At 71.7% G+C, this 50,081-nt stretch carries 45 protein-coding genes and 1 pseudogene (1 of these 46 cut by a window edge); 33 read left to right on the top strand and 13 right to left on the bottom strand.

The window, feature by feature from the left end:
* Together AXK60_RS08650 and AXK60_RS08645 are read right to left on the bottom strand one after the other, a co-directional pair.
* A pseudogene (locus tag AXK60_RS08650) lies at positions 1-1,282 on the bottom strand (Ig-like domain repeat protein); the annotation flags it as partial.
* A 23-nt stretch (positions 1,283-1,305) separates the two neighbouring features.
* The gene (locus AXK60_RS08645) at positions 1,306-2,985 is read right to left on the bottom strand and encodes an Hsp70 family protein (protein ID WP_068570640.1); all 1,680 of its coding nucleotides are present in this window, start codon (positions 2,983-2,985) and stop codon (positions 1,306-1,308) included.
* Between the two features lie 43 nt (positions 2,986-3,028).
* On the opposite strand from AXK60_RS08645, the gene grpE reads away from it, so the two are divergent.
* Complete coding sequence (gene grpE / locus AXK60_RS08640; protein WP_068570639.1) at positions 3,029-3,538, top strand: nucleotide exchange factor GrpE; 510 nt, start codon at positions 3,029-3,031, stop codon at positions 3,536-3,538.
* Between the two features lie 43 nt (positions 3,539-3,581).
* On the top strand, positions 3,582-4,964 hold the full coding sequence (locus AXK60_RS08635) for a dicarboxylate/amino acid:cation symporter (RefSeq protein ID WP_068570678.1): 1,383 nt from the start codon (positions 3,582-3,584) through the stop codon (positions 4,962-4,964).
* On the opposite strand, the gene AXK60_RS08630 is transcribed toward AXK60_RS08635, so the two are convergent.
* On the bottom strand, positions 4,954-5,859 hold the full coding sequence (locus AXK60_RS08630) for a quinone oxidoreductase family protein (RefSeq protein ID WP_068570638.1): 906 nt from the start codon (positions 5,857-5,859) through the stop codon (positions 4,954-4,956). The genes AXK60_RS08635 and AXK60_RS08630 overlap by 11 nt on opposite strands.
* Positions 5,860-5,917: 58 nt before the next feature.
* Here AXK60_RS08630 and AXK60_RS08625 point away from each other — a divergent pair, with 58 nt between their 5' ends.
* Entirely contained in the window at positions 5,918-6,547 is a 630-nt protein-coding gene (locus tag AXK60_RS08625; protein WP_068570637.1) for a TetR/AcrR family transcriptional regulator C-terminal domain-containing protein, read from the top strand.
* Here AXK60_RS08625 and AXK60_RS08620 read toward each other — a convergent pair.
* Positions 6,536-7,345: an alpha/beta hydrolase gene (locus AXK60_RS08620; protein ID WP_068570676.1), complete on the bottom strand. Its 810-nt coding sequence runs from the start codon at positions 7,343-7,345 to the stop codon at positions 6,536-6,538. The genes AXK60_RS08625 and AXK60_RS08620 overlap by 12 nt on opposite strands.
* A 20-nt stretch (positions 7,346-7,365) precedes the next feature.
* The gene (locus tag AXK60_RS08615) at positions 7,366-8,850 is read right to left on the bottom strand and encodes a carboxylesterase/lipase family protein (protein ID WP_068570636.1); all 1,485 of its coding nucleotides are present in this window, start codon (positions 8,848-8,850) and stop codon (positions 7,366-7,368) included.
* Between the two features lie 92 nt (positions 8,851-8,942).
* Between AXK60_RS08615 and AXK60_RS08610 the strand changes: the two genes are divergently transcribed.
* The 9 genes from AXK60_RS08610 to AXK60_RS08570 all read left to right on the top strand — a co-directional run bounded on the left by AXK60_RS08610 (position 8,943) and on the right by AXK60_RS08570 (position 16,176).
* Positions 8,943-9,539, top strand: coding sequence for a TetR/AcrR family transcriptional regulator (locus AXK60_RS08610; RefSeq protein WP_068570635.1), 597 nt, complete (start codon positions 8,943-8,945; stop codon positions 9,537-9,539).
* A gap of 285 nt (positions 9,540-9,824) precedes the next feature.
* Positions 9,825-10,685 carry a 30S ribosomal protein S2 gene (gene rpsB / locus AXK60_RS08605; protein ID WP_068570634.1) on the top strand — a complete coding sequence of 287 codons (861 nt, stop codon included), beginning with the start codon at positions 9,825-9,827 and terminating at the stop codon, positions 10,683-10,685.
* A 45-nt stretch (positions 10,686-10,730) separates the two neighbouring features.
* On the top strand, positions 10,731-11,555 hold the full coding sequence (gene tsf / locus AXK60_RS08600) for a translation elongation factor Ts (RefSeq protein WP_068570633.1): 825 nt from the start codon (positions 10,731-10,733) through the stop codon (positions 11,553-11,555).
* 240 nt (positions 11,556-11,795) lie between these two features.
* Positions 11,796-12,191, top strand: coding sequence for a VOC family protein (locus AXK60_RS08595; protein ID WP_068570632.1), 396 nt, complete (start codon positions 11,796-11,798; stop codon positions 12,189-12,191).
* Positions 12,188-12,949: a helix-turn-helix domain-containing protein gene (locus tag AXK60_RS08590; protein ID WP_231855531.1), complete on the top strand. Its 762-nt coding sequence runs from the start codon at positions 12,188-12,190 to the stop codon at positions 12,947-12,949. The genes AXK60_RS08595 and AXK60_RS08590 overlap by 4 nt, the downstream gene beginning before the upstream one ends.
* A gap of 10 nt (positions 12,950-12,959) precedes the next feature.
* Positions 12,960-13,883 carry an SGNH/GDSL hydrolase family protein gene (locus tag AXK60_RS08585; RefSeq protein WP_139057828.1) on the top strand — a complete coding sequence of 308 codons (924 nt, stop codon included), beginning with the start codon at positions 12,960-12,962 and terminating at the stop codon, positions 13,881-13,883.
* Between the two features lies 1 nt (position 13,884).
* Positions 13,885-14,658, top strand: a complete 774-nt coding sequence (gene pyrH, locus AXK60_RS08580) for a UMP kinase (RefSeq protein ID WP_068570629.1) — start codon at positions 13,885-13,887, stop codon at positions 14,656-14,658.
* Between the two features lie 49 nt (positions 14,659-14,707).
* Positions 14,708-15,265: a ribosome recycling factor gene (gene frr, locus AXK60_RS08575; protein WP_068570628.1), complete on the top strand. Its 558-nt coding sequence runs from the start codon at positions 14,708-14,710 to the stop codon at positions 15,263-15,265.
* Between the two features lie 2 nt (positions 15,266-15,267).
* A complete protein-coding gene (locus tag AXK60_RS08570; RefSeq protein ID WP_068570627.1) occupies positions 15,268-16,176 on the top strand; it encodes a phosphatidate cytidylyltransferase in 909 nt (302 codons plus the stop codon).
* A gap of 78 nt (positions 16,177-16,254) precedes the next feature.
* Here AXK60_RS08570 and AXK60_RS08565 read toward each other — a convergent pair whose 3' ends face one another.
* Both AXK60_RS08565 and AXK60_RS08560 read right to left on the bottom strand, forming a co-directional pair.
* Complete coding sequence (locus tag AXK60_RS08565) at positions 16,255-17,514, bottom strand: MFS transporter (protein WP_068570626.1); 1,260 nt, start codon at positions 17,512-17,514, stop codon at positions 16,255-16,257.
* Positions 17,515-17,603: 89 nt separating this feature from the next.
* Positions 17,604-18,041: a LapA family protein gene (locus AXK60_RS08560; protein ID WP_068570625.1), complete on the bottom strand. Its 438-nt coding sequence runs from the start codon at positions 18,039-18,041 to the stop codon at positions 17,604-17,606.
* A 115-nt stretch (positions 18,042-18,156) separates the two neighbouring features.
* Here AXK60_RS08560 and rlmN point away from each other — a divergent pair, with 115 nt between their 5' ends.
* Positions 18,157-19,269: a dual-specificity RNA methyltransferase RlmN gene (rlmN, locus tag AXK60_RS08555; RefSeq protein ID WP_068570624.1), complete on the top strand. Its 1,113-nt coding sequence runs from the start codon at positions 18,157-18,159 to the stop codon at positions 19,267-19,269.
* Between the two features lies 1 nt (position 19,270).
* Here the strand turns inward: rlmN and AXK60_RS08550 are convergent, their stop codons facing one another.
* Positions 19,271-19,534, bottom strand: a complete 264-nt coding sequence (locus tag AXK60_RS08550; RefSeq protein WP_068570674.1) for a DUF2631 domain-containing protein — start codon at positions 19,532-19,534, stop codon at positions 19,271-19,273.
* A gap of 147 nt (positions 19,535-19,681) precedes the next feature.
* Here AXK60_RS08550 and AXK60_RS25440 point away from each other — a divergent pair, with 147 nt between their 5' ends.
* From AXK60_RS25440 to AXK60_RS08520, 6 genes are all read left to right on the top strand, one after another.
* Positions 19,682-20,527, top strand: coding sequence for a DUF952 domain-containing protein (locus tag AXK60_RS25440; RefSeq protein WP_082777909.1), 846 nt, complete (start codon positions 19,682-19,684; stop codon positions 20,525-20,527).
* Between the two features lie 19 nt (positions 20,528-20,546).
* Positions 20,547-21,689 (top strand): 1-deoxy-D-xylulose-5-phosphate reductoisomerase, encoded by a 1,143-nt coding sequence (dxr, locus tag AXK60_RS08540; protein ID WP_175399963.1) that lies wholly within the window; start codon positions 20,547-20,549, stop codon positions 21,687-21,689.
* A 22-nt stretch (positions 21,690-21,711) separates the two neighbouring features.
* On the top strand, positions 21,712-22,947 hold the full coding sequence (locus tag AXK60_RS08535) for a M50 family metallopeptidase (protein WP_068570622.1): 1,236 nt from the start codon (positions 21,712-21,714) through the stop codon (positions 22,945-22,947).
* Between the two features lie 17 nt (positions 22,948-22,964).
* Positions 22,965-24,113 (top strand): flavodoxin-dependent (E)-4-hydroxy-3-methylbut-2-enyl-diphosphate synthase, encoded by a 1,149-nt coding sequence (gene ispG / locus AXK60_RS08530; protein ID WP_068570621.1) that lies wholly within the window; start codon positions 22,965-22,967, stop codon positions 24,111-24,113.
* Between the two features lie 74 nt (positions 24,114-24,187).
* Positions 24,188-25,021 carry a GNAT family N-acetyltransferase gene (locus AXK60_RS08525; protein ID WP_068570620.1) on the top strand — a complete coding sequence of 278 codons (834 nt, stop codon included), beginning with the start codon at positions 24,188-24,190 and terminating at the stop codon, positions 25,019-25,021.
* Between the two features lie 6 nt (positions 25,022-25,027).
* Positions 25,028-25,504 carry a DUF456 domain-containing protein gene (locus tag AXK60_RS08520; protein WP_139057827.1) on the top strand — a complete coding sequence of 159 codons (477 nt, stop codon included), beginning with the start codon at positions 25,028-25,030 and terminating at the stop codon, positions 25,502-25,504.
* A 66-nt stretch (positions 25,505-25,570) separates the two neighbouring features.
* Here AXK60_RS08520 and AXK60_RS08515 read toward each other — a convergent pair whose 3' ends face one another.
* Positions 25,571-26,551 carry a hypothetical protein gene (locus AXK60_RS08515; RefSeq protein ID WP_068570619.1) on the bottom strand — a complete coding sequence of 327 codons (981 nt, stop codon included), beginning with the start codon at positions 26,549-26,551 and terminating at the stop codon, positions 25,571-25,573.
* 74 nt (positions 26,552-26,625) lie between these two features.
* Here AXK60_RS08515 and AXK60_RS08510 point away from each other — a divergent pair, with 74 nt between their 5' ends.
* Positions 26,626-27,366, top strand: a complete 741-nt coding sequence (locus AXK60_RS08510; protein ID WP_068570618.1) for an SDR family NAD(P)-dependent oxidoreductase — start codon at positions 26,626-26,628, stop codon at positions 27,364-27,366.
* Positions 27,367-27,373: 7 nt separating this feature from the next.
* On the opposite strand, the gene AXK60_RS08505 is transcribed toward AXK60_RS08510, so the two are convergent.
* Positions 27,374-28,666 carry a thiolase family protein gene (locus tag AXK60_RS08505; RefSeq protein ID WP_068570617.1) on the bottom strand — a complete coding sequence of 431 codons (1,293 nt, stop codon included), beginning with the start codon at positions 28,664-28,666 and terminating at the stop codon, positions 27,374-27,376.
* Positions 28,667-28,789: 123 nt separating this feature from the next.
* Between AXK60_RS08505 and AXK60_RS08500 the strand changes: the two genes are divergently transcribed.
* The 4 genes from AXK60_RS08500 to AXK60_RS08485 all read left to right on the top strand — a co-directional run bounded on the left by AXK60_RS08500 (position 28,790) and on the right by AXK60_RS08485 (position 34,304).
* On the top strand, positions 28,790-30,631 hold the full coding sequence (locus AXK60_RS08500; RefSeq protein ID WP_139057826.1) for a penicillin-binding transpeptidase domain-containing protein: 1,842 nt from the start codon (positions 28,790-28,792) through the stop codon (positions 30,629-30,631).
* A gap of 424 nt (positions 30,632-31,055) precedes the next feature.
* On the top strand, positions 31,056-31,925 hold the full coding sequence (map, locus tag AXK60_RS08495) for a type I methionyl aminopeptidase (protein WP_068570616.1): 870 nt from the start codon (positions 31,056-31,058) through the stop codon (positions 31,923-31,925).
* Between the two features lie 4 nt (positions 31,926-31,929).
* On the top strand, positions 31,930-33,459 hold the full coding sequence (locus AXK60_RS08490; protein ID WP_068570615.1) for a cobyric acid synthase: 1,530 nt from the start codon (positions 31,930-31,932) through the stop codon (positions 33,457-33,459).
* An 11-nt stretch (positions 33,460-33,470) separates the two neighbouring features.
* Positions 33,471-34,304: an alpha/beta fold hydrolase gene (locus tag AXK60_RS08485; protein WP_068570614.1), complete on the top strand. Its 834-nt coding sequence runs from the start codon at positions 33,471-33,473 to the stop codon at positions 34,302-34,304.
* Between the two features lie 5 nt (positions 34,305-34,309).
* Here the strand turns inward: AXK60_RS08485 and AXK60_RS08480 are convergent, their stop codons facing one another.
* Positions 34,310-35,707 (bottom strand): mycothione reductase, encoded by a 1,398-nt coding sequence (locus AXK60_RS08480; RefSeq protein ID WP_082777913.1) that lies wholly within the window; start codon positions 35,705-35,707, stop codon positions 34,310-34,312.
* A 13-nt stretch (positions 35,708-35,720) separates the two neighbouring features.
* Positions 35,721-36,713: an alpha/beta hydrolase gene (locus tag AXK60_RS08475; protein WP_068570612.1), complete on the bottom strand. Its 993-nt coding sequence runs from the start codon at positions 36,711-36,713 to the stop codon at positions 35,721-35,723.
* Positions 36,714-36,887: 174 nt separating this feature from the next.
* On the opposite strand from AXK60_RS08475, the gene mqo reads away from it, so the two are divergent.
* The 9 genes from mqo (at position 36,888) to AXK60_RS08430 (ending at position 49,707) form a co-directional block, all read left to right on the top strand.
* On the top strand, positions 36,888-38,384 hold the full coding sequence (mqo, locus tag AXK60_RS08470) for a malate dehydrogenase (quinone) (protein WP_068570668.1): 1,497 nt from the start codon (positions 36,888-36,890) through the stop codon (positions 38,382-38,384).
* Between the two features lie 4 nt (positions 38,385-38,388).
* On the top strand, positions 38,389-38,841 hold the full coding sequence (locus AXK60_RS08465) for a GNAT family N-acetyltransferase (protein ID WP_068570611.1): 453 nt from the start codon (positions 38,389-38,391) through the stop codon (positions 38,839-38,841).
* Positions 38,837-40,690, top strand: a complete 1,854-nt coding sequence (locus AXK60_RS08460) for a VWA domain-containing protein (RefSeq protein WP_139057830.1) — start codon at positions 38,837-38,839, stop codon at positions 40,688-40,690. The genes AXK60_RS08465 and AXK60_RS08460 overlap by 5 nt, the downstream gene beginning before the upstream one ends.
* A gap of 13 nt (positions 40,691-40,703) precedes the next feature.
* Complete coding sequence (gene cobO / locus AXK60_RS08455; protein WP_068570609.1) at positions 40,704-41,321, top strand: cob(I)yrinic acid a,c-diamide adenosyltransferase; 618 nt, start codon at positions 40,704-40,706, stop codon at positions 41,319-41,321.
* A gap of 55 nt (positions 41,322-41,376) precedes the next feature.
* Positions 41,377-42,738, top strand: a complete 1,362-nt coding sequence (locus tag AXK60_RS08450; protein WP_068570608.1) for a cobyrinic acid a,c-diamide synthase CobB — start codon at positions 41,377-41,379, stop codon at positions 42,736-42,738.
* 63 nt (positions 42,739-42,801) lie between these two features.
* Complete coding sequence (locus AXK60_RS08445) at positions 42,802-43,404, top strand: DUF4822 domain-containing protein (RefSeq protein ID WP_068570607.1); 603 nt, start codon at positions 42,802-42,804, stop codon at positions 43,402-43,404.
* 30 nt (positions 43,405-43,434) lie between these two features.
* Positions 43,435-44,670: a uroporphyrinogen-III C-methyltransferase gene (gene cobA / locus AXK60_RS08440; protein ID WP_068570606.1), complete on the top strand. Its 1,236-nt coding sequence runs from the start codon at positions 43,435-43,437 to the stop codon at positions 44,668-44,670.
* Positions 44,671-44,756: 86 nt separating this feature from the next.
* A complete protein-coding gene (locus tag AXK60_RS25435; RefSeq protein ID WP_244881065.1) occupies positions 44,757-47,171 on the top strand; it encodes an MFS transporter in 2,415 nt (804 codons plus the stop codon).
* A gap of 244 nt (positions 47,172-47,415) precedes the next feature.
* Positions 47,416-49,707 carry an MFS transporter gene (locus AXK60_RS08430; protein WP_244881064.1) on the top strand — a complete coding sequence of 764 codons (2,292 nt, stop codon included), beginning with the start codon at positions 47,416-47,418 and terminating at the stop codon, positions 49,705-49,707.
* 22 nt (positions 49,708-49,729) lie between these two features.
* On the opposite strand, the gene yaaA is transcribed toward AXK60_RS08430, so the two are convergent.
* Positions 49,730-50,081, bottom strand: the 3' portion of a protein-coding gene (gene yaaA / locus AXK60_RS08425; RefSeq protein ID WP_068570666.1) for a peroxide stress protein YaaA. 395 nt of this gene lie beyond the right edge of the window; only the last 352 of its 747 coding nucleotides appear in the window; its start codon lies off the right edge, out of view — the gene reads right to left on this strand; it ends in the stop codon at positions 49,730-49,732.

The following is a 50,081-nucleotide window of genomic DNA, read 5'->3' as shown; positions in this document are numbered from 1 at the left end:
GTCGGTCCGCCCGCGCCGCGGCGACCTCGCGCCAGAGGGCCGCGGCCTCATCGAGCAGCCGCTGCGCCTCGTCGGCGACCGTGCGGACCTGCGTGGCCACGGTCCCGTCGTCGAGGTCCCGGGCCTGCGCGGCGAGCCGGGCCGCCTCGGCGGGCCGGCCCCGGCGCAGTGCGGCGCGGGCCGCCCGCAGCGGCGCGTCCCACGCCCGATTCCCTCCCGCCGGAACCGGATTCGACGGTGCCGACGGTGCCGGCGGTTCCGGCGCGGGCCGCGGCGGGGTGGGCGCGGGGCGCGGCGGCGCGTGCCCGACCCCGCCGCCGTACTCGGCGGCCAGGTCGGCGAGCACCTTCTCGGAGGCCGCGCGGTCGAGACCCAGGCGCACGCCCTCGTCGGCGAGGAACTCGTAGTCGGGGCCGAGCAGCCTGTCCTCGATGAGGATCGCGGCGCGCACCTTGGGGCGCAGTGCGTCGGCGACGTCCTCGACCACGGCGCGCGCATAGGCATCGGCGAGGGGCCCGCCTGCCACGAGCACGTCGCGCACGTGCACCACCAGCTCGTCGAGTACGGCCCGCAGGCGGCCCGCGGGCAGTTCCCGCGCCCGCCCGTGCAGGACGTCGGCGCGTTCCCGGATCTCCACCACGTCGTGCGCGTCGGCGGGACCGAGGCCGAGGAGGGCGAACAGGGTGGGGACGAACTCGTCGCGCAGGCCGCTCCACTCCGCGAGCAGCGCGGTGATCTGCGCGCGGCGCTGCACGGTCAGGCCGGATGGCACCGGTGGTGCCGGGGCCGGCGTCGCGGGGTCGGGGAGCACGCGGTGCCGCCGCAGCCGCGCCGCGACCTCGCCCGCGCTCAGCCCGCCCAGCGCGCCGATCTCCTCCAGCCCGGGCACCTTCTCAGCGGGGACGCCGCCGTACCGCTCGACGAGCCGGGAGATCGCGGCGTCGAGGATCTCGTACCGGCCGGCGTCGCGCTGCTCCCGCGCCGCGCGGACCCGCTCGGCCTCGGCCCGACGGTCCGCCGCGCTCCGCAGCGGTGCGCTGCGCCGGTCGTGCTCGTCCACCAGCTGCGCGACGAGGGTGCGGTACTTGGGGTGGTCGCGCTGGCGCTGCCAGAAGCCCCACACCTCGTCGAGCCGGCCTGCGACCGCGGCGTCGGGCAGGTCGGCGGCACCGTCGAGCGGGAGGTCGTAGAGCTCGAAGGCGTCCGAACGGTCGGGACCGCCCCGCTTCGCGACCTCGGCCAGCACGCGCTTGCGGTAGCCGTTGGGGTCGAAGGGCTGCATCGACGACATCGTGGCTGCTCCCGTCAGTCGCGGCGGCGCGACCGCTGGACCTGGCCGAGTTCGCGCTCCACGTCGGCCTGGGAGAGCATCGCGCCGGTCTGCGCGGACAGTGTGAGCGGCATGTCCGCGTCCACGTGGTGCGCCGTCACGTGCAGCACCCCGTCGAAGCCCATCTCGAAGGTGATCCGCACCTCGCTCCCCGCCGGGTACCCGGGCGGGATGTCGCGGATCGTGCCCTCCACCAACAGTTTCGCATCGGACAGGCGCGGGGAGGCGACCTGGCCCTGCTGCTCGACGACGGTCACCTCGATCTGCCGCTGGTCCTCGCGCATCGTGCCGAAGGAGCGCCGCACCCGCACCGGCAGCATCTGGTTGCGCTCCACGAGCCACGTGACGCCCAGATCACCGCCGTCGCGCACCGCCAGCACGCCGAAGCCGCGGGAGACGACGGTGTCCACCTGGATCTCGAGCATCCGGCGCACCAGCGAGACGGGCTGCGCGAAGGACGTCGCGACGCGCGCGATCGAGTTCTCCAGCTCGATCGCCGAGGCGTGCAGCGGGGGAGCACCGTCGGGCAGCAGCCCGCGGGTCACCAGGTCGGCCGCGACCAGCCGCTCCATCTCGAGCTTCTCGCCGTACAGCGCGGCGCCGCGGGCTACCGCGAGGTCGGGGTCGTGCAGCGCGCCGTCGAGGCCGAGCTCGTCCCGCAGCGCGCGGGCCACCGCGGGCATCCGCGAGGATCCGCCCACCAACAGCAGACGGTCCACCTTCTGCACGCCGCGCTTCTGCGCCACCGCGAGGCAGTCGCGGGCCAGGCCGACGGTGCGCCGCAGCAGGGGCGCCGTCATCTCCTCCAGCTCGGCGCGGGTGAGCGGGACGACGGCGCGCGCACCGTCGTGCGAGACCACGACCTCCGTGCGATCGGCGAGCGTCAGCTCGTGCTTGGCCTGCTCCGCCGCCAGCAGCAGCGACTGCGAGCCCGCCGAGTCGTCGAGCGGGTCCTCCGCGTCGGGGTTCGCCTCGCAGAAGCGCTGCGACAGGTGCAGCGCGATCCGCTCGTCCCAGTCGGCGCCGCCGAGTTGGTGATCGCCCTCCACGGCCAGCACGGAGATCCGGCGGTCCGCGAGCTCGATGACGGTGGCGTCGAAGGTGCCGCCGCCCAGGTCGTAGACGAGCACCGTCTCCCGCGGCGCACCCTTGCCGAGGTCGAGGCCCCCGTCGAGGCGACCGAAGCCGTACGACAGCGCCGCGGCGATGGGCTCGGAGAGGACCCCCGCCACGTCGAAGCCCGCGTACGCGCCCGCCTGCATGGTGGCGCGCCGCTCCTCGTCGCCGAAGTACGCCGGCACGGTGATGACGACGCGGCGCACGGGCTCGCCGCCGCTGAACTCGACATCGCCCGCGAGACTCTTGAGGATCAGCGCCGAGACCGCCGGGGCCGACCAGGTGTCACCATGGGCGCGGAACCGCCACTGCGAGTCGCCCATCCGGCGCTTGACCAGGCTGCACACGTGCTCCGGGTCCAGTCGGGCCTGCCGCCGCGCGCCCTCGCCGACGAGGTGGTCGTAGGCGGACGCGAACAGCACCACCGACGGCACCGTCGTCTCGCCCCCGAGCCCCCTCATGATCTCCGGGCGACCGTCGACGCCGATGCGCGCGATCGCAGAATTGGTCGTGCCCAGGTCGATTCCGTAGACCCCCATGGCGGCATATTAGCAGCGCAGAGGGCGCGTAGGGTGGGCGAGCATGAGCACTGACGAGGCCGTCGACGGGCCTGCCGACGGGGCCGAGACCGCCGCCGGAGCCGCGGACGACCGGCTCGCCGAGCGCATCGAGGACCTGGCCCGGGTCCTGGCCCGGCAGGCGGGCACCGTCGAACGGCTCGCGGACGCCGAGCAGGCCCGCGCGACCCGGGACCGGCTCGGCGCGGACCTGCCGCTCGTGGTCGACCTGTTCGCGCTCCTCGGTGACGTGACGGCGTGCGCGCGGACCGCCGAGTCGGACCGCGAACGCGAGGCCTTCGAGGCCGTCGCCGGCCGCGTCGAGCGGTTGCTCGTCGGGAGGGGCGGCACTGTCGTCCAGCCACGGACGGGGGAGGCCTTCGACGCCGCGACGATGGAGGCGTCGGACACGGTGGACACCGCGGAGCCGGACGAGGACCGCACCGTCGCCGAGGTCATCGCGCCCGGGCTCGGCGTGCCCGGCCGCTCCGTACGCCCCGCCCGGGTCGTGGTGCGAGTATTGCGCTCACGATGATTCCAGGGGAACACCGCGCCGTCGCGCGGCGTTGCCGCTGTTCATGTCCTCCTCCACCTCCGCGGCACCCTCGCGGGTCCCCGCTCTGCTGAAGAACTTCGGCTTCCAGATCGTCGTCGGCCTGATCGCCGGCGTGCTGCTGGGCCTGCTCGCCCGCGGCATGGCGCCCGCCGCCGACGGCAACGTCAACTGGCTGATCGGCACCCTCAAGACCATCGGTTCCAGCTACGTCAAGCTGCTCACGGTGGCGGTCGTGCCGCTGGTGGTGACCGCCGTGATCGCGTCGATCGCGAACCTGCGCAACGTCACCAACGCGGCGCGGCTCGCGGGCAAGACGCTGCTGTGGTTCGCCATCACCGCCTTCATCTCGGTGATCATCGGCATCATCCTCGGCCTGGTGCTGCAGCCCGGCGCGCACACCACCGTGACCGGCGCGGGCAAGGCACCGTCGAGCACCGGTTCCTGGTGGGCCTTCCTGACCGGCCTGGTCCCGTCCAACTTCCTCGGCCTGCAGGCCAAGGCGTCCGACGGTTCCGTCTCGCTGAGCTTCAACGTGCTGCAGGTGCTCGTGGTCGCCGCTGCGATCGGCATCGCAGCGCTCAAGGTGGGCGACAAGGCCGCGCCCTTCATCACCTTCAACGCCTCGCTGCTGGCGATCGTCCAGAAGGTGCTGTGGTGGATCATCCGGCTCGCGCCGATCGGCACCGCGGCGCTCATCGGCACCGCGGTCGCGACCTACGGCTGGGACGCGATCGGCTCGCTCGGCGTGTTCACCGGGGCGATCTACCTGGGGCTGTTCATCGTCGGCTTCGTCGTGTACCCGCTGATCATCAAGGCGCACGGGCTCTCCGTGAAGCAGTTCTTCAGCGGCGTCTGGCCGGCAGCGCAGTTGGGCTTCGTCTCGCGCAGCTCGATCGGCACCCTGCCCGTCACGGAGCGGGTCACGGAGCGGAACCTGGGCGTCCCGCGCGAGTACGCGTCCTTCGCGGTGCCGCTCGGCGCCACCACGAAGATGGACGGATGCGCGGCGATCTACCCCGCGATCGCGGCGATCTTCGTCGCGCAGTTCTTCCACGTGCCGCTGGGGTTCACCGACTACCTGCTGATCATCATCGTCTCGGTGATCGGCTCCGCAGCCACCGCTGGCACCACCGGCGCGACGGTCATGCTGACGTTGACCCTGTCGACGCTCGGGCTGCCGCTCGCCGGCGTGGGCCTGCTGCTGGCCGTCGAGCCGATCGTCGACATGGGCCGCACCGCGCTCAACGTGACCGGCCAGGCGCTGATCCCGACCATCGTCGCGAAGCAGGAGGGCATCCTCGATCTCGACGCGTACAACGCGCCGCGCACGGACGTCTACGCGGACGAGTCCGCTGAAGAGTCCGCCGAATCCGATGCGGCGGAGCGGGTTCCCGCTACAGCGTGAGCACGGTCCGCCGGCCCGCGGTGTCCTGTCGCCAGATCTCGGCGACGGACGCTGCGGGCACGGCGGTGACGTCGATCTCGATCCCCAGCTCGACCACCGCCTCGAGGATCCTCGGCCGCTCCGCGATCACCTCGGCGGCCGTGAACGAGCCGAAACCGCTGCCCAGCAGCCGGATGTCGGTCGAGCGGAGGAGCGCCCCGGGCAGTGCGATCTCCGCGCCCGCCATCGTGCCGATCTGCACGAACTCGGCCGGCCCGCGCTTCTCCAGCGCCGCCAGCGTCAGCTCCGCCGGGCGGCCCCACAGGTAGTCGACCACCACATCGATCTTCTCCGCGCGCAGCGCCTCCGCGATCTCCGCCTCCGGTGCGCCGAGGTCGATCACCGCGTCGGCGCCCACGACCGCCAGCACCTCGGTGTTGCGGCCCGCCGCGATCACGCGCGCGCCCAGGTGGCGGGCGACGGCGACCGCGGGCCGCCCGGAGCCGCCCGTCGCGCCGAGGATCAGCACCGTCTGCCCCCGGCGGACGGTGGCGCGGACCGTCATCGCCATCCAGGACGACATGACCGCGTTCATCGCGGCGGCGGCCTGCAGATCGTCGAGCGCGTCCGGGACCTCGACGAGCGACTCCTCCGGGACCGCAACCGTCTGCGCCGCGGTGCCGGGCGCCGAGACGTAGACGCGTCGGCCGTCCTCGGTGACCCCCACCCCGTCGACCCCGATGACGAAACCCGGGCTCGCGGGCGAGGTGTAATGCCGGCCGTCGGCGACGCCCCGCGCCAGGTTGTGCAACGGGACGGCGCGCATGGCGACGGTGACGAGGCCGGGGCCGCCGGCCGGCTCGGGAGTGTCCGCCCAGATCGGGGTGTCGGCGTAGGTGGCGAGGGCGGCGTGCATGACGGTCTCCTTAACGGCGTTAAATTCGGATCGAGCTTAACACCGTTAAGGTGGGCGTGTGGGATTGAACCGGGCGGACGTGGTCACGGCGGCGCTGGCCGTCCTCGACGAGGTGGGCGTCGAGGGCCTCACGCTGCGCCGGATCGCCGACCGGCTCGAGGTCAAGGCACCCGCCCTCTACTGGCACGTCTCGTCCAAGGGCGACCTCGTCGACGAGATGGCCACCGAGCTCATGCGGCGCGCCTTGCCCGTCGGCCCGCCCGGCGCCGACTGGCGCGTCGAACTCCTCGACGGTGCCCGGCGGCTGCGGTCCGTCCTGCGCGCCCACACCGACGGCGCCCGGGTGTTCAGCGGGTCGAAGTTCACCGACGTCGCGGTCGTCCGTGCCGGCGAGCGGCCGCTGCGGCTGCTGGTCGACGCCGGATTCGCGGTGCGCGACGCCGCGCTCGCGATGTCCACGCTGCGCGACCTCGTCGTCGGTTTCGTCATCGAGGAGCAGGAGGTCTTCGGCCCCGACGGTGCGCCCCTGCCGGGCTACGACCCGGACGCCCGGGCCGATGCCATCGGCGCGGAGGACTACCCGCTCGCGGCGCAGGCGGGCCCGACGGCGTGGGGTCCGCCCGACGAGCGGTTCGAGGACGCCGTCCGATTCCTCCTCGACGGCCTCGCCGCGCGGCTACCCGGCTGAGGCCCACAGCGCACGCAGCGCGACGTTCACCGCGCCCGGGTGCTGCGTGTGCGGGTAGTACCCGGGGACGCGCAGTCGCCGGGCGCCGATCCGCGCCGCCACCGCGTCCGCGCAGGCCAGCAGCGGTTCTCCCGCGTACCTCCGGTACTGCTCGGGTGCGTCGTTCCAGGTGCCGGTGATGACGAGCGAGGGCCACGGCGCAGCGGCCAGGGGTGCCAACGGTGGGTCCGACTCCCACACCGGCCGCTCGCGCATCGACGTCCGGACCGCCCGGAGCCGCTCCGGCGTGGGCGTCGGCATCGTCATCCCCATCCCCGCCGTCGACAGGCGGAGGAACTCGGTGGGGTCGATCTCCGGGTGCGGCGGGTCGGCGGCCGCGCCGACTCGGGCCAGTAGGGCGCGCACCGCGGGATGGCCCGCGGCGGCCCGCAGTGCCGACGGTTGGATCAGCGCGAGCGAGCGGACGGCGTCCGGCCGCAGGGCCGCGGCCAGCATGGCGGCGAGGCCGCCGTTGGAGTGGCCGACGAGGTGCGCGCCGGTGGTCCGCGCGTCGAGGAGCGCGACGAGATCGTCTGCGTCGATGTCGATGTCGCTCCGCTCCGTGTCGGGCGAGAGTCCGTAGCCGCGCCGGTCCATCAGGAGCAGGGGCCGTTCGTCGGCCAAGGGGCGCTGCCCGGCGAAACCGTAGGCCGCGTCGTCGCCCCAGGTGAAGACGCCGTGCACGAAGATCGCGGGCGCGGCGTCCCGGCGGCGGGGATCGGCGGGCGACCACACGGTGACATGGACGGGCTCGCGCATGCGGCGTCTCCTCGGGTCGGTCAGCGCGACGGGATCGGCGCGAAGGGGGCGGGCGGACGACCGTGCCACAGCCTGCGCGACGGCTCCTCGGGATACGGCGCCGTCGTCGACGGGTCGTCGAGGAGGCGGGTGCTGCGGGTGTCGGCGTCGAAGCGCGGCCAGCCCGGATCGCCGGTGGCGCAGAACCGCGCCCACGCGCCGAGCAGTTCGTTCGACAGCTCGCGGACCGCGGGCGCGGGATGATCGCCGAAGAACATGCGGCCCGTCGGGCAGTCCGGCGTCCCGAAGGCGAGCGGGACGTCGATGCTGTGGCAGGCGCCGTACGTTTCGGTCTCCCACCGTATTTCGAACAGGAACGTGGTGCCGCGGGCCGCGGCGTTCGCCTCCGCGAGCAGTACCGACGGCATGCGGAAGGTGGCATCGGAGGAGACGATCTCCATCATCTGCTCCGCCGTCGCGTCCGGGTACGCGGCGCGGTAGTCGGCGGGGTCGCCGGGCGCGAAGGCCGCCAGCGCCCTGGCCGCATCGGCCTCGGTGAACGTGCCGCGCACGCCCATCATGACGCTGAACAGGCGGAACTCGTCGCGCATGTGCCCGGCGAGCAGGTCGATGCCCGCGGCGTTCCCGTCGGCCAAGGACTCCCACGGGGTCTGCGGCAGCAGGTCCCCGTCGATGACCGGGCAGACGACGATTCCCAACTGCGAGAGGCGGCCCCACCGTTCGCGGTGGGCCGGCGCATCGAGGCAGAGGGCCGTCACCGCGTCGGCCAGGCGCTGCGGCGCGACCTCGGCGAACCCGGCCGCGGTCGGTGCGACGCCGAGGCGCCCCGCGAGCGCGGAGGTGACCTCCTGCGCCAACTCCGGCGTGATGTGCAGGCCGGGAACCGAATGCGTGATGGCCCTGCGGAACAGTGGCCGGGCCCGGGGGATGGCGAGTAGCGCCGCGACCGAACCCGCGCCTCCCGAGGTACCGGCGATCGTGACCGTGTCGGGATCGCCGCCGAACGCGGCGATGTTGCGCCGGATCCACTCGAGTGCGGCGATCTGGTCCAGCAGTCCCCGGTTCGACGGTGCGCCGTCGAGCAGAGCGAAGCCCTCGGCGCCCATCCGGCACTGGACGCTCACGACGACGAGGCCCTCGGCCGCGAGCGCCGACGGATCGAACATGGGATCCGCCGCCGTCCCCGCCATGTATCCGCCGCAGCAGATCCACACCAGGACCGGCAGCCCGGACCGCGCGGGGTCGGGGGTGCACACGTTGACGGTGAGCCAGTTCGCGTCGTCCGAAGACTCCGCCTGCGGACCCGGCCCGGATTGTGGTGGCGGGGGACCGAAGTCGATCGCCGGCCGCACGCCGTCCCAGTGTGGAACGGGCTCCGGGGCGGCGAAGCGCAACGCGTGGACCGGCGGCTGCGCGTACGGGATGCCGCGGAAGGCCGCGGCGCCGGTGCGGTACCGGCCCTCGACGATGCCCTCCGTGGTGCGGACTCGGGGATGTTCGCGCATCTCGGTCGCCTCTCGTGTGGCGCGTCGCCCGGCCGCCGTTTTCAGCCGGTTGTATTATTTCGAGTGTATGGGAACGGTCAAGGGGGTGTGAGGTGCCGAAACAGGTCGATCACCGGGAGCGTCGCGAGGAGATCGCTCGCGCGCTGTGGCGCGTCGTGGACATCGCCGGCGTGCAGCGCCTGAGCCTGCGTGAGGTGGCGAAGGAGGCCGGGATGTCGCACGGCCAGCTGCAGCACTACTTCGCCTCGCGGCAGGAACTGCTCACCTTCGCGATGGACTTCGCCGCGGAGCGGAGCGCGGCGCGCGTGGCGGACGGGATGGCGCGCCTCGGCGCGGACCCGCACCCGCGCTACGTGCTGCGCCTGGTGCTCGTCGAGATGCTGCCGCTGCACCCGGATTCGCGGGCGACCAGCCGCATGAACGCCGCCTACGTGCTCGAGGCCCTGCACGACGAGGCGATCCGCGAACGGACCCGCGACGGGTTGTCGCGGGGGCGCGAGCAGGTCGAGGGGCTCGTCCGCGCCGCGATCGCCGACGGCCGGATCGCGGCGGACCGCGCACCGTCGACGGAGACGGACCGGCTGCTGGCGCTGACCGGCCTGACGCCCCTGCTGGAGCTGCGAGTCATCGAGCCCGACGACGCCCTCGCCGCGATCGATCGGCACCTCGAGGACCTGTTCACGACCTGACGGGTCGGCTCCCGGACGGGGCCGGACGGCACCGTCGACCTGCGGGTCCGTGACGATTTCGCAGGTCGATGCCGCGGGCGTACACTGGCGTTCGCACTCCGTCCAGATGGCGGAGTGACTACGCGTGTTCCCCCGGCGCCGCTCGCGGCGTGCCGTGCAGCGCGGTCTCCTTCGAAGAAGGAGTGCAGCGCGGCGGAACACCAGGACACCGCGCACCGTCCGGCCCGTTGAACTGCGGGAACCGGTCGTCGCGGCGTGTACAACTGCAACTACGAAAGAGGCATCATGGCTGTCGTAACCATGAAGCAGCTGCTGGACAGCGGCGCGCACTTCGGTCATCAGACCCGTCGGTGGAACCCGAAGATGAAGCGCTTCATCTTCACCGACCGCAACGGCATCTACATCATCGATCTGCAGCAGACGCTGACCTACATCGACAAGGCCTACGAGTTCGTCAAGGAGACGGTCGCCCACGGTGGCACCGTCCTCTTCGTCGGTACCAAGAAGCAGGCCCAGGAGTCGATCGCCGAAGAGGCCACCCGCGTCGGCATGCCCTACGTGAACCAGCGCTGGCTGGGCGGCATGCTCACCAACTTCCAGACGGTCCACAAGCGTCTTCAGCGCATGAAGGAGCTGGAGACCATGGAGCAGACCGGTGGCTTCGAGGGTCGCACCAAGAAGGAAATCCTCATGCTCACGCGTGAGAAGAACAAGCTCGAGCGCACCCTCGGCGGTATCCGCGACATGGCCAAGGTCCCCTCGGCGATCTGGGTCGTGGACACCAACAAGGAGCACATCGCCGTGGGCGAGGCCCGCAAGCTGGGCATCCCGGTCATCGCGATCCTCGACACCAACTGCGATCCCGACCTCGTCGACTACCCGATCCCGGGTAACGACGACGCGATCCGCTCCGCCGCGCTGCTGACCAAGGTCGTGGCCTCGGCCGTGGCCGAGGGCGTGCAGGCCCGTGCGGGCGTCGCCACCGGCGATGCCAAGCCCGAGGCCGGCGCCGGCGAGCCGCTCGCCGAGTGGGAGCAGGAGCTGCTCGAGTCGGCCACCGTCGCCGCCGAGGCCCCCGCTGCCGAGGCTGCGGCGACCGAGGCTCCGGCCGAGGCGACCGCCACCGAGACCCCGGCCGCCGAGTAACTGCGTCCGGTCGCTCTTCCCTACAACGCATAAGGAGCCGCATTAATGGCGAACTACACCGCCGCTGACGTCAAGCGTCTCCGCGACCTCACCGGGTCGGGGATGATGGACTGCAAGAACGCGCTCACCGAGACTGACGGCGATTTCGACAAGGCCGTCGAGGTGCTGCGCATCAAGGGCGCGAAGGACGTCGGCAAGCGTGCCGGTCGTTCCACCGCCGAGGGCCTTGTGGCCGCCAAGGACGGCGTGCTCATCGAGGTCAACTCCGAGACCGACTTCGTCGCGAAGAACGCGGAGTTCCAGGAGCTGGCCGATGCGATCGTCGCGGCTGCCGCCGCGTCGGACGCCGCCACCGTCGAGGCCGTTCTCGAGCTGCCGCTCGAGGGCGAGACCGTCGCGTCGCGCATCGAGGCCGCGTCGGCCAAGCTGGGCGAGAAGCTCGTGCTGCGTCGCATCGCGCGCTACGACGGCCCCACCGCCGTCTACCTGCACAAGCGCAGCTCGGACCTGCCGCCCGCCGTGGGCGTGCTGGTCTCGTTCGCGGGCGAGGGTGACACCGCTGCCGAGGCCGCTCGCGGCGCCGGCATGCAGGTCGCCGCGCTCAAGGCGAAGTACGCCAGCCGGGACGAGGTTCCCGCCGACGTGATCGCGAACGAGCGTCGCATCGCCGAGGAGACCGCGCGTGCCGAGGGCAAGCCGGAGCAGGCGCTGTCGAAGATCGTCGACGGCAAGACCGTGGCGTACTACAAGGACACCGTTCTGCCCGACCAGGCTTCGGTGACCGACAGCAAGAAGACCGTCCAGCAGGTGCTGGACGAGGCCGGTGCGAAGGTTCTCGCCTTCACCCGGTTCGAGGTCGGCCAGGAGTAACTCCTCCGTCCCTGCGCACGAGGCCCGCACCGATCCGTCGGTGCGGGCCTCGTCGTCTCTCCACCCCGCCCCCGATCCGTTCCGCCCCACCCGGAACGTCGCTGCCTCCCGCCGATCCGTCCGGTCCCCACCGGAACGCCGCGTGTTTCGGTGGGGCTGCGACGAATCGGGGGGAAGGGGCTGCCGGGCGTGCGGATTTCTTCAAGCCCGACGGTGCCCTCGGCTGCCAGTCTTGAGGGCATGAACAGCACACGTCAAGACACGAACATCTGGCCCGGACTGACCTACGACGATGCGCTCGCGGCGCGGGAGTGGTTGCGCCGCCTCGGCTTCGAGGAGGGGATCCTCGTCGAGGGCGACGCCGACGGTGAGGTCGTCCACTCCGAGATGCTGTGGCCCGACGGCGGCCGGGTCATGGTCCACTCCGCCTGCAAGCAGGACAAGACCTTCTCCGCTCCGACGGGCAGCGGCAGCCTGTACGTGGTGGTCGCCGACCCCGACGCCGTGTACGCCCGCGCGCAGGAGCTCGGCGCCCGCCTGGTGCGGGACATGGCCGAGGAGGACTATGGGTCGCGAGGCTTCTCCATCGCCGACCCGGAGGGCAACACGTGGAGTTTCGGTACCTACGCGGGGTGAGCGCGCCCGGGATCGCCCGTGCCGCGGCCTACGACATCACCGGCGTCCTCCCCGGGACGCACCTCGCCGTGCCCTCGCCGACGCTCACGATGATCATCGACCTCGGGCACGGCCTGGACCTCACCGGTCCGGGCCTGCCCGGGCTCACGACGTTCCGCCTGTGCCTCTCGGGCATGCACCCGACGCCCTACCTGGTCCACCACGACGGCCTGCAGCGCGGCGTCCAGGTGGACGTGCGGCCCAGCCTCGTGCGCGCCCTCACCGGCGCCCCAGCGGCCGAACTCGGGGGAGAGGCCGTCGAGCTCGACGACCTCCGCCCGGGGCTCGCAGCGGAGCTGTACGGCCGTGTCGCGGCGGCGCCCGAGGCGCACCGCGAGGCCGTCGCGGCGGCGGTGCTCGCCCGGCACGCGGTCTCCGACCACGAGGTGCAGCCGGACGCCGCCGCGGCGTGGACCTACCTCGCGGCCCGCGGCGGCGCGGTCACCGTCGCCGAGCTGGTCGAGCGGTCCGGCTGGTCGGCGCGCTACCTGGCGATGAAGTTCACCGCCGAGTTCGGCATGGGGATCAAGCAGGCGGCACGGCTGATGCGCTTCGACGCCGCGCGGCGCGAGCTCGAGGCGGGTGTCTCCGCGGCGGACGTCGCGGTGCGCCGCGGTTACGCGGACCAGGCGCACCTCAGTCGCGAGGTGCGCTCCTTCCTGGGCCTGTCACCGTCGGCCTACCTCGCGCGTCGACGGACCGAGTTCACGCCTGTGTAGTCTCGCCGAGGTGTCCTGGATCCGGCGTGCGATCGCAATGGCCCTCGTGGCCTGCCTCGTGCTGGCCGTCGCCGGGTCCACCGCGATCGGGGGCGGCAGCGGCTACACGCACTACCAGAGCAACGCCGTGAGTTACATTCCCGACCTCCCGGGAGGCGCCCAGTACGTCTCGATGGGAGACAGCTACGCCGCGTCGGGCACACACGCCAAGGTGCAGCCGATGGAGCTCTGCGCGCGCAACGGCGACGATCTCGGCCACGTCCTGGCACAGCGATTGCAGCCCTACTCGTTCACCGACCGCGCCTGCTCCGGCGCCACGCTCGACGACCTCACGCAGCCCTCGCCGAAGCCCGACACCTCACCGCAGATCTACGGGGTGGGGCCGTTCACCCGACTCGTCACGATCGTCATCGGGGCGAATTCGCTGGGCTTCGGCAACATCGTCGTGCACTGCTTCGGCGACCCCGACGATCGCTGCGGCGCCTCCGCCACGCAGGACCTCCCGGGCTCACAGGGATGGAACTTCGTCCGCGCGCAGTACGCGGCCACCGTCGACGCGATCAAGAAGGCGGCGGCGCCCGACGTGCGCATCGTCCTGGTCGGTTACGTCCCGCTGTTCCCGCTCGACGGTCCGCCGGACCGCGCCTGCCTCGACCGGGCCGGCATCCCGGAGCAGAACGTCGGGCACTGGCGCACCTGGTACCGCAGCGTCGACCGGCTGATCCGTGAGGTGGCCGCGGACCGCGGGGTGATGTACGTGCAGCCTCCGCTCGACCACACGGCCTGCGACCCGGATCCGTACGCGCGACTGAGCGGCCCGAAGCTCAAGGCGCAGGAGCCCGAGGCCAACGGATTGCACCCGACGGCCGCCGGACAGCGTGCATTGGGCAACCTGATCGAGGACCGGCTCCGAGGAATCGCGCCGCCCGCATAGGATGGTCGGCGTGACGGACACGGCCCAGGGACTTCAGACGGATCAGGACGCGACGCAGGATCAGGCACGGCACGGCTACAAGCGGGTGCTGCTCAAGCTGGGCGGGGAGATGTTCGGCGGCGGCGAGGTGGGCCTCGACCCCGATGTGGTGACCACGGTGGCGCAGCAGATCGCCGAGGTCGCCCGCAGCGGCCACGAGATCGCGGTGGTCATCGGCGGTGGAAACTTCTTCCGCGGCGCCGAGCTGCAGAACCGCGGCATGGACCGAGCCCGGTCGGACTACATGGGCATGCTCGGCACCGTGATGAACTGCCTCGCGCTGCAGGACTTCCTGCAGAAGGAGGGCGTGGACACGCGCGTGCAGACGGCCATCACCATGGGCCAGGTCGCCGAGCCCTACCTGCCGTTGCGCGCCAAGCGGCACCTCGAGAAGGGGCGCGTCGTGATCTTCGGCGCCGGCATGGGCATGCCGTACTTCTCCACCGACACCACCGCGGCCCAGCGTGCGCTGGAGATCGGCGCCGAGGTCGTGCTCATGGCCAAGGCGGTGGACGGCGTGTACGACAGCGACCCCCGCACCAACCCCGACGCGAAGCTGTTCGCCGAGATCACCCACCGTGCGGCGCTGGAGAAGGGCCTCAAGGTGGCCGACGCGACCGCGTTCAGCCTCTGCATGGACAACAAGATGCCGATGCTGGTGTTCAATCTCCTGGAGGAGGGCAACATCGCCCGTGCCGTCGCGGGGGAGAAGATCGGCACCCTCGTCCGGCCCTGACGCCGGACCGAAGACCACCACTGGACAGACAAAAGGACGTGTGACGCAAGTGATCGACGAAACGCTCTTCGACGCCGAGGAGAAGATGGAGAAGGCCGTCTCGGTGGCCCGGGAGGACTTCCAGTCGATCCGCACCGGCCGCGCCAACCCCGGGATGTTCTCGAAGGTGGTCGTGGACTACTACGGCTCGCCCACTCCCATCACCCAGATCAGTTCGATCACCACGCCCGAGGCGCGGCTCGTGGTGATCAAGCCCTATGAGGCGAACCAGCTCGGCAACATCGAGACGGCGATCCGCAACTCGGACCTGGGCGTGAACCCCACCAACGACGGCCAGCTGCTCCGCGTGAGCATCCCGCAGCTCACCGAGGAGCGCCGCAAGGATCTGGTCAAGCAGGTCAAGGGCAAGGGCGAGGACGCCAAGGTGTCCATCCGCAACGTCCGGCGCAAGGCCAACGACCAGCTGGCCAAGATCGTCAAGGACGGCGACGCCGGCGAGGACGAGGTGGCCCGCGCCGAGAAGGAACTCGACAAGACGACGGCGAAGTACGTCGCCCAGATCGAGGACCTCGTGGCGCGCAAGGAAGCCGATCTGATGGAGGTCTAGCCGTGCCGGAAACCCCCGACTCGGTCGGCGCCGACAGCTCCGCCCCGGGCTCGCCCGACGCACCGTCGGAACCCGGGAAGCGCAAGATCAGCGCCGGGCGCAACCTCCCGGCGGCGATCGGCGTGGGCGTGAGCCTGGGCGCGATGATCGTGGCGATCCTGGTCTTCGCCCCGCACCTGTGGGTGCCGCTCGTCGCGGCAGCGGTGGCACTGGCCACCTGGGAGGTCGTCAAGCGGTTCCGCGCGGCGGGCACGAATCTCGAGCTGTGGCCGATGCTGATCGGCGGCCAGGCGATCATCTGGCTCAGTTGGCCGCTCGGCCCGGAGGGGGTGCTGGCGGCGTTCGTGGCCACGGTGCTCGTCGCGATGATCTGGCGGCTGTTGGGGCATCAGAGCACGGCGGCACCGAACTCCTTCACCCGCGACATCTCCACGACGGTGTTCGTGCTCGCCTGGATCCCGCTGTTCGCGGCGTTCGGCACCATGCTGGTGCTGCCGGAGGACCGCGGGCCGCAGCGCGTGGTCGCCCTGGTGCTGCTCGTGGTCTGCTCGGACGTGGGTGGCTACGCCGCGGGCGTGCTCTTCGGCAAGCACCCGATGGTGCCGGCGATCAGTCCGAAGAAGTCCTGGGAGGGCTTCGCCGGATCGATGGTCGCGGGCGCAGTCGGCGCGGTGCTGGTGCTCAAGTTCCTGCTCGACGTGAACCCGCTGTGGGGTCTCATCCTCGGGCCGGTGGTGGTGATCACGGGGACCCTCGGCGACCTGCTCGAGTCGCAGGTCAAGCGCGACCTGGGCATCAAGGACATGGGCACCCTGCTGCCCGGTCACGGCGGTCTGATGGACCGCCTGGACTCGCTGCTGCCCAGCGCGGTCGTGGTCTGGGCGGCACTGACCGCCCTCATGGGCAGCTGACGGTCCGCGGTTCCGCACGGTGCGCGGCCCGACGGTGCGCGGCCCGACGGTGCGCGGCCCGACGGTGCGCGGCCCGGGTCAGCGTGTCCGGCGGAGGGCCTCGCGCAGGGGCCGCGGCACGACGCCCTCGCGGCGCCGGGCCTTGCGGCGCGTGATGACGACGCCGATCAGCGCGATCGCCCACAGCGGGTACTGCGCGAGCCAGGCCGCACGGAAGCCGTCGAAGGTCAGGCCCGCGCCGGCGCCCATGATCGAGCCCATCGCCTGGATCAGGACGAGGCTGGCGAGGAAGCCGCCGATGTTCACCATGCCCTGTGCGGTGCCGAGCACCCGTGAGGTGTTGAAGGATCGGGCGTAGTCGAAGCCGATCGCGCTGCTGGGACCGCCGACGGAGATCACCAGGACGAGCACCGTGAGCAACCACACCGGTGAGGGCTCGTCGCGGACCAGGACCGCCGTCCACACCGCGGCGCTGCCGATGATGATGGCGATCACCATCCACGAGCGGCGGGTCGGGAACCGTCCCGTGAGGTAGCCGATGACGGGGCCCGACGCGAGCGTCGCGACCACGCCGAAGGTCACGATCGCCCCCGCCTCGCCGGACGACAGGCCCTGCGCGGTGGTCAGGTACGGGACGCCCCACATGAGCATGAACGCCGTCACCGAGAACATCGCGCCCATGTGGGTGAAGAACCCGAGCCGGGTACCCGGGTGCATCCACGTGGAGCGGAGGATCCCGGGGATGTCCTGCGCGCGGACGGTGACCTTCGGCGCGACCTTCTCGGGCGGAGCGTCGCGCACGAACGCCAGCACGGCGATCGCGGCGATCAGACCGAGGCTCGCGGCGCCGAGATAGGCGGGGGTCCAGCCGTCGGCGTGCAGCAGCGCGAGGAAGGGGACAGCGGACAGGATCTGTCCGAGCTGGCCCGTCATGCCGGTCAGTTGCGTGACCAGCGGAATCCGGCGTACCGGGAACCACGCCGGGACCAGGCGCAGGACCGACACGAAGGTGAGCGAGTCACCGATGCCCACGGCCACGCGGCCGGCGATCGCCAGCGGCAACGACTCGGTGAGCGCGAGGGTCATCTGGCCCGCGGCCATGATCATCGCGCCGGTGAACACGAGGCGCCGCGACCCGAACCGGTCCAGCATGAGACCTGCGGGAATCTGCATGCCCGCGTACACCACGAGCTGCAGGACGACGAACGCCGAGAGCGTCGCGGGCGCCGCACCGTACCGCGCGGCGGCGTCGGTGCCGGAGACGCCGAAGGAGGTCCGCTGCAGGACGCCGATCACGTAGGCGAGAGTCGCCACCGACCAGACGATCCATGCGCGCATGGATCCATCGTTCCACCGGCCCTCCGGAGTGTCCGGAGCGGGTGAGTCGACGCCGGGGGCGCGCCGACCCGGCTCGCGGACCGCGCCCCTCAGTCCTGCAGCTTCTTCGCCGCGCGCCGCAGCTGGATGATCCGCAGCGCCCCGGCGAGGCCCACGAGCAGCGCTCCGCCGATCGCGGCGATGAGCAGCGAGACGCCCAGCGGCAGTGTGGTCTTCCAGAAGATCAGGTTGATCTCGGTGTTGTTCTGGTTCTGCACGATGAAGACCAGCAGGAGCAGGAGGATGACGGCGCCGCCGAGCAGCCCGGACCAGAGCGCGGCCGACCGCGTGTGCTTGACCTGCTGGTAGGCGTTGCGGGTGTCGACGCCGCGCTTGCTTGCGGAGGTCGTTGCCGTCGGGCCGGTCGACGGTGCCTCGTCGAGGTCCTCCCGCACTGCGGGAAGGTTCGCGGCGTCCGCCGCGTCGTCGGGGACCGGTGCTCCGAGCGACTCTTCGCCGTCTCGAACGCGGTCTTCGTCTTTCGCCATGGCGGCTATCCTGCCACCTCCGCGGGGACCCGGCACGGGGGCGCGCGGTGGCGCGGATCACCCGCCGGTCGTCGTGGTCGTCCGTTCGTCGCTGACGTGGGAGGATGGACTGGTTATGAGCACCTCTCTGCCGCTGGTATTCGACGCCCCCAAGCGCGGCAAGCCGCCGCGCCACCTCGCCGATCTCACCGATGACGAGCTCAAGACCGCGGTCAAGGACCTCGGTCTGCCCGCGTTCCGCGCGAACCAGCTCGCGCGGCACTACTACGGCCGGCTCGAGGCCGACGCGTCGACGATGACCGACCTGCCGGCCGGCGCGCGGGACACGGTCGGGCAGGCACTGTTGCCCGAGCTGATGACTCCCGTCCGGCACATCGCCACCGACAGCGGCACCACCCGCAAGACGCTGTGGCGCCTGCACGACGGGACGCTGCTCGAGTCGGTTCTGATGCGGTACACCGACCGCGCCACGCTGTGCATCTCGAGCCAGGCCGGCTGCGGCATGGCATGCCCGTTCTGCGCCACCGGGCAGGGCGGGCTCGACCGCAACCTGTCGACCGCGGAGATCGTGGACCAGGTGCGCAGCGCCGCCCGGGCCATGGCCGACGGTGACGTGGCCGGCGGCCCGGGACGCCTGTCGAACGTCGTGTTCATGGGCATGGGCGAGCCGCTCGCCAACTACAAGCGGGTGGTCCAGGCCGTGCGCCGCATCACCTCACCCGCCCCGGAGGGGATGGGCATCTCGCAGCGGCACGTCACCGTCAGCACCGTGGGACTCGCGCCCGCCATCCGGAAGCTGGCCGACGAGGGGCTGTCCGTCACCCTGGCGGTCTCGCTGCACACGCCCGACGACGAACTGCGCGACACGCTGGTGCCCGTCAACAACCGGTGGAGCGTCGCCGAGGTGCTGGACGCGGCGCGCTACTACGCCGACCGGACGGGTCGGCGCGTGTCGATCGAGTACGCGCTGATCCGCGATGTGAACGACCAGCCCTGGCGCGCGGACATGCTGGGCGAGAAGCTGCGTAAGAAGCTCGGCCAGTTCGCGCACGTCAACCTGATCCCGCTGAATCCGACGCCGGGCAGCGAGTGGGACGCGTCGCCGAAGGACCGTCAGGACGAGTTCGTGCGCAGGGTGATCGCGCAGGGTGTCTCGTGCACCGTGCGCGATACCCGCGGACAGGAGATCGCGGCGGCCTGCGGTCAGCTGGCCGCCGAGGAGAAGTAGCTCAGTACTTCCACTTGCGGCGGCGGGTGACCAGCCACTGGACGAGGATCGTGCCGAGGATCGCCACGGCGAAGCCGACGAGGAAGATGTCCTCGGTCTTGCCCTGGTGGTTGCCGTGCATCATGAACAGCAGGAGCGCGGCGAACAGCACGCCGGCGATCCGCGCGGAGGTGGGTGCGTTGCCGCTCCAGCCCCAATCGCGCGACGGGACGTCGGCGACGTCGACCTTCGAAGTGCTCTGACGCTCCAGGTCGGTGGTTGCCACTGCGTTCTCCTTCGTCGCTTCCGTCAGCTGTGCATCGGGGCGACCCGCGATGCACACCGGGCGCGGGCCCGGGATACGGGAGAATCCTATCCCGCTACGACCGTGCGTCGTACGAGGGGCGCGCAAACGCCTGGGTAGCGTGGCGGTGTGATCTTCCACCTCGCGTTCGTCGCCGACTGGAACGCCGCCCGTGCGGTCGGCGAGTACACCGTGTCCACCCGTGGAGCGTCGCTCGCGGACGTCGGTTTCGTGCACTGCTCGACCGCGGAGCAGTGGCGCGGCGTGCGGGAGCGGTTCTACGCCGACGTGCCGGTCGCGGACCTCGTCCTGCTGTCCGTCGACCCGACGGGGCTCGACGTGCGGTACGAGCCGCCGGCGCCCGGCGTGGAGGAGCTGTTCCCGCACGTCTACGGCCCGATTCCGGTGTCGGCGGTGGTCGGGGAGAACGCCCTCCAGGTGGTCGCGTTCCCCGACACCTCGTGGAGTGAGTCCGATCTGGACGTGTTGCCGGACGACGGGCACCGCTACGAGATCGTGGACGGGAGTCTGCTGGCGACCCCGCTTCAGTCGGACGTGCATCAGCTCGTCAGCGCCAACGTGCTGATGGTGTTGCGCACCTCGGCCTCGTTGTCGTTCCGGCCCCTGCACAGCATCGGCGTGCGAGTGCCGGGCGGCAGTCTCATCCCCGACATCACAGTCCTACGTCCGGGAGTCGCGAGGGACGTGGAATGGAGCGAGGCGGAGGACGTCGCGCTCGTGGTGGAGATTGCGTCTCGGTCCACCCGTGTCACGGATCGCACACTCAAGGCCGCGAAGTACGCCGAGGCGGGGATCCCGTCGTACTGGCGCGTCGACGCGGACGGGACCGTGACGATCCACACCGATCCCGATGGCCTCGATTACATGCGCACGCAGGTCGTGCGACCCGGCGAGCGACTGCGCGTCGCCGCTCCGTTCCCCGTCGAGCTGGATCCCGCGTCGCTCGTCGATTGACGCCTCCTAGTCTGAAGTGGTGACCACCCGCGTCCTCATCCTCGGCAGCACCGGCTCCATCGGCACTCAGGCGTTGGAGGTGATCGCGGAGAACCCGGACCGGTTCGAGGTCGTCGGGCTCGGCGCGGGCGGCGGCAACGTCGACCTGCTCGCGCAGCAGGCGCGCGCCACCGGCCTCGACGGTGCCCGGATCGGCATCGCCGATCCGTCCCGCGCCGCGGGCTTCGACGGTGCCCTCGCCGGCCCCGAGGCGATGACCCGGCTGGTCGAGACGGTCGAGGCCGACGTGGTGCTCAACGGTGTCGTCGGGAGTCTCGGGCTCGGCCCGACCCTCGCGGCGCTCGACAGCGGCGCACGGCTCGCGCTCGCCAACAAGGAGTCCCTGGTCGCGGGCGGCTCGCTGGTGCTGGCCCGTGCCGCCGAGGGGCAGATCGTGCCCGTCGACTCCGAGCACTCGGCGATCGCGCAGTGCCTGCGCGGCGGCAGCGCGGCCGAGGTGGACAGGCTGATCGTGACCGCTTCCGGTGGGCCCTTCTTCGGGCGCACCCGCGCCGAGCTGGCCGAGGTGACGCCGGAACAGGCCGCGCAGCACCCCACGTGGTCTATGGGGCGGATGATCACGCTCAACTCCGCGACGCTGGTCAACAAGGCGCTCGAAGTGATCGAGGCGCATCTGTTGTTCGGCGTGCCCTACGACCGGATCGATGTCACGGTGCACCGCCAGTCGGTGGTGCACTCGATGGTCACCTTCGTCGACGGCGCGACCATCGCCAAGGCCTCGCCGCCGTCGATGAAGCTGCCGATCGCCCTCGCGCTCGGGTGGCCGGACCGGGTCCCGGGCGCGTCCGCCGCCTGCGACTTCACGCAGGCCCACACCTGGACCTTCGCCCCGGTCGACGACGAGACCTTCCCCGCGATCTCCGTCGCCCGCGACGCCGGCACCCGCGGCGGCAGCCTCACCGCGGTGTTCAACGCCGCGAACGAGGTCGTCGCGCAGGCCTTCCTCGACGGCCGCACGTCCTTCCTCGCCATCGTCGACACGGTCGCGCAGGTCGTGTCCGACGGTGCCCAGTGGCAGGCCGAGCCGCGCGACATCGCAGATGTGTTGGCCGCCGAGGAGTGGGCCCGCCGGCGGGCGTCCGAGCTGGTCGGGCTGGTCTGATCCGACCGGTATTCTGGGGGTCATGATGTACGCACTGGGTATCGCGGCGTTCGCGCTGTGCATCCTCGCGTCGATCGCGTGGCACGAGTGCGGGCACATGTGGGCGGCGCAGGCCACGGGCATGAAGGTTCGGCGCTACTTCGTGGGTTTCGGCCCCACGCTCTGGTCGACGCGCCGGCCGAACACGCCCGACGGCATCGAGTACGGCGTCAAGGCCCTGCCGCTGGGCGGCTTCTGCGACATCGCCGGCATGACCCTGCTCGACGAGCTGAAGACGCCCGTCGAGCAGGAGAAGGCGATGTACAAGCAGGCCGCGTGGAAGCGCCTGTTCGTGATGTTCGCCGGGCCGGGGATGAACTTCATCCTGGGCGCGCTGCTCATCTACGGCGTGGCCGTCACCGCCGGCCTGCCGGCGATGAACACGACCCCGCGGGCGGCGGTCGCGGCCACCGGGTGCGTCGCCGACGCCACGACCAAGCCCAGCAAGGAGCAGCCGAGCAAGCCCGTGGGCGAGTGCCGCCCGAGCCCCGCGGCGCAGGCGGGGTTGCAGCGCGGTGACGTCATCACGTCCGTGAACGGCAAGGCCGTCGACGCAGACTCGGTGTTCGACGCGCTCCAGAATGCATCGGGCCCGATCGCGCTCGGGATCGAGCGGGACGGGCAGGAGCGCACGGTCACCGTCGACCCCCTGATCAGCAAGAAGTGGCGCGCGACGCCGGACGGCAAGGACCTCACCGAGGTCTCCGGGCCCACGATCGGCATCAGCGTCGGCACGCTCGGCGTGGTCAACCACTACAACCCGATCACCGCGATCGGCGGCACCGCGGCGTTCACCGTGGACCTCGGGAAGAAGACCGTCGTCGCGATCGGGCAACTGCCGCAGCGGATCCCGGCCCTCATCGACGCGATCAAGGGCGAGGAGCGCAGCCTCGACACCCCGCAGTCGCTCCTCGGCGCCTCGATGATCGGCGGCGAGGTGGCCGAGCGCGACATGTGGAGCGTGTTCTTCCTGCTGCTTGCGGGGCTGAACCTCATGCTCGGCCTGATCAACCTGCTGCCGGTCCCGCCGTTCGACGGGGGCCACATGGCCGTGATCCTCTTCGAGAAGCTCCGCGACCTGGTCACCGGGCGCAAGGGCGGCCCCGTCGACTACATGAAGCTCGCGCCGCTGACCTACATCGTCCTGGCCCTGGCAGGCGGGTACATGCTGCTCGTCCTGACAGCCGACATCGTCAATCCGATCAAGCTCTTCAACTGAAACCGGAGAAGCAGCACATGTCCGTAGGTTTGGGAATGCCGGCAGCCCCGGTCCCCGTTCTGGCCCCGCGCCGCAAGACCCGCCAGCTGAACGTGGGCGGAGTCGGCGTCGGTAGCGACAGCCCCATCTCGGTGCAGTCCATGTGCACCACCAAGACGCACGACGTGAACGCCACGCTGCAGCAGATCGCCGAGCTCACGGCGTCGGGCTGCGACATGGTGCGCGTCGCCTGCCCGCGGCAGGAGGACGCCGACGCGCTGCCGATCATCGCCAAGAAGGCGAACATCCCGGTCATCGCCGACATCCACTTCCAGCCGAAGTACATCTTCGCCGCGATCGATGCGGGCTGCGCCGCGGTGCGCGTGAACCCCGGCAACATCAAGGAGTTCGACGGCCGCGTGGGCGAGGTCGCGAAGGCGGCCGGCGCCGCGGGCATCCCGATCCGCATCGGCGTCAATGCCGGCTCGCTCGACAAGCGGCTGATGGAGAAGTACGGCAAGGCCACCCCGGAGGCCCTGGTCGAGTCCGCGCTGTGGGAGGCGAGCCTGTTCGAGGAGCACGGCTTCGGCGACATCAAGATCTCCGTCAAGCACAACGACCCGGTGATCATGGTCGAGGCGTACCGGCAGCTCGCCGCGCAGTGCGACTACCCGTTGCACCTCGGCGTGACCGAGGCGGGCCCGTCGTTCCAGGGCACGATCAAGAGCGCCGTCGCCTTCGGGTCGCTGCTGTCCGACGGCATCGGTGACACCATCCGCGTGTCCCTGTCGGCCCCGCCGGCCGAGGAGATCAAGGTGGGCGACGCGATTCTGCAGTCGCTGAACCTGCGGCCCCGCAAGCTGGAGATCGTTTCCTGCCCGTCGTGCGGGCGCGCCCAGGTGGACGTCTACAAGCTCGCCAACGAGGTCACCGCCGGCCTCGAGGGCATGGAGGTGCCGCTGCGCGTCGCCGTCATGGGCTGCGTCGTGAACGGTCCCGGCGAGGCCCGCGAGGCCGACCTCGGCGTCGCGTCGGGCAACGGCAAGGGACAGATCTTCGTCAAGGGCGAGGTCATCAAGACCGTCCCCGAGTCGAAGATCGTCGAGACGCTCATCGAGGAAGCCCTGCGCATCGCGGAGGAGTCGGGGGATAGTGAGACCGGTGCGCCGGTCGTGACGGTGACGTAGGGCCGTCCCGCCCGGCGCCGTGAGAGTGCGCGCAGCCGAACGAATGGACGCGCCAGAGGTGTGAGGAGCTGCCGGTGCTGAGGATGCTGCACGAACGGCCGGTCCCCGCGCGGGATCTGCCGAAGGTGTCGGCCGTCCTCGACGCCGATCCCGTCGCCTCGTGCATGGTCGCGGGCCGCGTCCAGGAGTGCGGCACCGATCCCGGCAGTCTCGGCGGGGAGCTCTGGACGCACCGCGACGCGGGCACCTCGCTGTGCTTCTCGGGCGCGAACCTCATGCCGCTGCGGGGAGACCTCGACGACATGCGGTACTTCGCGGCCCGGGCCGCTCGCAACGCGCGGACCGCTGCGTCGATCGTGGGTCGCGCGGAGTACGCGATGCCGCTGTGGGAGGAGCTCGAGCCGGCCTGGGGTCCCGCCAGGGAGGTCCGTCCGGAGCAACCACTGATGACGATGACGGAGCCCGCGCGATCGCCGCACCCCGGGGTGCGGCCGGCGCGGATGGCGGAGATCGATCGCTACCTCGACGCGTCCATCGCCATGTTCACCGCCGAGGTCGGCATCGATCCGCGCGGCGCCGACGGGGGCCGCGCCTATCGGCGCCGCGTCGCCAACACCATTCTCGGCGGGCGAGCGTACGTCCTGTTCGACGGTGCCGAGGTCGCCTTCAAGGCCGAGGTCGGGGCCGTCTCGCGCACCGTCGGGCAGATCCAGGGCGTGTGGGTGCGACCCGACCTGCGTGGGCAGGGCCTCGGCGGCGCCGGGACCGCCGCGGTCGCGGAATCGGTGCGACGTTCCGGACGGATCCCGAGCCTGTACGTCAACAGCTTCAACATCGCTGCGCGGCGTGCGTACGAGCGCGTCGGCTTCCGCCAAGTGGCGACCTTCGCCACCGTTCTGCTTACCTAGTACCTCGTGAACACATGGGGGTACGTGGTCGTCGCCGTGCTGATGGCGATCGGACTGTTGGGAATCCTGATCCCGGTGCTGCCGGGCTCGACGCTGGTCGCGCTCGGAATCCTGATCTGGGCGATCTTCAGCGGCGGGTCCGCGTGGTGGGTCTTCGCCGGCGCGCTCGCGGTGATGGTGCTCGCGTGGGGCGTGAAGTACCTCGTGGGCGGCCGGACGATGGCCAAGGCGGGCGTCGGGAAGTGGTCCCTGGTCGTCGGCGGTGTCGCCGGCATCGTGCTGTTCTTCGTGATCCCGGTGGTGGGGCTGGTGATCGGGTTCATCGGCGGCACGTTCGCGGCCGAGGCCGTGCGGCTGCGGGACGCCCGTGAAGGGTGGAAGGCGGCCCTGGCCGCCACCAAAGCCGCAGGCCTGCTCATCCTCATCGAACTGGCCGGTGCGCTGTGTGCGATCGGGATCTGGCTCGCGGCCGTGATCAGCTGAGCCGGGCGGCACAATCCGGATCGGACTGCGGATCGTGGATCGCGCTACCACTGCCGACACGACGACCTACGCCGAGCGACGGGACCGGAACGGGTACTCGGGCCGCCGACCATGCTCGAGGAAGGCTATGGCTCGGTCACGGAACCGTGTTCCCGGACGCGCGGCGAGGTGCTGCGCAGGATCCCAGACCACCCAGTGCAGTTCGGTGGCGAGCGCGTTGGCGAACGCCAGTACCTCGTCGAAGGCATCGGTGATGCGGTGTGCGTTCGGCGCGATGGGCATGGAGATCACCATGATCCCGCCTCTGCGTACCTCCAGCACGACGCCGCTGTCGGCGTCGGCGAAGATCTCCGTATCCAACCGCCCCCAGCGCAGTTCCATGTTCTGGACGAGGTGCACGTCACCCGCGTAGCCCGCGCAGAACTCCCGGACGGCCAGGAGTTGCTCGTCGCGGTCCGAGTCCCCGCGGCCGTTGAACCTGGATTCGGTGTCCGGGTCGCGATCGAAGGCGGCGTCGTACTCGCGGCCGTAGTCGCGGTCGTCGGAACGGCTGAAACCGTTGTGGTAGTTGTAGCCCAGCGGATCACGGCTCCCGCAGTCGTGACACTCGTACTGGGATTCGTAGCTGCGCTCGTACGAGTCGTACCCGTATCCGGTGCGCCTCCCGCGCGGCCCGATCACGAACGCGTACTCCTCCGCGATCGGCCCGTTGAGGAACTGCGTCGTGACGCTGGCCTTCGTCGCGCGGATCTCCGACCGCGATCCGTCGTGCCCCTGCGCCACGACCCTGCCCTTGAGGACGTGACCCATCGGCTTGAGGTAGTGGCGAACGAGGAATCGCAGCCACTCCGCCGAGCGGTCGAAGTCGGGATCTCGATCCCAGACGATCGCCGTGCCGTCCGGGTTGGACACCCAGTGACATCCGCCGCGCGGAACCTTCGCCCGCTCCGGCACCGGTTGGTTCTGCGCGGCGATCGCCGTGCGTTCCTCAAGCGTGAGGGGCGGGTCCACCGCGAACTCGCCCTCGAATGATGCCTCGTTGATCATGGTTCCCCCGATCGATCTGTTCCCCTTACCTATTGGACGCGCGGGGCGGCCGTTCGGTTCCGTAGGGTGTCGCCATGACCTTCGACGCGGCGGCATTGTTCGACCTCACCGGACGCACTGCGCTGGTCACCGGTGCGAGTTCGGGGATCGGGGCGGCGATCGCGGAGGCGCTCGACGGTGCCGGCGCCCGCGTCCTGCGCGCCGGACGCGACCGGGCTCGGCTCGGCCCGGACGGGATCAGCGCGGATCTCACCCGTGGCGCAACGGAACTCATCGAGCAGGTCGACGCGCGGCTGGGGGAGGGCGGCACCGTCGACGTGCTCGTCAACTGCGCGGGCAGCAACCCGCGCCCACCCCTCGCCGATATCGACGACGCGCTCTACCGTGAGATCCTCGCCGTGAACCTCGATGCGCCCTTCCAACTCGGCCAGCACTACGGGCCGCGAATGGCGGAGCGCGGCTGGGGGCGGATCATCAACGTGGCCTCGACGCAGGCGCACCGCGCCTTCGGCAACAGCGGCGTCTACGGCGTCGCCAAGGCCGGCATCGCGGGCCTCACCCGCTCGCAGTCCGAGGCGTGGGCGCCGCGCGGGGTGACGGCGAACTCGATCACGCCGGGCCTCGTCGCGACGCCCATGACCACCGCCGTGCTCGCCGATTCCGAACGTTCCGAGTACTTCCGGCGCCGCGCGCACACCGGGACGCTCGGCGCACCGTCGGACTTCGCGGCCGCGGCGGTGTTCCTGGCGGGCCCGGGCTCGGCGTGGGTGACCGGCCAGAACCTCTGCGTCGACGGTGGCCTGTCGGTGACCTGAGCGCCGGCTACACGCGCTCGAGCACGACGCTGGCGCCGTGGCCGCCGGCCGCGCAGATCCCGAGCAGCGCGGTGTCCTTGCCGGTGAGCGCCAGCTCGTTCGCCATCGTGGTCACCATGCGGGCGCCGGTGGCGCCGAACGGGTGCCCGATGGAGACGGACCCGCCGTGCACGTTCAGGCGGTCGAGGTCGATCTCGCCGACCGGCTCGTCGCGGTCCAACCGCTCCGCGGCCCAGGTGGGGCTCGCGAGCGCGTCGAGCACGGACAGGGTCTGCGCGGCGAAGGCCTCGTGGATGTCGACGAGGTCGACGTCGCCGAGCTTCAGGCCCGCCTTGTCGAGCGCGCGCGGCATGGAGATCGCGGGTCCGATGAGCACCTCGTCTGCCGGGTCGACGCTGACATAGCTCCACGACCGGACCGCCGCGAGCGGCGTCAGCCCGAGCTCGCGGGCCTTGTCCTCGCTCATGATCAGCACGGCGGAGGCACCGTCGGTCAGCGGACTGGCGTTGCCCGCCGTGACGGTGCCGTCGCGGTCGAAGGCGGGCTTGAGCGCCGCGAGCTTGTCCAGGCTCGTGTTCGCGCGGACCAGGCCGTCGCGCTGGACGACGGTGCCGTCGGGGGTGGTTACCGGGACGACCTCGCGGTCGAACCGGCCGGAGGCGATCGCGGCGGCGGCGCGCCGGTGCGAGCGGAGGGCGAACTCGTCCTGGGCCGCGCGCGTGATCCCGTGGATCCTCGCCATCTTGTCGGCGGACTCGCCCATGACCTCGCCGGTGGTGCGCTCCTCGATCCTGGGGCGGCTGGGCAGGAGGCCGGTGAACGGCGCCAGACCGACGGCGGCGGAGAGGTAGTCGCGCGGAGAGGGCTTGCCGAGGGCCAGTGGCGCCGCGGCTTGGACGAGCTTGCTGGGCAGGTTCACCGCGGCGTTGGACACGGAGTCGGAGCCGCCCGCGATCATGATGTCGTACTCGCCGCGCTCGATCGCCGCGGCAGCCGTCGTGATCGCCTGCAGGCCCGACGCGCAGGCGCGGGTCACGGTGTGGCCTTCGACGCCGTGTCCGAGTCCCAGATCGAGGGCGACCTCGCGAGCGATGTTCGGGGCGCCGGCGGGGAGGATGACGCCGCCCCACACCATCGCCTCGATCCGGGTCCGCGCCTGCGGGACCGCGTCGAGAAGGCCCCGCACGGCCGCGCCGGCGAGGGCGATGGTGTCGAGGTGGACGAACTCGCCGAAGGCGCGGACGAACGGAGTGCGGGCGCCGGAGACGATCACGGCGCGGCGGCTGGACGGAGTGGTCATGCGGCGATCTTACTCATGAGTCAGTTCGCAGTGTGGCGGGGCACACACCATCACTTCCGCCTCAGTCTTCACAGCCCAGCGCGGCACCCGGGAAGTGTCGGTGCCCCGTCGTAGCCTTGCGGCGTGGAGAAGCTGCGCGCCCGTCTGGTGGTGATCGTCGTGGTCGTCGTGGCGATGATCGCGCCTTCGGCGTGCGCGCCCGCGAACACGAACGGCCCGGGCCCCGTCGCGGTCCGGTTCGGGGCCGCGCTCGCGGACAAGGACTTCGACGGGGCCGCGGCGCTGACGACCTCCCCGGACGCCGCTGAGGCGGCGCTGCGCGCGGCGTTCGACGGCCTGCAGGCCCGGGGTGTGCAGATCAAGGTCGGTCAGGTGCGCACCACCGGCGCCACCAGCGAGGTCGAGTACGAGTACGTGTGGGACCTGCCCGCCGACGCGGGGCGGTCCGGCCGCACCTGGGACTACCGCGGATCGCTCACGAGCATCCAGGAGAACGGGCAGTGGAAGGTGCGGTGGGCGCCGTCCGTCCTGCACCCGCGGCTCGGCGCCAACCAGACCATGGTGCTGCGCTCGCTCGCCGCGACCAAGGCGCCGGTGAACTCCGCGTCCGGCGGGGCCGTGCTCGTGCCGGGCGTGATCAATCGCATCCGGCTCGAGGCGTCGAAGGTCCCTGCGCCGACCACGGTGCTCGACGTCGCGGGGCAGTTGGTGCGCGCGTTGCAGCCGATCGTTCCGGGTCTGGACCCGGTGCAGATCACCGAGCAGGCGACCTCGTTGCGCGCGCCCTACGTGGTGGCCTCGGTGAACCAGGCCGACCTGCGCAAGCTCGCCGGGGACGTCACGGCGCTGCCCGGCGTCACGCTGGTCGAGCAGGCCGACCTGGTGCCCACCGACCGCACCTTCGCGCCCGCGCTGATGTCGTCGATCAAGAAGAACGTCACGGGCGACCTCGCGGGCAAGGACGGCTGGGAGGTGATCGCGCAGGCCGACACCGGGGCGCGCGTGACGACCCTCTCCTCGACGGCGCCGCAGACGGCGTCCGCGGCCACCGTGAGCATCTCGCCGCTCGCCCAGGCGGCGGCGCAGGCCGCGGTCGACACCCGGCGCGACAGGCAGGCGATGATGGTCGTGATCCAGCCGTCCACGGGCAACGTGCTCGCCGTCGCGCAGAACCCCGAGGCCGACAAGTTCGGTTCGCTCGCCACCACCGGCCAGTACCCGCCGGGTTCCACCGGCAAGATCGTCACGGCCACCGCGGCGATCTCCACGGGCCTCGCGACGCCGGACACGATCGTCCCGTGCCCCGGCACCATCACGATCGGCGAGCGATCCGTGCCGAACTACAACGAGTTCTCCCTCGGTGACGTCACGATGCAGCGCGCCTTCGCCCGCTCGTGCAACACCAGTTTCGCGTTCCTCGGCGCGAAGATGAAGCCGGATGCTCTGCATACCGCCGCCGCCGAGTTGGGGATCGGGCCCGAGTACACGATCGCCGCGCTCCCGGTCTCGTCCGGTCAGTACCCGCTGCCGAAGGCGATGGTGAACCAGGTGGAGGACAGCTTCGGCCAGGGCGAGGTCCTGGTGAGCCCGTTCTCGATGGCCCTCGCGGTGGCCTCCGTCGCGCACGGCGGGGCGGTGACCCCGCAGCTGATGCTCGGCAAGCCCACGAAGGTCGACGGGGAGCGGCCCCCGCTGGATCCGAAGGCCGTCGACGGGGTGCGGGCCATGATGCGCGAGGTGGTCGCCTCGGGCACCGCCGAGCTCATCCGCGGCGCCGGCGACGTCCTCGGCAAGACCGGTGAGGCGGAGGTCGACGGTGGTTCTCACGCCTGGTTCGTCGGCTACCGCGGCGACCTGGCCTTCGCCACCCTCGTCGTCCTCGGCGGCAGCTCCGACAACGCCGTCGCGGTGACGAAGCAGTTCTTCGACCGGTTCGACGCACCGGTCTCCGCCGTCCCGAACTGAGCGCCGTGGAGAGGGTTCGCGGGGCGGGTGCTGCGGGACGTATGCGCTCCGGATTTCCGGCTATGAAATCCTGACCGCCAGTGACGGAACGGACGGCATGTCGAGCCCGTCGGACTCGAGGCAGGCCTGACGGCTCAGTAGGGCGCCGCGATTCCCGGCCCAGGACGTCGATACCTTCCTCCCGCGGGAGGTTTTCACTCGATATCGGGTTGCAGCCCGATGATCTGGCAGTAGCTCCCGCGGGAACTTCCGCCGGGCACCATGGATGTCCGCTTTGTCACTGGCGGTCACGGTTGCATAGTCGCTCGCCGGCGGTGTGGTCAGCTTCGCGGCGAGGGTGGACACCTGCCGCCGCCGCGAACCCTCGCACCTGCCCGCGCCCGCCCGTGCCCGCGCACCGTCGGGCGCCCGATACGCTGGTGCGATGACCCGCGCTGCACTGGTTCCCGGCACCGTCTCGCCCCGTCTGGCCGTCCCCGCGAAGATCGTGCGGCCCGAGTACGTCGACAAGCCCTCGGCGAACGAGGGGAACGAGCCGTGGGTGCAGACGCCCGAGACCATCGAGAAGATGCGCCTGGCCTCGCGGATCGCGGCCGACGCGCTGCAGGCCGCGGGTGCTGAGGTACGGCCCGGCGTCACGACCGATCACCTGGACCGGGTGGCGCACGAGTACATGCTCGACCACGGCGCCTACCCCTCGACGCTGGGCTACCGCGGCTTCCCCAAGAGCTGCTGCACCAGCCTCAACGAGGTGATCTGCCACGGCATCCCGGACTCGACCGTGATCGAGGACGGCGACATCGTCAACATCGACGTCACCGCGTACATCGACGGCGTGCACGGCGACACCAATGCGACCTTCCTCGCCGGGGAAGTCTCCGAGGAGCATCGCCTGCTGGTCGAGCGGACGCACACCGCGACGATGCGGGCGATCAAGGCCGTCAAGCCCGGTCGGGAGCTGAACGTGGTGGGGCGCGTCATCGAGTCCTACGCGAACCGCTTCGGCTACAGCGTGGTCCGCGACTTCACCGGCCACGGCATCGGCGAGACCTTCCACAACGGACTGGTCGTGCTGCACTACGACGCGCCGAACGTCGAGACGGTGCTCGAGCCCGGCATGGTCTTCACCATCGAGCCCATGATCAACCTCGGCGGCCTCGACTACGAGGTCTGGTCCGACGGCTGGACCGTGGCCACCACCGACAAGAAGTGGACGGCCCAGTTCGAGCACACCCTGGTCGTCACCGAGGACGGCGCCGAGATCCTCACCCTGCCGAGCGATTCCGCCGCCTAGCGCGATGGAGCTGCACGGCGCCCTCCTCATCGCCGGCGCCACCTCCGACGCCGGGAAGTCCACCGTCACGGCCGGACTGTGCCGTCTGCTCGCCCGGCGGGGTGTGCGGGTCGCGCCGTTCAAGGCGCAGAACATGTCCAACAACTCCGTCGCCACCGTCGAGGCCGACGGCACGAGCGGCGAGATCGGCCGGGCCCAGGCGACCCAGGCCCTCGCGTGCGGCCTGGCACCGTCGACCCGGTTCAACCCCGTCCTGCTCAAGCCGGGCAGTGACCGCCGCAGCCAGCTGGTCCTGCACGGCCGCGCCGTCGGCGACGTGGGCGCCCGCGACTACATCACCCGCCGGCAGTGGCTGCTCGACGAGGTGACGACCACACTGAACACACTGCGCGAGGAGTTCGACGTGGTGCTCTGCGAGGGCGCCGGCAGCCCCGCCGAGATCAACCTGCGCGCCACCGACATCGCGAACATGGGCCTCGCCCGCGCCGCGGACCTGCCGACGCTGATCGTCGGCGACATCGACCGCGGGGGAGTGCTCGCGCACCTCGCGGGCACCGTCGCCGTGATGCCGCCGGAGGACCAGCGCCTCGTGTACGGCTTCCTCATCAACCGGTTTCGCGGCGATGTCTCTCTCCTCGAGCCCGGCCTCGAGCAGCTCGAGGCGATCACGAGGCGCCCGACCCTCGGCGTGCTCCCGTACCTCACCGATCTCCGGCTCGACGCCGAGGACTCCCTCGCCGCGCTCGGCACGGACCTCGTCGGCCGCGGATCGACCGCCCCGGACCCGATCACCGTCGCCGCGATCGCCCTGCCCCGCGTCTCCAACACCACCGACGTCGAGGCGCTGGCCGTCGAGCCGGACCTGACGGCCCGCTGGACCACCCGCCCCGCCGACGTCCTCGCCGCCGACCTCGTCGTCATCCCCGGCACGAAGAGCACCGTCGGCGACCTGGCCTGGCTCAGGGACACCGGCCTCGCGGACGCCCTGATCCGCCGGGCCGCCGCCGGCGGGCCGGTCGTCGGTATCTGCGGCGGCTACCAGATGCTCGGCCGCACGATCGCCGACCCCGCCGGGGTCGAGGCACCGTCGGGCACCCGGGTCGAGGGGCTCGGCATCCTCGACCTCGACGTCGAGTTCGCGTCCGAGAAGACCGTTCGGAACGTCGCGGGGATCGGCCTGGGTGTGCCCGCGGCGGGCTACGAGATCCATCACGGCACCGTCGTCCGGACCGCGGAAAGCCCTGCGCTGCAGGGGCCCGACGGTGCCGAGGGCGCGCTGAACGGCGCTGTGCTGGGTACCCACTGGCACGGGCTCTTCGGGTCGGACGGCTTCCGCCGGGAGTACCTGCGCCACGTGTTCGGGAACCGGGACCTCGGCCCGACCGTGAATTACGACGGTGCCCGGCTCGCCCAGCTCGACGTGATCGCCGACGCGATCGAGGAGCACTGCGATGTCGATGCGGTCCTGCGTCCACTGCGTTCCGAGGGCGCGTTTTCGGCGATCCTGCCGTCCATTCGGATCATCAGTGACTAGCGTTAGCGATCATGGGGATCGATTCAGCGCAGACGGTGCAGGTGCCTGCGGGCTCGTGGACCTTCGACGTGTCGGTCGGGGGGTCTGAGCACGGCGTACCCGTTCTGCTGCTGCACGGCTTCCCGCAGACCGAGGAGTGCTTCGACCAGGTCCGCGAACGCCTGCACGAGGCGGGGCTGCGGACCATCGCGCCGCGCCAGCGCGGCTACAGTCCCGGTGCGCGGCCGCTGGGCGCCGATCAGTACACGATGAAGCACCTCGCGGAGGACGCCGCCCGCATCCTCGACGCGCTCGAGGTGCCGTACGCGCACGTCGTCGGGCACGGGCTGGGCGCCACCGTCGCCTGGCACTTCGCCGCCGCCTACCCGCTGCGCGCGATGAGCCTGACCGCCGTCTCCTTCGGTCATCCGTCGGCGTTCGGCGCGGCGATGGCCACCGATCAGGATCAGCGGCAGCGCTCCCGCTACCTCGAGCTGTTCCTGCAGGCCGGCGCCGCGGAGAAGGCGCTGCTCGACAACAACGCGCGCACCCTGCTGGCCACCGCGCCGGGCGGCGGCATCGAGGCGCTCGCCGACGAGCAGGCACTGACGGCCGCCCTGAACTGGTACCGGGCGAACCTCGTGCCCGGCGGGGAGGGGCTGGACTGCCCGGTCATCGAGGTCCCGACGACGCTGGTGTGGGGCAACCGCGACGCGATCGCCGGTGCCGCGCAGGCCAAGGGCACCGCCCACTACCTCCGCGCCGACTACCGCCTGTCCGAGGTGCCCGACGGTGACCATTGGCTCCCGCTGCGCGCCCCCGCGGCGCTGGCCTCGGAGATCGCGCTGCGCACGCTCCGGAACTGATCCGGCTAGTCGTCCTTCGACAACCCCAGCAGCGCGTTCTCCACGAGCTCCGGCAGGGCGGGGTGGATCCAGTACTGCCCCCGCGCGAACTCGAGTGCGGGGATCGAGAAGGACATCGCGGTGATCGCCGACTGGATCAGCGTCGACGCCTGCGGCCCCACGATGTGCGCGCCCACGAGCAGCCCCGTCGAGCGGTCCGCGACGAGCTTGCAGACGCCCGCGACGTCGCCCATCGCCCACCCGTAGGCGACGTCGGCGTACTTCTGCACGGCCACGGCCACGTCGATGCCCTCGGCGCGGGCGACCGCCTCGTTCAGTCCGACCGACGCGACCTGCGGGTGCGAGAACACCGCGCCCGGAACGAACCGGTGGTCCGAGGTCGCGGCCGGGGCGTCCCAGCCGGACAGCAGGTTCTCCGCGGTGACCCGGGCTTCGTGGTTGGCGACGTGCCGGAGCGGGAACCGCGTGCTCACGTCGCCGAGCGCCCACACGCCGCGCACGGACGTGCGCTGGTGCTCGTCGACGGGGATGCGCCCGGCATCGTCGAGTTCGATCCCGATGGCCGAGGTCGAGAGCGTGTCGCCGTTGGGCGTGCGGCCCGTCGCGACGAGCAGGACGTCGCCGGCCACCGTCGAGCCGTCCGTGAGGTCGACCTCGACGCCGTCCCCGACGGCGCGCGTCGCCGTCACCTCGGTGCTCAGCCGCACGTCCCACTTCTCGGAGACGAGCTCGGTGAACAGCTCGGAGATCGTCTCGTCCTGCGAGCGCAGCAGGCGCGGGCCCCGCGCGACGACGGTGACCCGTGCCCCGAGACCGGCGAAGACGTGCGCGAACTCGGCGGCGATGTACCCGCTGCCCACGATGATGACGTGCCCGGGCAGAGCGTCGAGCCGCATGATCGAGTCGCTGGTGTGGAACGGCGCGGTGCCCGCGGTGAACACGGGCGGGACGACCGCCCGTGACCCCGCGGCGATGACGACCTCGCGCCCGGTCACCACGGTGCCGTCGGCCAGTTCCAGACGGTGCAGGCCGTCGGGCGAGGAGGGCAGGAACCGAGCCTCCTGCTGGAAGACGGTGATGTTGGGGCACTTCTCGACCCGGTACCGCAGGCCCCCGGCCGCGTACCGGTCGATCCGCCCGAAGACGCGGTCCCGGATGTCCGCCCAGCGGGTCCCGGTGACCTCGGCGTCGACGCCCAGTGCTCCGGCCTCGCGCGCCTCCTCGGCGACGTCCGCGGGGTACACGAACATCTTCGTGGGGATGCAGCCCACGTTCAGGCAGGTGCCGCCGAACGCACCGTTGTAGGCCGTCCCCTTGTCGACGATCGCGACGGTCCGGTCGTCGAAGCGGTGATCGGGGATGGTGTTTCCGGCTCCCGACCCGATGATGACGAGGTCGAACACCTGCTCGTCCATGTCAGGCCTCGATCTCCCGGGCGAGCCAGGCGCCGAGCTCGGCGTAGGCGCGATCGCGCGCCGGCTGCACGGAGAGGAAGACGTCGTGCTTGGCGTCCTCGACGGGGACCACGGAGAGGCGGCCGCCGAGCGCGCCGGACCACTTGGCGATCTGCCGGGTGTCGAGCACGACATCGGCCCGGCCGGCCTCCTCGCTCCACTCCTTCGGGGCGAAGCTCTTCGTCGAGCGCAGCACCAACGACGGGACGCCGATGTCCAGCCCGCGGTGCAGCAGGCTGTGCGCCACGCGGACCGCGCGCAGCCAGCCGAAGCGGACCGGGAATCCCTCGATCGGCTTGATCCGGGTGTCGAAGTCGAACTCCCCGTGCTCGCTGATGTGAACGGTCTGGCCGTAGACGCCGACCGCCTCGACGGGGACGACGCGCGTGCCCACGGCCTTGCCGATGAGCTTGACCACCGGCGTCGCGACCTCGCGCAGCACCACCGAGCCCTGCAGGTCGAACCAGGGGCTGTCGAGGACGAGGCCCACGATCGGGGCGGTCCGGCCGGCCTTGCGGCGCCGATCCAGCCACAGGGGGGTGATCAGGCCGCCGGTGGAGTGCGCCGCCACGACGACGCCGAGGCCGGGGTGCTCCTGCTCGATGGCCGCGACCGCGAGGTCGAGCTCGCGGTCGTAGACCGTGAAGTCGGTCGCGTAGTGCGCCGACTGGCCCTCTCGCAGCGAGCGTCCGCACTTGCGCAGGTCGAGTGCGTAGAACGCGTAACCGCGGTCGGCGAAGTACTCCGCGACCCCGGTCTGGAAGAAGTAGTCCGAGAACCCGTGGACCCAGAGCACCGCGTGCTGCGGGTCCTTCGGGCCCGAGACGTGCTTGACCAGCGTCGCCACGACATCGCCGCCCGGTTCGCCGTCCGGGTCCGGGCCCAGCTCGAAGGTGTGGGCGCGAAAGTCGTCGCCGAGGATGTCGGGGGAGTAGGTCAGCTCAGTGGTCGCCACGGGTTCACTGTAGTGAGCGCGGCCGGATCCGGGTCAGCGGGAGACGTGAGTCGCAGCGACCGGTGGGACTGCACGGTGTGCCGCGCGCCGTCGCAGTGCCCCGGAGTAAGGTTCTCGCCCAGAAGGGGGACCCGCGCTGCGGGCCCCGCCCCACGTCGAGGAGTGAACAACCAGATGGCCCGTAACGTGATCAGCACGGACGTCGCGCTCGTCGGAGCGGGAATCATGAGCGCCACGCTCGGCACCCTGATCCGCAAGCTGGAGCCCAGCTGGTCGGTGACCGTGTTCGAGGCGCTCGATGCCGCCGCCGCCGAGTCGTCCGATCCGTGGAACAACGCGGGTACCGGACATTCCGCGCTCTGCGAGCTGAACTACACCCCGCAGGCCGCCGACGGCTCCGTCGACATCTCCAAGGCCATCACGATCAACGAGCAGTTCCAGGTCTCGCGCCAGTTCTGGTCGTACGCGGTCGACGCCGGCGTCCTCGACGATCCGTCGGACTTCATCAACCCCATCCCGCACGCCAGCTTCGTGCACGGCGCCGACAACGTCGAGTACCTCCGCAAGCGCTACGACGCGCTCTCCGGGCAGACGCTGTTCGAGGGCATGGAGTTCTTCACCGACCCGGCCACCTTCAGCGAGCGCCTGCCGATCATGGCCGCGGGCCGCAACTTCGGCGACCCGGTCGCCGTGAACTGGTACGAGGGCGGCACCGACGTCGATTTCGGCTCGCTGACCAAGAAGCTGATCAACTACGTCGGCAAGGGCGGCGCGGTCCACTTCGGGACCAAGGTCACGAACCTCAAGCGCACCACGGACGGCTGGCGCCTGACGATCAAGAACCTGCGCACCCACGAGGTGTCCTACGTCGACGCGCGCTTCGTCTTCGTCGGTGCCGGCGGCGGTGCGCTGCCGCTGCTGCAGAAGTCGGGCATCAAGGAGGCCAAGGGTTTCGGCGGCTTCCCCGTCTCGGGCCAGTTCTTCCGCTGCAGCAACCCCGAGCTCATCGACCATCACGCCGCGAAGGTGTACGGCAAGGCGGCCGTGGGCGCGCCCCCGATGTCGGTGCCGCACTTGGACACCCGCGTCATCGAGGGCAACAAGGGGCTGCTGTTCGGCCCGTACGCCGGGTTCTCGCCGAAGTTCCTCAAGGCCGGCCAGTACACCGACCTGCCCCTGTCGGTGAAGCCCAACAACCTCCTCCCGATGATGGCCGTGGGCCTCAAGGAGATGGGCCTGACCAAGTACCTCATCGGCGAGCTCATGCAGTCGCCGGCGGACCGCGTCAAGACCCTCTCCGAGTTCGTGCCCCGCGCCGAGGGCCAGGACTGGGAGCTCATCACCGCCGGTCAGCGTGTCCAGGTCATCCGTAAGGGCCCGGGTGGCGGCAACCTCGAGTTCGGTACCGCGGTCATCGCCGCCGACGACGAGTCGATCGCCGGCCTGCTCGGCGCCTCGCCGGGCGCCTCGACCGCCGTTCCGGCGATGCTCGACGTGCTCAGCAAGTGCTTCCCCAAGCATATGCAGGCGTGGAAGCCGCTGCTGCAGGAGATGATTCCGTCGTACGGCACGACGCTCAACGACAACAAGCAGCTGTTCACCCAGGTCTGGGACTGGACCGACCGCACGCTGCAGCTGGCCCCGGGCGTCGGGGCCGACGCGCAGGGCTGAGCCCGTGCGCCGCGCCACCGGCGACACCCTCGACGCGAGCACCCTCCACGCGCTGCTGAAGCTGCGCGCGGAGGTGTTCATCGCCGAACAGCAGAGCCCCTGGCTGGACATCGACGGGCGCGACCTCGATCCGTCGACGATCCACTTCTGGCTGCCCGACGGTGCGCCCGGGTCCGGCCCGGGTCGTGACGTCGTGGCGACGGTGCGGCTCACCGCCGAGGGACCTGGCCTGGCCCGGATCGGTCGGGTGTGCGCGGCACCGTCGGCCCGCGGGCAGGGGCTGATCGGCCTGCTGATGGCGGCCGCGCTCGACGAGCTCGGCGAACGGGCGTGCCTGCTGGAGGCGCAGTCCCACCTGGAACCGATGTACGCGAAGTACGGATTCGCCCGTGAGGGAGACGAGTTCGTCGAGGACGGGATCCCGCACGTCCCGATGAGGAGGCCGGCACGTGATTGACCGCTACCCGTTCAGTGCGGTCGTGGGCCACGACGAGCTGCGGCTCGCATTGACGCTGTGCGCCATCGCGCCCGCCGTGGGCGGCGTCCTCGTGCGCGGCGAGAAGGGCACCGCCAAGTCCACCGCCGCGCGTGCGCTCGCCCCGCTGCTGCCCACGCGGCCCGACGGTGCCCCCGCCCGCCTCGTGGAACTGCCCATCGGCGCCACGGAGGACCGCGTGGTCGGCTCGCTCGACCTGCACCGCGCGCTCGGTGAGGGCGCGGTCGATTTCACGCCCGGCCTGCTCGCGGACGCCGACGGCGGCATCCTCTACGTCGACGAGGTCAACCTGCTCTCCGACCATCTGGTCGACGTCCTGCTCGACGCCGCCGCGATGGGACGCGTCACCGTCGAGCGCGACGGGATCTCCCGCGCCTACCCCGCCCGGTTCGTTCTGGTGGGTACCATGAATCCGGAGGAGGGCGAGCTGCGCCCGCAGCTGCTCGATCGCTTCGGGCTCGCCGTGGACGTGCACGCGAGCCGCGAGGTGGACGTGCGCGTCGAGGTGATGCGCCGACGCCTGGCCTTCGAGTCCGACCCCGCGGCGTTCGCCGCCGAGTACGCCGACGTCGACGCAGACCTGGCCCGCCGCATTGCCGATGCCCGCGACCGGCTTCCGGGGGTCGCGCTCCCCGACGCCGAGCTGCGCCGCATCGCCGCGGTGTGCGCCGCCTTCGACGTCGACGGCATGCGCGCCGACCTGGTCATCGCCCGCGCCGCGCTGGCCCACGCCGCGTGGCGGGGTGCGGCCGAGGTCACCGAGGACGACGTCCGCGTCGCCGCGGAACTGGCCCTGCCGCACCGCAAGCGCCGCGACCCCTTCGACGAGCCGGGCCTCGACGACACCGAACTCGACCGCGCCTTCGACGACGCCCGCGCCGACGACGAGCCGGACCCCGAACCGGATCCCGATCCCGACGGCCCGGGAGGCGGCGACGCCCCGGAACCGCCGCCGTCCGGGCCCGACTCCGCGGGATCGCAGGAGCAGCAACCGGATCCGGCCGGCGGCACCCCGCTCCCGACGGCGCGGCACCGCACCGTCGCCAAGCTGACGGTGCCCGGCACCGGGACCGGCGGGGCGACGGGCCGCCGCTCCAAGACCCGCTCCGACCGCGGCAGCGTCGTCCGGGCCGCGCCGGCGGGCACCGGTTCCGGCCTGCACCTGGCCGCGACGCTGCGGGCGGCCGCGCCCGAACAGGCCGCCCGGGGCCGGGCCGCAGGGCCGCTGCGCCTCGCCCCGTCCGACCTGCGGTCCCCGGTGCGCGAGGCGACCGAGGGGAACCTCGTCGTGTTCGTCGTGGACCTGTCCGGGTCGATGGCGGCACGGGAGCGGCTCGCACTGGTCGGTGAGGCCGCGGTGTCGCTGCTCCGCGACGCCTACCAGCGGCGCGACAAGGTGGCCGTGATCGGCTTCCGCGGCGCCGAGGCGACGCTGTTGGTTCCGCCGACCCGGTCGGTCGACGTGGCCGTCGCACGGTTGTCCCGCGCCCGCACGGGCGGCCGCACCCCACTCGCCGAAGGGCTGATCGAGGCGCGGAAGCTGTTGCGCCGTGAGGATCTGCGGCCCGATGCCCGGCGGCCGCTCGTCGTGCTGCTCACCGACGGCCGCGCGACCGCCGGCCACGACCCGCTGCCCCGCGCGCTCGCCGCCGCGGCGGGCCTGCACGCCGATGCGCGAGCCGCCGTGGTCGTGGACTGCGAGACCTCGATGGTCCGGCTGGGGCTGGCAGCGAAGGTGGCGGCGGCCCTCGGAGCCACGATGCTGCCGCTCGACGGATTGAGCCCCACCGACCTGGCCCGCGCGGCCTGACGAAGGAGAAGCCATGCCGCAGGGCAAGGTCGAAACGGTCCCGCAGGACGGGCTGACCACCCGGCAGCGCCGCAACCAGCCGGTACTCGCCGTGCACACCGGTCCGGGCAAGGGGAAGTCGACGGCCGCGTTCGGCATGGCCATGCGCGCCTGGAACCAGGGCTTCCCCGTCGGCGTCTTCCAGTTCGTCAAGAGCGCGAAGTGGAAGGTCGGCGAGGAGCAGACGATGCTCGCCCTGAACGAGGTGCACGAACGCACCGGCGCCGGCGGGCCCGTGGAGTGGCACAAGATGGGGCAGGGCTGGTCGTGGCTGCGCCGCTCCGACGACGCCGAACAGGACCACGCCGAGGCCGCCCGCGACGGGTGGCGCGAGATCGCGCGCCGGCTCAGTGTCGAGCAGCACCGCTTCTACGTCCTCGACGAGTTCACCTACCCGCTCAAGTGGGGCTGGATCGACGTCGACGAGGTGGTCGAGACACTGGTGAACCGCCCCGGGAACCAGCACGTGATCATCACCGGCCGGGACGCCCCGCAGGCCCTCATGGATGCCGCCGACCTGGTCACGGAGATGACCAAGGTGAAGCATCCGATGGATAGCGGGAGGAAGGGGCAGAGGGGGATCGAGTGGTGAGCCACGGCTGCGGAGGCCCCGGGAGGCGCGGTGGTCGTGGAGAGAGGGGCATCGAGTGGTAGCTCCCGTGGTCGTCATCGCGGCACCGTCGTCGGGGAGCGGTAAGACGACGATCGCGACCGGGCTGATGGGTGCCCTGGCGCGGACGGGCGTCGTCGCGCCCTTCAAGGTGGGCCCCGATTACATCGACCCCGGTTACCACGCGCTCGCCACCGGACGGCCGGGCCGCAACCTGGACCCCGTGCTGTGCGGGGAGCACCGGATCGCGCCCCTGTACCGGCACGGCGCGCTGGGCGCGGACATCGCGGTGGTCGAGGGCGTGATGGGGCTGTTCGACGGCCGGATCGTGGACGGCCCGGGCGGCGCCGCCGTCGAGGGCATCGGCTCCACGGCCGACGTGGCGGAGATCCTCGGCGCCCCCGTCCTGCTCGTCGTGGACGCACGCGGGCACTCGCAGTCCCTCGCGGCGCTGCTCGCCGGATTCACGACGTACCGGCCCGGCGTGGCGCTCGCGGGCGTCGTCCTCAACCGCGTGTCCAGCGCGCGGCATGAGCGCGTGCTCCGGGACGCCTGCGCGCACGCCGGCCTGGAGGCGGTCGGCGCGGTGCCCGGTGACGCCGCGCTGGAGGTGCCCGCGCGGCACCTCGGGCTGATCCCCGCCGCCGAGCGCGGCGCCGACGCGGTCGACGCCGTCGCCGCGATGACGGAGCTGGTGGCGAGGCACGTGGACGTCGAGCGGATCCGCGAGCTCGCGCGCCCCGTCGCCGACGGACCGGTGTGGTCACCGTCGGATCAGGTGGCGCAGGTCGGCTCGCCGACGGTGGCCCTGGCCGGCGGTCCCGCGTTCAGCTTCGGCTACGCCGAGCACGAGGAACTGCTCGCGGCCGCCGGTGCGCAGGTGCGCCGCTTCGACCCGCTCGCGGACGAGCTGCCCGAGGGCGCCGCCGCCGCGGTGTTCCCCGGCGGATTCCCCGAGGTCTACGCGGAGAAGCTGTCCGCGAACGAGGCGCTGCGCGCGCAGGTCCGGGACCTCGTCGGAGGAGGGGGAGTGGTGCACGCGGAGTGCGCGGGCCTGCTCTACCTCGCGGAATCGCTCGACGGTGTCCCGATGTGCGGGGTGGTGCCGGGCGCGGCGACCTTCACCCGGCGCCTGCGGCTCGGCTATCGGGACGCGGTGGCGCTCGCGCCGAGCCCGTTGTTCGAGGCGGGGCAGCGGGTCACGGGGCACGAGTTCCACCGCACGGCGTTCGTCGGCGGCGGTGCCCCGGGGGGCTCGCCGGCGTGGGGGTGGCGCGACGGCGACGGGGCCGCGACGACCGACGGTCACGTGTCGTCCGCTGTGCACTCCTCGTATCTCCACGTGCACCCTGCTGGATACCCCGAGGTCGCAGAACAGCTGGTCAGGGCGGTCGACTGAGGAATTCGTCTCACCCTGAACGCGACCCTCGCGCGGGCTGAGAGGTTCCTGTACAAAAGCTCTATGCACAAGTCGATCAAGCTCGTCTCCGTCACCTTCGCCGCCGCCGCCGTGGTCGCCACCTCCGCCTGCGCCGCCGGTTCCTACGCCGCCCCCGGCTCGCCCTCCGGTTCCGCCAAGCCCAGCGCCTCGGCGAAGCCCAGCCATGCCGCCCCCTCGTCCGCCAAGGCCGCCCCGTCGTCGGCCAAGGCCGTCGCCCCGAAGGCCGTTCCGGTCAAGGCGGGCACCCCGAGCGCGGTCCTGGCCTCGACCGCGTGGGAGACCACCGCGGCCAAGGACGCCAAGGGCGCCAAGGTCGCGCTGACCGACAAGAACGTCAAGAACTACGTGGGCTGGGCGTACTTCAAGAAGGACGGCACCTTCACCCTGTACAACCTGGACGACAGCGCCAAGGGGAAGGGCCTGTGGACCGTCTCGGCCGACGGCAAGACCCGCGACATCACCGCGCTCAACGCCGACGGCAGCGTGCAGTACAAGCGCACCGTCGAGATCGTCACGCTGACCGAGAAGGAGTTCACCTACCGGGTGTACCCCGAGGCATCGAACAAGGCCGTGTACTACGACATCGTGCACACCGCGACCAAGCACGCCGAGCCGCGCGCGTAGTCGACACGGCCGCTCACTAAGCTGAGCGGAATGAACAGCCACGGCGCCCCGCACGATCCCTACCTCGTCGGTCTGGATCTGCGAGGGCGCCGTGTCGTCGTCGTGGGGGCAGGCACGGTCGTCCAGCGCCGCCTGCCCGTGCTCCTCGCCGCGGGTGCCGACGTGCACGTCATCGCCCCCGAGGCCACGCCCGCCGTCGAATCGACGCCCGGCATCGTCTGGCACCGCCGGGAGTACACGTCCGGCGATCTCCTGGGCGCTTGGTACGTCCTGGCCGCCACGAACGACCCCGCCGTGAACGCGGCCGTCGTCGCGGAGGCCGAGGCGCAGCGCACCTTCTGCGTCCGGGCCGATCTGGCCCGCGAGGGCACCGCGGTCACGCCCGCCACCGTCGCCGCCGACGGGCTGCAGGTGGGCGTGCTCGCGTCGGGGGATCACCGCCGGTCCGCCGCCGTCCGGGACGGCCTGCGCGCGGTCCTCACGGGGGAGTCCGACGGTGCGCCGTCGAACGAGGGGCGGAAAGCGGGACTGGCGGGGAGCGTCGCGCTCGTCGGCGGCGGTCCGGGCGACCCGGACCTGATCACGGTGCGCGGCCGGTCCCTGCTCGCCCTCGCCGACGTGGTCGTCGCAGACCGGCTCGCGCCGCCGCGGCTGCTCGCCGAGCTCGCGCCGCACGTCGAGGTGATCGACGCGGCGAAGGTGCCGTACGGCCGTGCGATGGCGCAGCAGGCGATCAATCAGGTGCTCATCGACCGGGCCCGCGAGGGGAAGTTCGTGGTCCGGCTCAAGGGCGGCGACCCGTACGTCTTCGGCCGGGGGTTCGAGGAACTCGAGGCGCTCGCCGCGGAGGGCATCCCGGTGACGGTGGTCCCGGGCATCACGTCGTCGATCGCGGCGCCGTCCGCGGCGGGGATCCCGGTGACGCACCGCGGTGTCACCCACGAGTTCGTCGTCGTGTCCGGGCACGTCGCTCCCGGCCATCCCGACAGCCTGGTCGACTGGGACGCTCTCGGGCGGCTGCGCGGCACCGTCGTCGTGCTCATGGCCGTGGAGCGGCTCGCCGCGATCGCGGACGCCCTGATCGCCGGCGGCCGCCGCGCCGACACGCCGGCGGCCGTGGTCGAGAACGCCACGACCGGGGGACAGCGCACGGTCCGCGGCACGCTCGCCACCATCGCGGCCGACGCGGCGTCCGCCGAGGTGAAGCCGCCCGCGGTGCTCGTGGTCGGGGCGACGGCCGGATTCACCGCCGCCGATCCGTCATGACTTTTATCACTTCAGCAACTTGTGCCCCACTCGTTACCCGGATCGACTTCCGGTTCCCGCCGATCACTCGGTAGCCTCAGGGCATCATGACCTCTACGATGGCGCCCAGCAGCCCGGCGCAGACCTATCGTGTCAAGGGCAGCGCCGTCGGCATCCCGATCCTCGTGCTGTGCGGGATGATCTTCCTCTCGGTGCTCGACGGCACCGTCGTCTTCGTCGCGATGCCCGAGATCCAGGACGCCCTGGGGCTCTCGGACGCCTCGAAGGTCTGGGTGTTCGGCGCGTACGCGTTGACCTTCGGCGGGTTCCTCCTGCTCGGCGGCCGCCTCGGCGACACCTTCGGCCGCAAGAAGATGTTCCTGCTCGGCGTCGTCGGGTTCACGATCGCCTCGTTGCTCGCGGGATTCGCGACCAATGAGGCGTGGCTGCTCTCCGCCCGGGTCGGCCAGGGCTTCTTCGCCGCCATCGCCGGACCGACCGCGCTCGCACTGATCGCGACCACCTTCGCGCCGGGCAAGGCCCGTAATCAGGCGTTCGCGGTGTTCGGCGCGATGGCCGGGCTCGGCTCCATCGCCGGCCTCGTCGCCGGCGGCCTGCTCGCCACCATCGAGTGGCGCCTCATCTTCTGGATCAACGTCCCGGTCGGCATCGCCTGCGCGATCGGCGGCTGGTTCACCCTGGACGAGGCGATGTCCGAGCGGCGGCACGCTCTCGACGTCAAGGGCGCCGCGCTCGCTGTCGCGGGCTGCGTCACCGGCGTCTACGCCCTGACCGCGGGCCCCGAGGCGCACTGGAAGAGCGCCACCGTCTACGGCGCCGCGGCCGTCAGCATCGTGTGCCTCGCACTGTTCCTCTGGGTCGAGCGATCGGCGAAGAACCCGATCCTGCCCTTCTCTCTGTTCAACAACCGCAACCGGGTCGCGGCCATGGTCGCGATCCTGGTGTGCGGCGCCCTCATCCCGACGCTCGGCTTCTACGTGGCACTGACCTTCCAGCTGGTGCTCGGGTACACGCCGTTCCAGTCGGGGCTGGCGCTGCTGCCCTTCGCGGTCGGCTTCGGCATCTCGGTCGCCGTCAGCGCGTCGCTCGTGCGGCGGTTCCAGGCGCGCTGGCTGGTCGCCGCGGGCGGGGTCATCGTCTTCCTGCCCTGCGTCTACGTGCCGACCCTGATGAGCAAGGCGCCCGCGACCATCGGCTACTTCCCGCAGATCGCGCTGCCCGTGTTCTTCATCGGCATCGGCGTCGGCCTGGCGGTCGTTCCGCTGCCCCTGGGCGCGGTCGCCGGGGTGCGACCGTCGGAGATCGGCCCGCTGACCGCGCTCATCGAGGTCGCCCAGAACCTCGGCGGCATCGTGGGCCTGGCGTCCGTGCAGGTCGTGGTGACCTCCCGCATCATGGCGGAGCAGGGGCCCACCACCGGGCACCTCAAGCACAAAGAGCTCACGGGCGACCAGATCCACGCGCTCGCGTCCGGCTACGGCCTCGCGTTCCTGGCGTGCGCGGCGATCCTGATCATCGCCGGGCTCGTGGTCGTCCCGTTCATGCGGTTCACCCCGGACGAGATCGCCGAGGGCCAGGCTGCCAAGGAGTCCAGCGAGTCCGGCGGCGCGATCCCGTCGACCTCCTTCCCCGCGCAGGCCTTCGAAGAGGACGACGACGATGTCGCCGACGACTGGGAGCCGATCGAGGGCGACGTGACCTCGGGCCCGATCCCGGTGGTCCGCCGCGAGGACCTCGAACGCGCCTACAACGAGAAGCCGGGCGATCCGGAGCCGGTGTACTTCACCGACCGGTTCCGCGCGATCAAGCGCTCCGCCGTCGAGACGCCCGGCGCGCAGCGCCCGCAGGACCCGCAGCGACCGCCCGCGCAGGCCCCGCAGCCGCCGACGCAGGCGATCCCGACGGCGCGGCCGCAGCGTCCGGCACCGTCGCGCACGGCTCCGTCGGAGCCCCACCGCGCCTACTCGCACCCGAGCGACCCGCTGCCGCGCCGAACCGGTGCCCCCGGCGACGACCTGGCCGGCGTGGCCCGCCCGTCGGGGCCGATCCAGCGCGAGAGCGCTGACATGCCGCGCCCACCCGCGCCCCCGCAGCAGCCGGGCCGACAGCAGGGACCGCAGCAGTCGCACCGGGCCGGCGGGCCCGTCCAGCGGCCGAGCGCGCCGATCGGGCGGCCAGGCGGCCCGGTGGACCGCCCCAGTCAGCCGATCCAGCGCCCGAGCGGCCAACTGAACCGCCCGAGCGGCCACCTGAACCGGCCGGCCGCGCCGGTGGAGCGCCCGAGCGGCTCGGTGTCGCGACCCGCGCAGTACCAGCCCCCGCAGTACCGCGGATCGGACCAGCAGCCGCAGGGGCAGCGGCCGGCGCCGCAGCGGGCGGTGCAGGCGCCGAACGACGGCGGTCGGCACGCCGCCCCGGAGGCGGACGGCATGCATCATCCGGACTCGTCGGAGCAGGCGGACCGCGTGAGCCGGGCCCGCCGGCACCGTCGGGAGGACTGAAGCTCGGGTCGAGATCGCGGCCGCACCCGGCTGAGTGCCCGGGCGCGGGGCGTGTCGTCCGAATTGTGACCTTCCGGTGACCCGGCTGGTACTCGATCCCCGGATCGACGCCGTGGTCTGCGGAAACAGCCATCGGAGATGGGTTCCGACCGCACGGATATTTCGTCACTCCAGTAACTCGGGTGACAAAAACCGGCATGAACGATTTCCGGGCACCTTCTATCAGCCGGTAGCCTCGGACCTCATGACTTCCACGACGATGGCCCCTGGCGGCCCGGCGCAGACCTATCGCGTCAAGGGCAGCGCTCTCGGCATCGCCATCGTCGTGCTGTCCGGGATGATGTTCCTCGCCGTGCTCGACGGCACCGTGGTGTTCGTGGCCATGCCGCGCATCCAGGAGGCCATGCACCTGTCCGACGCCGCGAAGGTGTGGGTGTTCGGCGCCTACGCGGTCACGTTCGGCGGCTTCATGCTGCTCGGCGGCCGGCTCGGCGACACCTTCGGCCGCAAACGGATGTTCATGCTCGGCGTGGGCGGCTTCACCTTCGCGTCGCTGCTCACCGGCTTCGCGACGAACGAGGTCTGGCTGCTCGCGGCCCGCGCCGGGCAGGGATTCTTCGCCGCGATCGCCTGCCCCACGGCGCTGGCGCTCATCGCGACCACCTTCGCGCCGGGCAAGGCGCGCAACCAGGCATTCGCGATCTTCGCCGCGATGGGCGGGCTCGGCTCCGTCGCGGGTCTCATCGCCGGCGGCCTCCTCGCCACGTGGGACTGGCGCCTCGTCTTCTGGATCAACGTCCCGGTCGGCATCGCCTGCGTGATCGGCGGGTGGTACGCGCTCGAGGAGTCGATGTCCGACCGCCGGCACGCGCTGGACGTCAAGGGCGCGATCCTCGCGGTCGCGGGCTGCGTCACGGGCGTGTTCGCGCTCACCGCGGGACCGGAATCGCACTGGCAGAGCCCTGCGGTCTACGCCGCGGCGGCCTTCAGCGCCGTGTGCCTGGTGGCCTTCCTCTACGTCGAGCGGACCGCCAAGAACCCGATCCTGCCGTTCTCGCTGTTCCACAACCGCAACCGCGTGGCCGCGATGATCGCGATCCTCGTGTGCGGCGCCCTCATCCCGACGCTCGGCTTCTACGTCGCCCTGACCTTCCAGCAGGTGCTCGGGTACACGCCGCTGCAGTCCGGCCTCGCGCTCGTCCCGTTCGCGGTGGGCATGGGCATCTCGACGCTGGTCGCCTCGAAGCTCGTGCTCAAGTACCAGGCGCGCTGGCTCGTGCTGCTGGGCGGCGTCATCGTCTTCCTGCCGTGCCTCTACGTCCCCACCCTGATGACCCGCGACCCGTCGACGGTCACCTACTTCCCGTACATCGGCGTGCCGGTGTTCCTCATCGGCATCGGGGTGGGCTTCGCGATCATTCCGCTGCCGCTGTGTGCGCTCGCGGGTGTGCGTCCCACCGAGATCGGCCCCATGTCGGCGCTCGTCGAGGTGTGCCAGAACCTGGGCGGCATCATCGGTCTGGCGTCGGTCCAGGTCGCCGTGACCTCGCGGATCATGGCGGGCGGCGGACCGACCAGCGGCGAGCTCAGTGCCGATCCGGCGGTGCACGCGGAGCAGCTCAAGGCTCTCGCCTCCGGCTACGGCCTTGCGTTCATCGCGTGCGCGGTGATCCTCATCGTCGCCGGGCTCGTGGTCGTCCCCTTCATGCGGTTCACGCCCGAGGAGGTCGCCGAGGGGCAGGCGGCTCAGGAGTCCAGCAAGTCCGGCGGCGCGATCCCGTCCACGTCCTTCCCGGCGCAGGCCTTCGAGGAGGACGACGACGTCGACGACGACTGGGAGCCCATCGAGGGCGATGTCACGTCCGGCTCGTTCGCCGCGATCCGCCGCGAGGACTTCGACCGCGCCTACAACGAGCGGCCCGGCGACCCGGAGCCCGTGTACTTCACGGACCGCTTCCGGGCGATCAAGCGCGGGCAGGTCGACGGTGCCGCCGCGCCGCAGGATCCGCAGCCGGCCACCCAGAACTTCCCCGCGGCGCGTCCGCAGCGCCCGGCGGCCCAGGGCCCCGCTCGGGTTCCCGCCCCGCCGCGCCCCGTGTCGCAGCCGCGCCCGGCACCGTCGGCGCCGCAGCAGGCCTATTCGCACCCGAGCGACCCGCTGCGCCGTCCGGTCTCGCAGCCCGGCGCCGACCTCGCCGGCCTGGCCCGCCCGTCGGGCCCGATCCAGCGCGAGAGCGCCGACCTGGAGCGTCCGCCCGTACCGCCGCGAGAGCCGACGCACCGCCGGCCCGCGCCGCAGCCGCCGCGCCGGCCCGCCGCGGACCCGCACTACCCGCCGAGCCGCCCGATCCCGCACGCCGCGCGTCCGATGCCGCGGCCCACGGGCCCGCAGCCCGTCCCGCCGCCCGCGCCGCAGCGCGAGTTCGCGCCGCAGACCGGCGGTCGGCACGCGCTGCCGGAGCCGGACGGCATGCACCACTCGGAGTCGCCGCAGGCCGACCGGGTTCGCGCCCGCCGCCACCGGCTCGACGACTGAGAGGCGACCCCGATACCCGGGGTCAGGCGGTCGTGACGATCGTGACCTCGGTGGGGGAGGACAGTTCGGCGCGCAGGCCGGCCTTCTCTGCCACCTTCACGACGGCGCGGGCGTCGCCGGGTTCGGCCCGGCTCACGACCAGTGCCCGGGCCAGCAGGCCCTTGTGGTGCTTGTTGAAGTGCGAGACCACGGCGCGGGAGCCGTCGGGCTTCTCGGTGACGACGGTGGCCGTCACCGCGCCGGGCACCTTCCCCAGCGCCGCGTAGCCGCCCGAGCGCAGGTCCACGACGAGGCCGCGGTCCGCGGCGGCGAGCGCCTCGGCCAGCGCGGGTCTCCAGGCGGCCGCCAGCGTGCCCAGGCCGGGCAGCTTCGAG

The organism is Tsukamurella pseudospumae (assembly GCF_001575195.1).
GTDB lineage: Bacteria > Actinomycetota > Actinomycetes > Mycobacteriales > Mycobacteriaceae > Tsukamurella > Tsukamurella pseudospumae.
Note: the sequence above shows the minus strand (reverse complement) of the source record. Positions and strands in the feature narration are given on the sequence as shown.

Excerpts from the sequence above, each read along its gene's own strand:
- rpsB (WP_068570634.1), top strand. The coding sequence starts at position 9,825 with ATGGCTGTCGTAACCATGAAGCAGCTGCTGGACAGCGGCGCGCACTTC.
- mqo (WP_068570668.1), top strand. The coding sequence starts at position 36,888 with ATGGCCCGTAACGTGATCAGCACGGACGTCGCGCTCGTCGGAGCGGGA.
- tsf (WP_068570633.1), top strand. The coding sequence starts at position 10,731 with ATGGCGAACTACACCGCCGCTGACGTCAAGCGTCTCCGCGACCTCACC.
- AXK60_RS08515 (WP_068570619.1), bottom strand. The coding sequence starts at position 26,551 with ATGATCAACGAGGCATCATTCGAGGGCGAGTTCGCGGTGGACCCGCCC.
- AXK60_RS08620 (WP_068570676.1), bottom strand. The coding sequence starts at position 7,345 with ATGCGCGAGCCCGTCCATGTCACCGTGTGGTCGCCCGCCGATCCCCGC.
- AXK60_RS08560 (WP_068570625.1), bottom strand. The coding sequence starts at position 18,041 with ATGGCGAAAGACGAAGACCGCGTTCGAGACGGCGAAGAGTCGCTCGGA.
- AXK60_RS08430 (WP_244881064.1), top strand. The coding sequence starts at position 47,416 with ATGACTTCCACGACGATGGCCCCTGGCGGCCCGGCGCAGACCTATCGC.
- AXK60_RS08445 (WP_068570607.1), top strand. The coding sequence starts at position 42,802 with ATGCACAAGTCGATCAAGCTCGTCTCCGTCACCTTCGCCGCCGCCGCC.
- AXK60_RS08510 (WP_068570618.1), top strand. The coding sequence starts at position 26,626 with ATGACCTTCGACGCGGCGGCATTGTTCGACCTCACCGGACGCACTGCG.
- AXK60_RS08485 (WP_068570614.1), top strand. The coding sequence starts at position 33,471 with ATGGGGATCGATTCAGCGCAGACGGTGCAGGTGCCTGCGGGCTCGTGG.
- AXK60_RS08645 (WP_068570640.1), bottom strand. The coding sequence starts at position 2,985 with ATGGGGGTCTACGGAATCGACCTGGGCACGACCAATTCTGCGATCGCG.
- AXK60_RS08595 (WP_068570632.1), top strand. The coding sequence starts at position 11,796 with ATGAACAGCACACGTCAAGACACGAACATCTGGCCCGGACTGACCTAC.
- AXK60_RS08505 (WP_068570617.1), bottom strand. The coding sequence starts at position 28,666 with ATGACCACTCCGTCCAGCCGCCGCGCCGTGATCGTCTCCGGCGCCCGC.
- pyrH (WP_068570629.1), top strand. The coding sequence starts at position 13,885 with ATGGTCGGCGTGACGGACACGGCCCAGGGACTTCAGACGGATCAGGAC.
- AXK60_RS08615 (WP_068570636.1), bottom strand. The coding sequence starts at position 8,850 with ATGCGCGAACATCCCCGAGTCCGCACCACGGAGGGCATCGTCGAGGGC.
- rlmN (WP_068570624.1), top strand. The coding sequence starts at position 18,157 with ATGAGCACCTCTCTGCCGCTGGTATTCGACGCCCCCAAGCGCGGCAAG.
- ispG (WP_068570621.1), top strand. The coding sequence starts at position 22,965 with ATGTCCGTAGGTTTGGGAATGCCGGCAGCCCCGGTCCCCGTTCTGGCC.
- map (WP_068570616.1), top strand. The coding sequence starts at position 31,056 with ATGACCCGCGCTGCACTGGTTCCCGGCACCGTCTCGCCCCGTCTGGCC.
- AXK60_RS08630 (WP_068570638.1), bottom strand. The coding sequence starts at position 5,859 with ATGCACGCCGCCCTCGCCACCTACGCCGACACCCCGATCTGGGCGGAC.
- grpE (WP_068570639.1), top strand. The coding sequence starts at position 3,029 with ATGAGCACTGACGAGGCCGTCGACGGGCCTGCCGACGGGGCCGAGACC.
- AXK60_RS08490 (WP_068570615.1), top strand. The coding sequence starts at position 31,930 with ATGGAGCTGCACGGCGCCCTCCTCATCGCCGGCGCCACCTCCGACGCC.
- AXK60_RS08565 (WP_068570626.1), bottom strand. The coding sequence starts at position 17,514 with ATGCGCGCATGGATCGTCTGGTCGGTGGCGACTCTCGCCTACGTGATC.
- AXK60_RS08635 (WP_068570678.1), top strand. The coding sequence starts at position 3,582 with ATGTCCTCCTCCACCTCCGCGGCACCCTCGCGGGTCCCCGCTCTGCTG.
- AXK60_RS08535 (WP_068570622.1), top strand. The coding sequence starts at position 21,712 with ATGATGTACGCACTGGGTATCGCGGCGTTCGCGCTGTGCATCCTCGCG.
- AXK60_RS25435 (WP_244881065.1), top strand. The coding sequence starts at position 44,757 with ATGACCTCTACGATGGCGCCCAGCAGCCCGGCGCAGACCTATCGTGTC.
- cobO (WP_068570609.1), top strand. The coding sequence starts at position 40,704 with ATGCCGCAGGGCAAGGTCGAAACGGTCCCGCAGGACGGGCTGACCACC.
- cobA (WP_068570606.1), top strand. The coding sequence starts at position 43,435 with ATGAACAGCCACGGCGCCCCGCACGATCCCTACCTCGTCGGTCTGGAT.